This is a genomic window from Mangrovibacterium sp., assembly GCF_041596335.1.
Classification (GTDB): Bacteria; Bacteroidota; Bacteroidia; order Bacteroidales; family Prolixibacteraceae; genus Mangrovibacterium.
In genome coordinates this window covers 1-57671 of record NZ_JBFHIT010000020.1, presented here as the reverse complement: position 1 = coordinate 57671, position 57671 = coordinate 1, and the positions used below count along the sequence as shown (strand labels likewise).

Annotated in this window: 46 protein-coding genes and 1 tRNA gene (1 of these 47 running past the window's edge); 22 read left to right on the top strand and 25 right to left on the bottom strand. The window is 42.7% G+C overall.

Translation table 11 applies throughout. The features are described from left to right. From dut to ABZD21_RS09000, 5 genes are all read right to left on the bottom strand, one after another. Positions 1 to 106, bottom strand: partial view of a dUTP diphosphatase gene (gene dut, locus ABZD21_RS09020; RefSeq protein ID WP_372774550.1) — the 5' end (the start) only. Its footprint begins 329 nt before the window's first position; 106 of the gene's 435 nt are visible here — the first part of the coding sequence; it begins with the start codon at positions 104 to 106; its stop codon lies off the left edge, out of view. Between the two features lie 100 nt (positions 107 to 206). Continuing rightward, positions 207 to 1343: a radical SAM family heme chaperone HemW gene (gene hemW / locus ABZD21_RS09015; protein ID WP_372774548.1), complete on the bottom strand. Its 1137-nt coding sequence runs from the start codon at positions 1341 to 1343 to the stop codon at positions 207 to 209. Between the two features lie 138 nt (positions 1344 to 1481). Continuing rightward, positions 1482 to 1925 carry an Rrf2 family transcriptional regulator gene (locus ABZD21_RS09010; protein ID WP_372774546.1) on the bottom strand — a complete coding sequence of 148 codons (444 nt, stop codon included), beginning with the start codon at positions 1923 to 1925 and terminating at the stop codon, positions 1482 to 1484. A 45-nt stretch (positions 1926 to 1970) separates the two neighbouring features. Beyond that, complete coding sequence (locus ABZD21_RS09005; RefSeq protein ID WP_372774544.1) at positions 1971 to 3353, bottom strand: LutB/LldF family L-lactate oxidation iron-sulfur protein; 1383 nt, start codon at positions 3351 to 3353, stop codon at positions 1971 to 1973. A 269-nt stretch (positions 3354 to 3622) separates the two neighbouring features. Beyond that, a complete protein-coding gene (locus tag ABZD21_RS09000) occupies positions 3623 to 5095 on the bottom strand; it encodes a lipopolysaccharide biosynthesis protein (protein WP_372774542.1) in 1473 nt (490 codons plus the stop codon). A 204-nt stretch (positions 5096 to 5299) separates the two neighbouring features. Here ABZD21_RS09000 and ABZD21_RS08995 point away from each other — a divergent pair, with 204 nt between their 5' ends. Next, positions 5300 to 6373, top strand: coding sequence for a glutaminyl-peptide cyclotransferase (locus ABZD21_RS08995; RefSeq protein WP_372774541.1), 1074 nt, complete (start codon positions 5300 to 5302; stop codon positions 6371 to 6373). On the opposite strand, the gene ruvB is transcribed toward ABZD21_RS08995, so the two are convergent. After that, positions 6360 to 7382, bottom strand: a complete 1023-nt coding sequence (gene ruvB, locus ABZD21_RS08990) for a Holliday junction branch migration DNA helicase RuvB (protein WP_372774539.1) — start codon at positions 7380 to 7382, stop codon at positions 6360 to 6362. The genes ABZD21_RS08995 and ruvB overlap by 14 nt on opposite strands. Positions 7383 to 7444: 62 nt before the next feature. After that, positions 7445 to 7837 (bottom strand): response regulator, encoded by a 393-nt coding sequence (locus ABZD21_RS08985; protein ID WP_372774537.1) that lies wholly within the window; start codon positions 7835 to 7837, stop codon positions 7445 to 7447. 500 nt (positions 7838 to 8337) lie between these two features. Between ABZD21_RS08985 and ABZD21_RS08980 the strand changes: the two genes are divergently transcribed. The 6 genes from ABZD21_RS08980 to uvrC all read left to right on the top strand — a co-directional run bounded on the left by ABZD21_RS08980 (position 8338) and on the right by uvrC (position 16804). Then, a complete protein-coding gene (locus ABZD21_RS08980) occupies positions 8338 to 11601 on the top strand; it encodes a DUF4175 family protein (RefSeq protein WP_372774535.1) in 3264 nt (1087 codons plus the stop codon). A 2-nt stretch (positions 11602 to 11603) separates the two neighbouring features. Further along, positions 11604 to 12023 (top strand): ATP-binding protein, encoded by a 420-nt coding sequence (locus tag ABZD21_RS08975; protein WP_372774533.1) that lies wholly within the window; start codon positions 11604 to 11606, stop codon positions 12021 to 12023. Continuing rightward, positions 12001 to 12414: an rRNA maturation RNase YbeY gene (gene ybeY, locus ABZD21_RS08970; protein WP_372774531.1), complete on the top strand. Its 414-nt coding sequence runs from the start codon at positions 12001 to 12003 to the stop codon at positions 12412 to 12414. Before ABZD21_RS08975 ends, ybeY begins: the two co-directional genes overlap by 23 nt. A gap of 53 nt (positions 12415 to 12467) precedes the next feature. Continuing rightward, on the top strand, positions 12468 to 14345 hold the full coding sequence (gene mnmG, locus ABZD21_RS08965) for a tRNA uridine-5-carboxymethylaminomethyl(34) synthesis enzyme MnmG (protein ID WP_372774529.1): 1878 nt from the start codon (positions 12468 to 12470) through the stop codon (positions 14343 to 14345). A gap of 32 nt (positions 14346 to 14377) precedes the next feature. After that, positions 14378 to 14896 carry an adenine phosphoribosyltransferase gene (locus tag ABZD21_RS08960; protein WP_372774527.1) on the top strand — a complete coding sequence of 173 codons (519 nt, stop codon included), beginning with the start codon at positions 14378 to 14380 and terminating at the stop codon, positions 14894 to 14896. 87 nt (positions 14897 to 14983) lie between these two features. Beyond that, positions 14984 to 16804, top strand: coding sequence for an excinuclease ABC subunit UvrC (gene uvrC, locus ABZD21_RS08955; RefSeq protein ID WP_372774525.1), 1821 nt, complete (start codon positions 14984 to 14986; stop codon positions 16802 to 16804). A gap of 253 nt (positions 16805 to 17057) precedes the next feature. Here uvrC and rsgA read toward each other — a convergent pair whose 3' ends face one another. After that, on the bottom strand, positions 17058 to 17813 hold the full coding sequence (gene rsgA / locus ABZD21_RS08950; RefSeq protein ID WP_372774523.1) for a ribosome small subunit-dependent GTPase A: 756 nt from the start codon (positions 17811 to 17813) through the stop codon (positions 17058 to 17060). A 62-nt stretch (positions 17814 to 17875) separates the two neighbouring features. Here rsgA and ABZD21_RS08945 point away from each other — a divergent pair, with 62 nt between their 5' ends. Both ABZD21_RS08945 and ABZD21_RS08940 read left to right on the top strand, forming a co-directional pair. Next, entirely contained in the window at positions 17876 to 18643 is a 768-nt protein-coding gene (locus tag ABZD21_RS08945) for an exodeoxyribonuclease III (RefSeq protein ID WP_372774521.1), read from the top strand. A gap of 8 nt (positions 18644 to 18651) precedes the next feature. Continuing rightward, the gene (locus ABZD21_RS08940) at positions 18652 to 19659 is read left to right on the top strand and encodes a DUF4421 domain-containing protein (protein ID WP_372774519.1); all 1008 of its coding nucleotides are present in this window, start codon (positions 18652 to 18654) and stop codon (positions 19657 to 19659) included. A 43-nt stretch (positions 19660 to 19702) separates the two neighbouring features. On the opposite strand, the gene tdh is transcribed toward ABZD21_RS08940, so the two are convergent. The 3 genes from tdh to cysS all read right to left on the bottom strand — a co-directional run bounded on the left by tdh (position 19703) and on the right by cysS (position 22856). After that, positions 19703 to 20731, bottom strand: a complete 1029-nt coding sequence (gene tdh / locus ABZD21_RS08935; RefSeq protein WP_372774517.1) for an L-threonine 3-dehydrogenase — start codon at positions 20729 to 20731, stop codon at positions 19703 to 19705. Positions 20732 to 20872: 141 nt separating this feature from the next. Then, the gene (gene nikR / locus ABZD21_RS08930; protein WP_372774515.1) at positions 20873 to 21274 is read right to left on the bottom strand and encodes a nickel-responsive transcriptional regulator NikR; all 402 of its coding nucleotides are present in this window, start codon (positions 21272 to 21274) and stop codon (positions 20873 to 20875) included. Between the two features lie 109 nt (positions 21275 to 21383). After that, positions 21384 to 22856, bottom strand: a complete 1473-nt coding sequence (cysS, locus tag ABZD21_RS08925; protein WP_372774513.1) for a cysteine--tRNA ligase — start codon at positions 22854 to 22856, stop codon at positions 21384 to 21386. Positions 22857 to 23139: 283 nt separating this feature from the next. Here cysS and ABZD21_RS08920 point away from each other — a divergent pair, with 283 nt between their 5' ends. Beyond that, entirely contained in the window at positions 23140 to 24546 is a 1407-nt protein-coding gene (locus ABZD21_RS08920; protein ID WP_372774511.1) for a radical SAM protein, read from the top strand. A 55-nt stretch (positions 24547 to 24601) separates the two neighbouring features. On the opposite strand, the gene ABZD21_RS08915 is transcribed toward ABZD21_RS08920, so the two are convergent. Continuing rightward, positions 24602 to 25093, bottom strand: coding sequence for a hypothetical protein (locus ABZD21_RS08915; RefSeq protein WP_372774509.1), 492 nt, complete (start codon positions 25091 to 25093; stop codon positions 24602 to 24604). A 708-nt stretch (positions 25094 to 25801) separates the two neighbouring features. On the opposite strand from ABZD21_RS08915, the gene ABZD21_RS08910 reads away from it, so the two are divergent. The 7 genes from ABZD21_RS08910 to ABZD21_RS08880 all read left to right on the top strand — a co-directional run bounded on the left by ABZD21_RS08910 (position 25802) and on the right by ABZD21_RS08880 (position 39433). After that, positions 25802 to 26473: a UPF0280 family protein gene (locus tag ABZD21_RS08910; RefSeq protein ID WP_372774507.1), complete on the top strand. Its 672-nt coding sequence runs from the start codon at positions 25802 to 25804 to the stop codon at positions 26471 to 26473. A gap of 54 nt (positions 26474 to 26527) precedes the next feature. After that, positions 26528 to 30205 (top strand): methionine synthase, encoded by a 3678-nt coding sequence (metH, locus tag ABZD21_RS08905; protein ID WP_372774505.1) that lies wholly within the window; start codon positions 26528 to 26530, stop codon positions 30203 to 30205. A gap of 71 nt (positions 30206 to 30276) precedes the next feature. Beyond that, positions 30277 to 30435: a hypothetical protein gene (locus tag ABZD21_RS08900; protein WP_372774503.1), complete on the top strand. Its 159-nt coding sequence runs from the start codon at positions 30277 to 30279 to the stop codon at positions 30433 to 30435. 28 nt (positions 30436 to 30463) lie between these two features. Next, positions 30464 to 31417 (top strand): methylenetetrahydrofolate reductase [NAD(P)H], encoded by a 954-nt coding sequence (gene metF / locus ABZD21_RS08895; protein ID WP_372774501.1) that lies wholly within the window; start codon positions 30464 to 30466, stop codon positions 31415 to 31417. A gap of 108 nt (positions 31418 to 31525) precedes the next feature. After that, positions 31526 to 31897 carry a hypothetical protein gene (locus tag ABZD21_RS08890; RefSeq protein WP_372774500.1) on the top strand — a complete coding sequence of 124 codons (372 nt, stop codon included), beginning with the start codon at positions 31526 to 31528 and terminating at the stop codon, positions 31895 to 31897. A gap of 135 nt (positions 31898 to 32032) precedes the next feature. After that, on the top strand, positions 32033 to 35650 hold the full coding sequence (locus ABZD21_RS08885) for a PKD domain-containing protein (protein ID WP_372774499.1): 3618 nt from the start codon (positions 32033 to 32035) through the stop codon (positions 35648 to 35650). Between the two features lie 102 nt (positions 35651 to 35752). After that, positions 35753 to 39433: a PKD domain-containing protein gene (locus tag ABZD21_RS08880; RefSeq protein ID WP_372774498.1), complete on the top strand. Its 3681-nt coding sequence runs from the start codon at positions 35753 to 35755 to the stop codon at positions 39431 to 39433. Here the strand turns inward: ABZD21_RS08880 and ABZD21_RS08875 are convergent. Continuing rightward, complete coding sequence (locus ABZD21_RS08875; RefSeq protein WP_372774496.1) at positions 39430 to 40455, bottom strand: PorP/SprF family type IX secretion system membrane protein; 1026 nt, start codon at positions 40453 to 40455, stop codon at positions 39430 to 39432. The two genes, ABZD21_RS08880 and ABZD21_RS08875, sit on opposite strands and share 4 nt — an antisense overlap. Before the next feature lie 287 nt (positions 40456 to 40742). Then, a complete protein-coding gene (gene trpS, locus ABZD21_RS08870) occupies positions 40743 to 41744 on the bottom strand; it encodes a tryptophan--tRNA ligase (protein ID WP_372774495.1) in 1002 nt (333 codons plus the stop codon). 421 nt (positions 41745 to 42165) lie between these two features. Here trpS and ABZD21_RS08865 point away from each other — a divergent pair, with 421 nt between their 5' ends. Beyond that, a complete protein-coding gene (locus ABZD21_RS08865) occupies positions 42166 to 42969 on the top strand; it encodes a hypothetical protein (RefSeq protein ID WP_372774494.1) in 804 nt (267 codons plus the stop codon). 398 nt (positions 42970 to 43367) lie between these two features. Then, positions 43368 to 44744 (top strand): TrpB-like pyridoxal phosphate-dependent enzyme, encoded by a 1377-nt coding sequence (locus ABZD21_RS08860; RefSeq protein WP_372774492.1) that lies wholly within the window; start codon positions 43368 to 43370, stop codon positions 44742 to 44744. 283 nt (positions 44745 to 45027) lie between these two features. On the opposite strand, the gene ABZD21_RS08855 is transcribed toward ABZD21_RS08860, so the two are convergent. After that, complete coding sequence (locus tag ABZD21_RS08855) at positions 45028 to 45951, bottom strand: YihY/virulence factor BrkB family protein (RefSeq protein WP_372774491.1); 924 nt, start codon at positions 45949 to 45951, stop codon at positions 45028 to 45030. 535 nt (positions 45952 to 46486) lie between these two features. Between ABZD21_RS08855 and rbfA the strand changes: the two genes are divergently transcribed. The 3 genes from rbfA to ABZD21_RS08840 all read left to right on the top strand — a co-directional run bounded on the left by rbfA (position 46487) and on the right by ABZD21_RS08840 (position 48922). Beyond that, complete coding sequence (rbfA, locus tag ABZD21_RS08850) at positions 46487 to 46828, top strand: 30S ribosome-binding factor RbfA (protein ID WP_372774489.1); 342 nt, start codon at positions 46487 to 46489, stop codon at positions 46826 to 46828. 72 nt (positions 46829 to 46900) lie between these two features. Continuing rightward, entirely contained in the window at positions 46901 to 47719 is an 819-nt protein-coding gene (locus tag ABZD21_RS08845; protein WP_372774488.1) for a class I SAM-dependent methyltransferase, read from the top strand. Continuing rightward, on the top strand, positions 47720 to 48922 hold the full coding sequence (locus ABZD21_RS08840; RefSeq protein ID WP_372774486.1) for an ABC transporter permease: 1203 nt from the start codon (positions 47720 to 47722) through the stop codon (positions 48920 to 48922). A 232-nt stretch (positions 48923 to 49154) separates the two neighbouring features. On the opposite strand, the gene pepE is transcribed toward ABZD21_RS08840, so the two are convergent. From pepE to ABZD21_RS08790, 10 genes are all read right to left on the bottom strand, one after another. Continuing rightward, the gene (gene pepE / locus ABZD21_RS08835) at positions 49155 to 49862 is read right to left on the bottom strand and encodes a dipeptidase PepE (RefSeq protein WP_372774485.1); all 708 of its coding nucleotides are present in this window, start codon (positions 49860 to 49862) and stop codon (positions 49155 to 49157) included. A gap of 161 nt (positions 49863 to 50023) precedes the next feature. Next, a complete protein-coding gene (locus tag ABZD21_RS08830; protein ID WP_372774483.1) occupies positions 50024 to 50833 on the bottom strand; it encodes an outer membrane beta-barrel protein in 810 nt (269 codons plus the stop codon). A 294-nt stretch (positions 50834 to 51127) separates the two neighbouring features. Next, on the bottom strand, positions 51128 to 52081 hold the full coding sequence (locus tag ABZD21_RS08825) for an outer membrane beta-barrel protein (protein WP_372774481.1): 954 nt from the start codon (positions 52079 to 52081) through the stop codon (positions 51128 to 51130). Positions 52082 to 52175: 94 nt separating this feature from the next. Next, positions 52176 to 53228, bottom strand: coding sequence for a hypothetical protein (locus tag ABZD21_RS08820; protein WP_372774479.1), 1053 nt, complete (start codon positions 53226 to 53228; stop codon positions 52176 to 52178). Positions 53229 to 53232: 4 nt separating this feature from the next. Then, the gene (locus ABZD21_RS08815) at positions 53233 to 53715 is read right to left on the bottom strand and encodes an RNA polymerase sigma factor (RefSeq protein WP_372774477.1); all 483 of its coding nucleotides are present in this window, start codon (positions 53713 to 53715) and stop codon (positions 53233 to 53235) included. A gap of 39 nt (positions 53716 to 53754) precedes the next feature. After that, positions 53755 to 55389, bottom strand: a complete 1635-nt coding sequence (locus tag ABZD21_RS08810; protein WP_372774475.1) for a S41 family peptidase — start codon at positions 55387 to 55389, stop codon at positions 53755 to 53757. Between the two features lie 18 nt (positions 55390 to 55407). Then, on the bottom strand, positions 55408 to 55839 hold the full coding sequence (locus tag ABZD21_RS08805; RefSeq protein WP_372774473.1) for a cytidine/deoxycytidylate deaminase family protein: 432 nt from the start codon (positions 55837 to 55839) through the stop codon (positions 55408 to 55410). Between the two features lie 123 nt (positions 55840 to 55962). After that, the gene (locus ABZD21_RS08800; protein ID WP_372774471.1) at positions 55963 to 56340 is read right to left on the bottom strand and encodes a response regulator; all 378 of its coding nucleotides are present in this window, start codon (positions 56338 to 56340) and stop codon (positions 55963 to 55965) included. Between the two features lie 209 nt (positions 56341 to 56549). After that, complete coding sequence (locus tag ABZD21_RS08795) at positions 56550 to 57311, bottom strand: SOS response-associated peptidase (RefSeq protein ID WP_372774470.1); 762 nt, start codon at positions 57309 to 57311, stop codon at positions 56550 to 56552. A gap of 201 nt (positions 57312 to 57512) precedes the next feature. Continuing rightward, positions 57513 to 57596 (bottom strand) — tRNA-Leu (locus ABZD21_RS08790). Positions 57597 to 57671: the final 75 nt, after the last annotated feature.

The following is a 57671-nucleotide window of genomic DNA, read 5'->3' as shown; positions in this document are numbered from 1 at the left end:
AAACGACCGAATCAGAAAGATTCGCCCGCAAATCCATGCCGGCCGACAACGAGGTGCTATAGTGAGGAAGCGGGTTACCCGATCTATTGATGATTTTAATTTGCATACGTATGTTTTTTTGCGTCATTTACCTGTATTTCACAGAACTTTCAAATATAGGCAAATATCCGGGAGCTGATGTCTTTGTTTCAATCAATTAACACAAATTAGGACTCTTCAATAAAGAGTAATTGTTCCATAATTCGGTCTGAAATAAACAGTCCTTCGGTGGTTAATTTGTAAGTCCCTTCTTCGACGACCAAATGATTGCTGGTTATAAATTGTTGGGCTTCAGCTTTAAAATGCTTCTCAAATCGAGGCTCAAAGTTCGTTAGCAGATAGTGGTCCGATATTCCCCATTGCGTTCGCAATGATGTAATCACATAGTCGTTGTATTGATCCTGCTGGCTTAACACTTCGGTCTCCCAATTTGGTTTTCGCTGCTCAAAAGCCTCCAAATAATTGCGAAGTGAAGAAACATTCCAGCGCCGGGTTTTAAGGTCGAAGGAATGTGCAGAAGGTCCAAATCCGAGGTACGCCTTTCGCTCCCAATAAGCTTTGTTATGCTTCGAATACAGACCATTACAGGCAAAATTTGAAATCTCGTAATGTTCGAAACCGGCTTTTTCCAATGCCGATTTGAGCCATTTAAACTGATCGAAACTCAACTCATCGGGCAACTCTTTGATTTTACCGTTTTTCAGGTAATCATAAAAAACTGTTCCTTCGTGGTAGGTGAGGTGGTAAGCCGAAATATGCTGCACATTCAGAGCAATTGCCTGTTCAACATTGTCAATCCAAGCTTCGAGTGTTTGTTGCGGCAAACCGTAAATTAAGTCGATACTTATGTTTGAAAATCCGGCCTTTTGGGCCTCACTAACCGCATTTACCGCCTGTTTGCCGTTGTGTCGACGATTCATACTTTTCAGATCACGATCGTTGAACGATTGGGTCCCGATGCTTAATCGGTTCACCGGACTGGCTTTCAACTCGCCTAGATAGTCTGCGGTTAAATCATCGGGGTTGCACTCCATGGTAATTTCAGCCTGAGGTGATACCGAATAAACAGAAGCTATTCTTTCAACTATCCCACTAATTTCCGCGACTTTAAGCACGGAAGGTGTCCCTCCGCCAAAGTAGATGCTTTCAATTTCTTCGCCCAATATTTCATTCTTTCTTGAAGCGATCTCCAAATGGAGAGCAGTTAAAAAATCGGGGCGCGAGGCAAAATCTGTCGACTTATAAAAATCGCAGTAGTGACATTTTGTTTTACAAAACGGAATATGAATATAAATTCCTGCCATGTTTTCTATTCAATATTAATTGGTTTACCGGTTTCCGGACCTGTTTGTTGGCAGAAAATAGGCTGAGTTTCGCTTTTTCTGTCCAGTTTTTAGCCGGCAATGGCAGAAATAATCAGTTAAATTCAACAGCGCAACGATTTACAACTTAATCAAATCTTCATGGCCTTTCATATCCGCGATAATTTTAGCAATGCTGGTTTGCGAGTAGAATTCCATTAGTTCTGTCCGTACTTCGCTGAAGCGACCGTGAACGGCACAAGGTTTTCCACTTTCATGATGAGTTGAACAAGGCTCAAGGCTGATGAGACAATTGTGAAAGAAATCTTCACCATCGATTGTTTTCACAATATCATAAAGCGTGATTTCATCCGCAGGTTTACCCAAACCAAAACCGCCATTAGGACCTTTTGTTGAAGAAAGAATTTTCTGTTTAACCAGATTTTGAAGTATTTTTCCTAAAAATGGGGTAGGGATCTCCAAATCACCGGCAATCTTCTTAATTCCAATTTTTTCTCCGTCTTCGCTGAATTTACCCAAATAAATCAGAGCCCGAACGGCGTATTTACACGTATTTGAAAGCATATTATCGACATTTAATGGTCGGCGACCAGTTCTTATAACTATTTTCTAATCGTTGTTTTTATGTTTTGATTTCCACTGCTGACTAAAAGACTGATCAGCAAACTTCGGAACCTGCTTTTGATCTCCCAATGCATTTTTACCAAATGCTGCAAGACGATTTTTCATTTTTCCACCAACCATGTCCAACCGACTTCTTTTTGAAAAAGCGAATTCAAATCCTTTCATTCCCTGGTTCCAAACAAACGATCCATTGCCTTGTTCGACTGCATCCCGACGATTGTATAACAACAGGTTATGCAACGGAATCTTCACCGGACAAACTTCAGTACATTTTCCACAAACCGAACAAGCAGAACTTAAGTGATTGTAGTCGGCAAACCCGTTGTAGAAGGGGGTGATTACTGAACCAATCGGGCCGCTGTAAGTAGCCGCATAGGTATAACCACCAATATTTTTATAAATCGGACAAGCGTTCAAACAGGCACCACACCGAATACATTTTAACGACAGGTATTGGTCGTCTTTTTGGTACAACTCACTCCGTTTGTTGTCCAGCAAAATAACATACATTTTTTCAGGTCCATCGACTTCATTACTCTGCTTTGGACCCGAAACAATTGAATTGTAAACCGTTATCTGCTGACCGGTTCCGTGCGCTGCCAAAAGTGGCCACATCAAACCCAGATCTTTCATACTGGGAACGAGTTTTTCAATTCCGGCAATTACAATATGAACCTTCGGAAATGAAAAAGTCATCATGGCATTGCCTTCGTTTTCGGTGAGAGCAATTGCACCGGTGTCGGCAATTAAAAAATTGGCACCTGTTACGCCAACATCCGCTTTTGTAAAGCTATCTCTTAGCAACTTCCGCACATACTCGGTTAAATATTCGGGCGTACTTTTTTCGGGCGTGTTAAACTTTTCGTGAAATAAATCGGCAATATCTTCCTTCGATTTATGCATACACGGTGTGACAATATGGTAAGGCTTTTCACCCGCCAATTGCACGATATACTCGCCAAGGTCGGTTTCCAACGAATGTACACCCGCTTCTTCAACATGCTCGTTAAAATCAACTTCCTCAGTGGTCATCGATTTACTTTTAACCAACAATTTCGCGCCGTTCTGCTTCAATATTTTCAAAATCTCTTGAATCGCTTCACCACTATCTTCAGCCCAAATTACTTCAGCTCCGTTACTGGTAATATTCTGCTCAAACTGAACGAGGAACAGATCTAAATTATCAACTGTTTTTTGCTTGATATAAGAACCCCTCTCTTTGGCCAATTCAAGATTAGAATAGCGCTTTCTTCCCCGCTCAACCGCCTGGTCGTAGCGAGAAATATTGAATTTAATGGTCGCTCGGTGCTTTTTATTAAACGCAATATTATCGGCATCGTGAAGGAATTTCTTTTTAACCTCAGACATAGCTCTCTATTTACGGATGAATTATTTTGGTTTTCAATTCCGGTAAGGATTCGTCGCGAAATATACTTTGAAAGAAAAGCTATTCCGTTCAACTCCATCCTTAAATTCTTACGATTTCATTTTGAAAAATTCTTCTATCTGCACTCATTTTATCCTGTCGAACAACGTTCGATTTGAATGATCAACGATGCTACGCGTTAAAAGATGCTGTGTTTCAAAAGTAAATCTGGAAACAAAAATAATACTTAAAAGTATTTATTTTGTTTTTTTTAACGAAGAAACTTTCTGAATTCCTTATTTTCCAGAAGATAAACAACGCTGATGAAAATACTGAACAAAACAAAGTTGTACAAATAAGTAAGAACACCTGTCGGCAGATCTATAATGACCGAAAGTACATAAATGACCAATGATAGTGCAAAATAAAGTCCGATCCGTTTGATCGGGTAATCGACCGGAAAATGCTTTTGTCCCATTAAATAGGATAAAACTGACATGACAACAAAACAGATTAGAACGGCATAGGCAGAAGCCATGTATCCGTACATTGGAATAAATAATATATTGACTATCAAACTTATAGCTGCGCCTATCAACGCCAAATAAGCGCCATAGCGAGTTTTATCGGTGAGTTTATACCATAGCGAAAGGGTGTAATAGATTCCTAAAAATAGGTTAGCCATTAAAATGATCGGAACAATTTTCAACCCCGAATAGTAACTGGGATCGATAATATTCAGTACACGGAAAAGGTCTAAAAATAAACTAATCCCCAGGAAAATAATCAGCCCGAAAATGACGAAATATTTCAAAATGAGAGCGTATCCTTTTTTGTTATTCTCCGACTTCGCCTGCGAAAAGAAAAAAGGTTCGAACGCGTATCGAAAGGCCTGAATAAACATATTCATGAGCACGGCCAGCTTATAGTTAGCGCCATAAATCCCCAATTGCTCCATTGGTCCCTGATCGTCAGGTATCAATTTTGGAATCAATATTTTATCAATATTCTGGTTCACCATTCCGGCAATTCCAACGATAAGAATCGGGAATGAATACCAAACTATTTCCTTCAATAACAGCCTGCTAAACCGTAGTTTTATCCGAAGTTCGGGCAGCAGCATCAGTAACGTAATTCCCGATGCGATTAAATTTGAAATAAACACATACCCCACGCCCATATTGGCATCGTAAATAAGCCCGACAATACTGTTTGGGTTCGATTTTAGAAGGGCAGGACAGATACTAAGGAAGAAAATATTGAAAAAGATGTTGCAAAAAATATTGACTAGCTTGATAACGGCAAACTTTATTGGTCGCGATTCGATGCGTAATTTGGCGAAAGGGATGGCTGTAAACGCATCAAAAGCCATGATTAAAGCGATCCATTGAATGTATTCCGGGTGGCTTTCATATTCCATCCAACGGGCAATTCCATCAGAAAAAGTGTAGACAACGAATAAAAAACTTAGCGACGTAAGGAATAAGGTGATCAATGAACTCGAGTAGACCAACTCCTTATCTTTGTGCGAGCTGGCGTATCGAAAGTAGCCGGTTTCCATTCCGAAAGTTAGCAGCACAAGTAAAAATGCCATATACGAGTATAAGTTGGCAACTATGCCGTACTCTTGGGGCAAAAACAAGTGCGAATAGTAGGGTACAAGCCACCAATTCAAAAAACGACCTACAATGCTGCTTACACCGTAAATAGCCGTGTCACTAACTAATTTTTTAAACGAGTTCAAAAGGCAAAATTTTTTGCCAAAGATAGCTATTCGCACTAAACAGCGCAGAGTCGTGGGTTTATTTATTCATTGCACTTTCTAACTGAAATAGAAATCGGAAAACCAGGATCAAAATGAATTCAACTTGAACATTTATCTGCTAATTCCAGCAGTTTAATCAGGATTGTTTATTTTTGACCGTGCTTGTAAAATAATTGATTTAAAATGAGATTTAAAGTTATCGCCCTTGTTGTTATTGGTCTGTTTTTGCTAACAGGTATTTCGTGCAGCAACACACCAAAAAAATCGCGCAAACCGGTTGCGCAAATCACCCTGCAACCTAAAAAGAAAAAACTGGCTTTAGGAGATTCCGTTCGTATTGAAGTGACTGTGAAAGTGAAAGATGGAGAATTGGATAAAGCTGAACTTTTTTACGATAACCAATTGCTAAAAACCAGCGAAGAGGAGATTTTTAATTTTACAATTTCAAAATTAAACGCCCTGGGGAAGCACCAGATCAAAGTTGTTTCGACCAAACAGGATGGTGAAGAGGGAGTAAGCTTTCAAACCTTTGAAGTGTTGTCGAATCAGGAACCGGAGCTTTACAGTTACGAAATTGTAAACACTTATCCCCACGATACCAATCATTTCACACAAGGTTTGGAAGTGCATGAAAACCAATTCTACGAAAGTACCGGACAGAATGGAGAGTCGAGTATCTATCGTTTCGATTTACAGAGTGGAAAAGTTCTGCAAGAGGTTCCGCTCGACAAACAATATTTCGGCGAAGGGATTACAATTGTTAACAATAAAATATTCCAACTAACCTACAAAGCACAAAAATGTTTTGTGTACGATCTAAACAGTTTTGCCCGCATCGATAGTTTCAGTTACAATACGGCCGAAGGCTGGGGTTTAACTCACGACGGAGAATACCTGATTAAAACTGATGGTTCGGAGTTCCTCGATTTTGTTAATCCTGAAACGTTTCAGGTGGTCAAGCGTATTCCGGTATACGATGACAAAGGACCCGTGACAAATTTGAATGAACTAGAGTATTACGAAGGATATGTTTACGCCAATATCTGGCAAACCAACTTTGCTGTCAAAATAGATCCAAAAACTGGCCAAATTGCCGCAAAGATCGACTTTTCAGGTTTGATGTCAGTAATGTACAACCCGTCTAAACCAATTGATGTGCTAAACGGAATCGCGTTCAATAAAACCAATGGAAAAATGTACGTAACCGGAAAGCTTTGGCCGAACTTGTTCGAGGTAAAACTGACTAAAAAAGACTAGGATCGCCATTTGTTCTAAACACACCTAAGTGTTTGTAAGCCAAATCTGTAACCTCACGACCTCGTGGGGTTCGTTTAATAAAACCTTCTTTAATAAGAAAAGGTTCGTAGACTTCTTCAATCGTACCGCTATCTTCTCCTACGGCTGTTGCGATAGTACTGATTCCGACCGGTCCGCCTTTAAACTTATCAATGATTGTGCGAAGGATCTTATTATCCATCTCATCAAGACCATGTGTGTCAATATTCAGCGCTTCAAGCGAAAACGTTGTTATCTCCATATCAATTTTGCCATTGCCTTTTACCTGCGCAAAATCGCGTACACGGCGCAGCAATGCATTTACAATACGAGGAGTTCCACGGCTTCGGGAAGCTATTTCAATGGCTGCACGTTCATCAATTTCAATATTTAAAATAGAAGCGGATCGTTTTACAATTCCCGTCAGAATTTTCAAATCGTAGTATTCGAAATGAGCTTTAATTCCGAACCTGGCGCGAAGAGGGCTAGTCAGCAATCCGGAACGGGTAGTCGCACCGATAAGTGTAAACGGATTTAATTCGAGTTGAATTGAACGCGCTGAGGGCCCTTTATCGATCATGATATCGATTCGGTAGTCCTCCATTGCCGAATACAGATATTCTTCAACGATGGGGCTTAAACGGTGTATCTCGTCGATGAATAGAACGTCTCGGTCTTCCAGGTTAGTCAAAAGGCCTGCTAAATCTCCGGGTTTGTCCAACACCGGACCGGAAGTAAGCTTCAAACCAACTCCCAGTTCATTGGCAATAATATTTGAAAGGGTAGTTTTTCCTAGTCCGGGAGGCCCGAACAGCAACACGTGATCCAATGCTTCATCGCGCATTTTGGCTGCTTGCACAAAGACTTTAAGATTTTCAACAACTTGCTCCTGTCCTTTAAAATCGTAAAAAGACAACGGACGCAAACGCTTATCTAATTCGTTGTCCCGTTCAAAAGAAGATTGGTTGTGTAAATCAATTGGTTCCGACATAAAACTATTCTATCACTTGAAAGATCAAAGATAATTTTATTTCGGTCTGCATTAAAGCTATTTTACAACGCATTGATTCTAAGATCGGTAAAAATCAACGCAAGTTTCTCTACATCAAAAGGTTTGGTCATAAACTCATTCATTCCATATGACAAACACTTTTCACGATCGTTATCCATTGTATTTGCAGTAATTGCAATAATGGGAGTTCTATCGCTAATTTCGTTATGCGATTCAAATTCACGAATCTTCATAGTAGCTTCCAAGCCATCCATCACAGGCATCATGATATCCATCAGGATAACATCAAACTTGCTTTTCTTAAAGAACTCCAACGCCTCTAGTCCATTATTAGCGATCTGTACGTTGTGGTTATATTTCTTTAAGCTGAAAGTCACAATCCTCTGATTCAACACGTTATCCTCTACCAATAATATGGAAAGTTTCTCATTCATTCACGTACAAATTAAACCGTTTCAAAATTAATCCTTTTTTTCGTCAAAAGGAAACCCCATCATCAAGACTATTTATATTATTATTCTCTTTTTAAATAGAAAGAAAAATGATAATGATAATAGGCTGTTGATAGTCTGGATAAATATTCAATAAAATTCTTGCAAATAACAATAGTTAGTATTTTTCTTGTTTTGTTAACGAGTAATTAACAATCCTGTTTTCTGATTATCAGTGTTTTTTACTGAGCAATTAACAATTGTTGATTGTCTGTTTTCTTCATGTTTAAAGGTGTTTCAAACCATTCATAGCTGTTGGTTTTGGTTTGAAATTTAGATTGAAATTTGATTTTGTAGTTTCACATTTACTTTCCTGATAAAATTAAATTAGGGATAAGGAAATATTTAGGTAACAATATTCAGATTTTGTTTCAACATTTATATCTAAGAAATTAACAATTATTCAATGTATTTTTGCTCTGTGAATAAGTATTTTGCGAATTATGACTAACAATTACGGCTTGCTTGTTGAAAAGTTAAATTTTTACAGTCGAAAGTATTTTTCATTTCTGCTGTTTAAAGGGGTTTTATTGTTAATATCTATATTAACGATCTGTATATCAGTTGTTTTGCTCATTGAGTACAATTTCTACACTTCTACGTCTATTCGGCTAGTGTTTCTGGTAAGCTGTCTGTTGTTGGGGCTTTATATTACTGTTGTTTATGTCGTTCAGTCGGTTTTGTATTTCACAGGAATTCGAAAATACAGTTTATTACAGAAGGCTAAGCTGGTTTCTCAACATTTTCCTGAGCTAAAAGATCAGTTAATTAATATTGTTGAGTTGGGTTCTATGAACGAGCAAGGAGAGTTGGTGTTTTCAAGTATAAATCAGAAAATAGGTAAGCTTTCTCCTTTTAGTTTCAGTAGTTATTTTAGTTTTCGATTAATCAAAAATAATTTGTTTGTGTTCGTTTTGGCCTTGGCAGTAACAGCTGGAGCCTCATTCGCATTCCCAGGTTTTTTAGCAGAAGGTGGGTATCGGGTACTCCATTTTAATCAGGCATTTGTGAAACCGGCTCCCTTTCGTTTCGTGTTGGTAAACGAGGATACGGCTGTTCGAAAAGGAAGCTCGCTCGAACTTCAGGTTTTATGTGAAGGTAAAAATCTACCGGAGTATCTCTATATCAACATTGGTGGCACTAATTTTATAATGGAACAGGGAGAACAGTTTTTTACCTACAAATTGGAGCATATTCAGAATTCATTTTCAATTTATTTTACTGATAATGAATATGTTTCTGAAAAGTATACAGTTTTTGTAGTACCAGATCCCATCGTTTTAAATTTTTCGTTGGAAGTTAAAGTACCTGAGTACACTGGGACCAATAATTACGTTTTAAACAATGTAGGAAATGTAGAAGTACCCTATGGGAGCAAATTAGTTTGGAAATTTAATTGCGCTGATACCGATAGTTTATTTCTGCAAACTGGAGCTGAAAGGATTGCAGCTGCCAAAAACGGTGATCAGTTTAGTGTAGATTATCAAGCGTTTAGCGAATCAAATTATAAGATAGTAGTCAAAAATGATTTCGTTCCAACTAAAGAATTAGTCCAATATACAATTGGTGTTATTCCTGATTTTTTCCCTGAGATAGCAGTTGGGCAATATCAGGATTCTGTTGTATTAAGCAGGTTTTATTTTAAGGGAGAAATTGGGGATGATTATGGTTTTAAGGATTTGGTTTTCAAATTAAAAAGTGCGGAGCGAGATAGCACCTTTCAGCTGAATATACTTCCGGGCTTAAAGGTTCAGGAGTTTTATTATTTTGTCGATTTGAAGGATTACAGGTCATTCGGTGAGTCGTTCAGTTTTTATTTTTCTGTTCGGGATAACGATCCATTCCACCAATTTAAAGAGTCAACATCAGAGGTTTTTAATTTTAAATTTTTAGATGGAAATGAAGTAGATACGATAAACAATCAATTATTTGACGAAATCGAAAGTCTGGTAGCCGAAAGCAAGAGGATTACAGACGATATTAAGCGAGAAATTGAGGACTATAAGTATCGGGATATTTCAGAGAAACTGAACGATTGGGACCGTAAGCAGTTGCTTAATAACGTTTTGAAGAAGAAGGAACAGCTTCAAAGTGTGATTGAACAAATAAGTAATAAAAACACCCAGATGAATAGTGTTAAAAATTCATTTGGTGAGCAGACGAATGATTTATTAGAAAAGCAACAACAAATAAACGATTTGTTGAACGAAGTGATGTCTGATGAGCTTAAAGAACTACTGGATGAGTTTAATAAGTTGGCAAACCAATTCGATCCGCTGCGTATGAATGAGTTGTTGGATAAAATGTCTTTTCCGATGGACGATTTAACTAAGCAACTCGACCGTAGTCTTGAAATGTTAAAGCGGATGAAAATTGAGCAAAAGTTGGATGAGTTACTTTCAATTGTTGATGAGACAGCTAAATCAGAAAATAATAATTTAAAATATGTTGAAAGTAACGAATTGGAAAAATTGGCAGAAAATGAACAGTTGAATCAGGAAGCGATTGAAAAATTTGATCAGGATTTTAAGGAAATTCTGGAATTTAACAAGGAGTTACAAAAGGAAATGAAGTTATTCCCGTTGGATAATGAAATAGAAAACATTAATAATAAGTTCAATGAAATTAGCGAAAGTATTCAAGGAAAGCGAAGAAATAAATTAAAAGACCAAATTGGAGAGAATAAACAAATGTTAGAGGATTTGGCTTTTAGTTTGCAACAAATGTTGAATGCGAACGAGTCAAATCAGATTGGGGAGAACATCGACAATCTAAAACAAATTCTTAAGAATTTGATTTATTTGTCCTTAGGTCAAGAAGAAATCTTAAATTTGACGACTGAAATCGATATTAACGATCCGCTGTTGAATTCTGTCCAGGAAAAGCAAGATCTTATACTGGTTCAGTCAAAGCAAGTGGCAGATTCGTTGTATGCATTATCGATGAGAACCCCAGCTGTTAGTTCGAAAATTGGCAGCGAGCTCTCTAAAATTGATTTCTCAATTCGTCAGTCAATTGAAGGGTTAAGAAACGGTTTAATCGGAGGTGTTGCAAAGTTTCAACAAGGGACGATGACCGCTTTTAATGAATTGGCGTTATTGCTGAATGAAGCACTTGAAAATTTGGAGAAGGCTATGGCTAATTCCATGCCAGGCGATCAACAGTGTGATAAGCCAGGACAGGGAGGTAAAACTTCGATGCAAAAATTGAAGGAAGGGCAACAGTCGTTGAAAGATCAATTGCAAAGAATGATTGAAGGGTTGAAAAACGGTAGTTCAGGAAAATTGAGTGAGCAAATTGGAAAATCGCTAATTCAACAAGAAATGTTGAAACAGATGATTGGAGAGATGCTTTTGGATGAAGGTGTTGGAAGCTCTGCTAAAGAGCAACTTAGGGGAGTTGATCAGCTTATTGAACAAAATAGAGTCGATTTAATTCAAAAAAAACTGGGCAACCAACTCATCAGTCGGCAAAATTTAATTCTAGAACGCTTATTAAAGGCAGAGAAATCGGAAATGGAGCGCGATGTTGATGACAAGCGTGAGTCTAAAACTGCCGAGCAAGTTTTTTATAGTAACCCAGAATTATTTTTTCAGTATAAGGATGTAGAGAAAAATAAAGAGGAAGAAATCCGATACAATAATTATCGACTACATAATTTTTACGATAAGAAGTTTCGCGATTATTTGAATCTGGTAAATAGGTAGACTTGAAAAAGACACTTCGTATACGATCGAGCTTTATTTATTTGAAGGAAGTTGAGAATTTTATTGAGAAAGTTCTTGACGATTGCCAAGTTGATCAAAAAAGAGTTGCATACATTACTCTCGGTGTTTGCGAATCGGTGAATAATGCTATTGGTCACGGAAACAAGTTAGATGAGAATAAATTCGTCACACTTTTTGCTGAAGTTAAAAAGAAATCTGTGTTGTTCGAAGTTCAGGATGAAGGAGAAGGTTTCGACTATAATAATGTACCCGACCCAACAAAAAAAGAAAATTTGAAGAATGAGGGTGGGAGAGGGCTTTTTCTTATTCGAAATCTGGTTGACGAGGTTAACTTCAAAAACAACGGTTCTACAATACAATTAAAATTCAATATCGATCGTGCCCATTCTGTTTTATCATGAGGATGTGAAGCCTCTTAAGTTGGAGAGAAGAAAGTTAAAAAGTTGGATCTCTTCAGTTATTACTTCCGAACAAAAGAAAACTGGTTCTATTAATTACATTTTTTGTAGTGATGATTATTTACTTCAGGTAAATAAGGAATATTTGGATCATGATTATTTTACCGATATAATCACATTTGATTATGTTGAAGGTGATCTGATATCCGGTGATTTGTTTATAAGCGTTGAACGGGTTTCCGACAATGCCAGACAATACGGCGTTAGCTTCGATGAAGAATTACGACGAATCTTGGTTCACGGAGTGCTTCATTTGTTAGGCTATCCGGATAAACAACCGGAACAGAAGGTAATTATGACTCAAAAAGAAGATCAGTATCTCGCTATTTTCTAACACTTTCTTTTTAAAGCTTTTCTGTTAATTTTGTGATTCTAAATTTAGATCAGATGCTACCATTTTATGATGTTATAGTAGTTGGAGGAGGTCATGCTGGTTGTGAAGCTGCTGCGGCAGCTGCCAATTTGGGTTCTAAAACATTGTTGATTACAATGGATATGGGTAAGTATGCCCAAATGTCGTGTAATCCGGCTATCGGCGGAATCGCCAAGGGTCAGATTGTTCGCGAAATTGATGCTTTAGGGGGTTATACAGGAGTAATTACCGACCGAACATCAATTCAATTTCGGATGCTTAATCTTTCTAAAGGACCTGCAATGTGGAGTCCTCGCTCGCAAAGTGATCGGATGCGTTTTTCAGAAGAGTGGCGAAATGAGCTTGAGTTGATCGACAACCTTGATTTGTGGCAGGATGCCGTTATACATCTTCTGCTTGAAGATGGAAAAGTAAACGGAGTTCGCACAAAAATAGGAGTAGAGTTTCGGGCAAAGACGGTTGTTTTAACGAATGGAACCTTTTTAAACGGTTTAATGCATATCGGCCGCGCGCAAATGGAAGGTGGTCGGATAGGAGAGTCAGCGTCGTATTTCATAAGCGATCAGCTAGCAGAAGTGGGTTTTGAAACAGGTCGGTTAAAGACCGGTACTCCGGTTCGGATCGATGGTCGTACGATCGATTTTTCGAAGCTGACCGAACAAAAAGGTGACGAAGGATACTACAAATTTTCGTATTTGCCACACGAAAAAACAAGTATGAAGCAACGCAGTTGCTGGATTACGTATACCAATGAAGAGGTACACAAAGCGCTGGAAGTGGGGTTTGACGATTCACCAATGTACAACGGTACTATAAAAGGAGCAGGTCCGAGGTATTGTCCAAGTATAGAGTCTAAAATAGTTACGTTTGCTGAGAAATTACAGCATCAGCTGTTTTTAGAACCTGAGGGGCAATCAACAATTGAATACTATTTGAATGGGTTTTCGTCTTCGCTTCCGTGGGATGTTCAATACAAGGCTTTGCAATTAATTTCAGGTTTGGAAAACGCTAGGATTTTTCGTCCGGGGTATGCTATTGAGTACGATTATTTTGATCCAACTCAGCTGTATCACACTCTTGAAACAAAACTTATTTCAAATCTGTTTTTTGCCGGACAAATAAACGGGACAACCGGTTACGAGGAAGCAGCCGCACAAGGGTTGATGGCCGGAATAAATGCCCACCAAAAAGCTCAGGGGAAAGACGCTTTTGTTCTGAATCGGGATGAAGCATACATTGGTGTTTTAATCGATGATTTGGTCACAAAAGGGGTAGATGAGCCCTACCGTATGTTTACATCTCGGGCCGAGTATCGCATACTTTTACGGCAGGATGATGCTGACTCCAGATTAACTCCGAAGGGTTTTAAACTTGGATTAGCCAAGAAAGAACGGATGGATTTGTTGGAGGAAAAAACAAAATTAAGGGATGAAGTTGTTGAGTTTGTTTCAAACTTTTCGATAAAACCGAACTACATTAATGACCTTTTAGCGGCAAAGAATACGTCACCCTTAAAGCAGGGAGTTAAATTAAAGGATGTGATTTCGCGCCCTCAGATTTCAATATTCGACGTCATTGAGCCAGTTACTCCGTTTAAGAATTTTCTAAAAAAATTACCCTCTGATCGTCGGGAGGAGATACTTGAATCGGCTGAAATTTTAATAAAATACTCAGGATATATAGAGCGTGAAAAGCAAATGGCTGACAAGTTTAAGCGGCTCGAAAATATCAATATTGAAGACAAATTTGACTACGAAAGTATTCATACAATTTCAACAGAAGCTCGTCAGAAGCTAAGTAAAATTAAGCCTCAAACTATTGGTCAGGCAAGTCGGATTTCAGGTGTTAGTCCGGCGGATATTAATGTGCTTCTAATTATGCTCGGACGTTAATGTTCCACGTGGAACGAAAAAATATAAAACAAATGGATTTAAAAACATACATCCGCGAGGTTCCGGATTATCCTTCTAAGGGAATTAGTTTTAAAGATATTACAACATTATTGAAAGATGAAACAGCTTTCCGTGAGGTTGTAGATCAGGTGAGTTCTTATTTTAAAGATAAAGGTATTACTAAGATTGTGTCCCTGGAGTCGCGTGGTTTTATTGTGGGAGGAGCAGTGGCGTATTGTTTAAATGCAGGCTTCGTACCAGCGCGTAAAAAGGGAAAATTGCCAGCTGAGACAATTCACGAGTCGTACGAATTGGAGTATGGAACTGATGTTATTGAGATGCATTTGGATGCCCTGACAGAGGATGATGTTGTGTTGATTCATGACGATTTATTGGCAACAGGAGGAACAGCTATGGCAGCTCTAAAATTGGTTCAGCAAATGAATGTGAAACAGGTTTTTTTCTCATTTATTTGTGATTTGAAGTTTATCGAAAATGGGAATAAAGAGATTCTTTCAGCCTACGAAACTCATAGTTTGGTGGAGTATTAGTGAAAAAAAAGTGTTTTGAGCTAAAAATATAGAACAGCTTTCCTTATTTTGGGAGAGCTGTTTTTTAATTTAGAAGAATTGGTTTTAATGAAATATTCAAGCGTAAACAGTCGGATAGATCACTTGAAGTCGTTGGTTTCAGTATTGCCGAATCAGCCGGGGATTTACCAGTATTTTGATAATACAGGAAAGATTATCTATGTGGGGAAGGCTAAAGATTTAAAAAAAAGAGTTTCTTCCTACTTTTCAAAAAATCACGATAATCGAAAAACGGCACTGTTGGTTCGCAATATTCACGACATAAAACATATGGTTGTGGAGACCGAGCAAGATGCGCTTTTGTTGGAGAACAACCTGATCAAAAAATACCAGCCCCGGTATAATATTCGACTAAAAGACGATAAAACGTATCCGTGGATCGTCGTTAAAAACGAAGCTTTTCCGAGGGTGTTTCAAACTCGAAATGTGGTACGGGATGGCTCCGCTTATTTTGGTCCGTACACTTCTGTTTTTGCTGTCCGTACTTTGCTCGATCTTTTCCGGCGAATTTATAAACTGCGGAATTGTAATCTGAATCTACAGTCGGAAAATGTTAAGGCAGGAAAATATAAAGTATGCCTGGAGTATCATATTGGAAATTGTTTGGGGCCTTGTGAAGGGCATCAAGAGGAGCGGGATTACTATAAATACATCGATGAAATTAAAGATATCCTGAAAGGTAATATCTCGGCTGTTATCAAATATCTTCGTGAAATAATGATCGGCTATTCCAATAATTATCAATTTGAGGAAGCTAATCAGGTGAAAGAAAAACTGGATGTTTTAGAGAAATTCCAAAACCGGTCAACCGTTGTTAGCGCAACAATTACTGATGTTGATGTTTATGGAATTGATGTGGTCGAGAAATCAGCTTTTGTGAATTACTTAAAAGTGATAAACGGAGCAATTGTACAAACCTATACAACCGAAATTAAAAAGGCGTTGGATGAATCTCCGGAAGAACTATTGGAGTATGCAATCGTTGATATCCGACAGAAAATATTTAGCAATGCAAAGGAATTGCTTGTGCCATTCAAAACCGACATTTCTCTGGATGGGGTCACATTTAAAGTTCCGATGATTGGCGATAAGAAAAAATTAATGGATTTATCGATTCGGAATGCCAAGTATTTTCGTTTGGAAAAAGAGAAGCAATTTGCATTGTCGAAGCCTGCGCAAAGTACGAACCGAATTTTGGAGACCATGAAGAAGGATCTTCAATTGAAAGAATTGCCGGTTCAGATTGAGTGTTTCGACAACTCGAACTTACAAGGAACGAATCCGGTTGCTGCATGTGTAGTTTTTAAAAATGGCAAACCGGCAAAAAAGGAGTATCGGCATTTTAATATTAAAACGGTTGACGGCCCAAATGATTTTGCATCGATGGAAGAGATAATCTATCGGCGTTATAAGCGGCAGGTTGAAGAAGAGAAGCAATTACCACAGCTAATTATTATCGATGGGGGTAAGGGGCAGTTGGGTGCAGCGCTGAATGCGTTGGAAAAATTGAGTCTGCGGGGGAAGATACCAATTATAGGGATCGCCAAGAAGCTGGAAGAAATTTTCTTTCCCGGCGACTCGGTTCCTTTGTATCTGGATAAGAATTCGGAGACTCTAAAAATAATTCAGCAAGCACGCGACGAAGCGCACCGATTTGGAATTACATTCCATCGGCAAAAGCGTTCTAAAAATTTTATTCAGTCGGAGTTGGATAATATACCCGGAATAGGAGAGAAGACAGTGCAGCACCTTTTGCGTAAATTTAAGAGCCTTGAGAATTTAAAAAAACAGACCTATGATACAGTGTCGGCAGAAATAGGCGATTCTCGTGCCACTAAAATTTTTAATCATCTCAATATAAAGAACTGATAGGCAGACTTTAGGAGGTAAAAAAAGCCCGTAAAAACGGGCTTCATTATACAATCAATCTAGCTTAATTTCGGTACTTTTCGTCAGATTGCAACAAACCGAGGTACGAATAGTAGCGGCTTTCTGAAATTTCATTTTCGAGAACCGCTTTTTTAACTTCACAACCGGGTTCGTGTGTATGAGTGCAATTATAGTACTGGCATTTTTCCAGTCGTTTAAAAATTTCGGGAAAATAGTGGCCAATTTATTCTTTTTACATATCGAGCATCCCAAAGCCTTTTATGCCTGGAGTGTCAATTATGTATCCGCCGAAACTTAATTCGAACATTTCTGAAAATGTAGTGGTGTGCATTCCGGATAGATGGTATTCCGAAATTTCTTTGGTTTTCAAATTAAGTCTCGATTCGATCTTATTAATTAGCGATGATTTTCCCACGCCGGAGTGTCCCGAAAAAACATTGATCTTTCCAGTCATCCATTTTTTTAACGTATCCAACCCAATATCTTTTTTAGTCGAAGTCTTCAGACAACGATAACCGATGGAGCTGTAAATTTCAATCAAATCATCGAGTTGTTTGGTTTGTTCTTTGTTGAAGCGGTCGACTTTGTTAAATATTAGCGTGCACGGTATTCTGTAGGCTTCGGCTGAAGCTAGAAAGCGATCGATAAACGTAGTTGTCGTGACGGGATAGTTGATTGTAACAACTAAAAACGCTTGGTCGATATTGGCTGCAATAATGTGCGATTGTTTTGACAGGTTCGATGCCTTCCGGATGATATAGTTTTTGCGTTCGGCTATCTCGGTGATTAATCCAACAGGTTTGGTGGCGTTTTCCTCCTCCTGTTCGTCAAGCCTGAACACAACATGGTCGCCCACTGTTATGGGGTTTGTACTTTTGATATCTTTGATCCGAAAATTTCCTTTTATTTTGCAGTCAATCATCTGGCCGGTTTCCGATTTTACGGTGTACCAGCTTCCGGTTGATTTTATGACGAGACCTTTATTCAATGGATTTTCAGTATTAGTTGTTTCTGTTGTATTTAAAATAAAAATCAAAATTACGAAAAATTGTGAAACGTATTTTATCTTATAATGTTAATGGCATCCGTGCGGCCCTAAAGAAGGATTTTTTGAGCTGGTTGACCATGGAAAATCCCGATATTGTGTGTCTGCAGGAGACCAAAGCGCAACCGGGACAAATGAGCGAGGAAGAATTTAACGAGTTGGGATATCACTTTTATGCTTTTTCTGCTGTAAAGCCCGGATACAGCGGTGTAGCTATCTTGACAAAGGAGAAACCCGCTCATATTGAAATGGGGATGGGGAACGAGAAGTACGACCGTGAAGGAAGAGTCATTAGAGTTGATTTTAGCGATTTTTCGGTAATAAGTGCATATTTCCCTTCCGGAACCACCGGAGGGCCAAGACAGGCCTTTAAAATGGATTTTCTGGCCGATTTTACAGTTTATTTGAACGAGCTTCGTGAAACCATTCCTAATTTGGTCATTTCAGGCGACTATAACATTTGCCGTTTATGGATTGATATCCATAATCCGGAAAAACAACAGAATACATCTGGCTTCCTTCCCGAAGAGCGCGATTGGTTTCAATCCTTTGTTGAAATGGGATATGTAGATAGCTTTCGCGAACTTGTATCCGAACCGGATCACTATTCGTGGTGGAGTTACCGGGCGGGTTCCAGAGGTAAAAATAAAGGCTGGCGTATCGACTATAACATGGTGACAGAGCCAATTAAAGCAAAAATTTCCGCTGCCGGTATTTTACCCGAGGCCGTTCATTCAGATCATTGCCCGGTATGGGTTGATTTAGATTTATAATCTTACAAATGAAAAAGGGACTTTTAATGGTGTTTCTTTTTGCTTTTGGAACTATTGGTGCACAGCCCTTATCCGAAAAGTTAAAAAAGAAAATTGACACCAATTATGTGCATTCTTATCACACCGATTTGATTGTTCGGGTGTATACAGCCGATAAGGGCAATCATTTTTTGATTGGCGACAATGGGAATGATTTGAATATAAAATATCGCTCAAATGATCTTTTTAAGCTTGGTGTCGGTGTTAACTATAAATGGTTTGGGTTGAAGATCGGGTTTGAGCTTCCGTTCGCAAATTCGAATGTGGAGAAGTACGGTAGTTCTTCCAGTTTTGGCTTGCAGAGTTATTTGGTTGCCCGTCGTTTTGTGGTTGATATCGTAGCGCGAAAAACAAACGGATATTACCTGTCTCTTCATGGTAAAGCGGCTGAAGATATCTCCGATGAAGAGGTTTATCAGGTTCGAAGCGATATTAAAATCACCAATTTTGGAGTCAACTTTATCTATGTATTAAATTCTGAACGCTTTTCGTACAAAGCAGCTTTCAACCAAACAGATTTGCAACTCAGGAGTGCCGGGTCATTAATTTGGGGTGGGGGATTGGCTTCTTCTGATGTTGATGGTGATGAAACATTGATCCCGGATGAGCTACTTTCTGAAGCTTATGAAGAGTGGCAGGGGCTTGATAAATTTCGTTCTTACTCCGGATATGGTAGCCTTGGCTATGCGTACTCGTTGGTACCTTTTTCGAATGCAATCATTACGGCTTCACTGGCAACTCAAATGGGCATTAGATTGAATCAGTTACATTTTGAAAGGCAGCGGCATAATTATCAAACAAAGCTGGGTTTTGGTGGTGAAATCCGGATTGCCGGTGGATACCATTTCCCCGGATTCTATCTCGGTGGGTCCTTTGTGCAAAGTCATTTTAACTCCGACGTCCGTTTCAGCTCCCTGCAAATTGCTAATGGAACCAGTTTTCTGGAGTTTACGGTAAGTAAAAGGATCAAACTTTAACGGTCTGATCCTTTTAAAAAAGCCTTTTAAAACGGTCTGATTTTTATTCCCAGTCCAGAATAATTTTTCCGCAGTTTCCTTCTTCCATAATATCAAATGCTTTCTGGAAATCATCGGCTTTCATGCGATGGGTGATCACCGGAGAAATGTCCAATCCGGTTGTCAGCATCATTTCCATGTGGTACCAGGTTTCGTACATCTCACGACCGTAGATGCCTTTCATAGTTAGTCCCTTAAAAATAAGCTTGCTCCAGTTTATTTGTGTGTTTTTGGGAAGCAACCCGAGCAACGAAATTTTGCCGCCGTTGTACATGTTTTCAACCATATCGTTGAACGCAACGGGCGACCCACTGCATTCCAGTCCAATATCGAATCCGGCAACCATTCCAAGTGTACCCATGGCTTCGCGAACATTTTCTTTCATTGGGTCAATAACCAATGTAGCGCCCATTTTTCGTGCCAGTTCCCTTCTATAGGGCGACAGATCCGTACCGACGATGTTGCGAGCGCCTGCAAACTTGCAAACAGCTGCAGCCATCGATCCAATCGGGCCACCAATTCCGGTAATCAGCACATCCTCGCCCAGAAGCGGAAAGGAGAGGGCTGTGTGCGTTGCATTGCCAAACGGATCCATAATCGAAAGGATTTCATCGGGAATTCGGCTGTCGATTTTCAATACGTTCTTGGCCGGAACTGAAATGTATTCGGCAAATCCACCATCGCGTTGAACGCCAATTCCCAGCGTGTGGTCGCAAATGTGCTGACGGCCACGGCGACAATTTCGGCAAAATCCGCAGGCAATGTGCCCTTCAACAGTGACTCGTTCGCCCACATGAACACGGTCCACTTCCGATCCGGTTTCAACCACTTCGCCCATGTATTCATGGCCAATTGTAACCGGGGGTTTAATGGTATTTTGCGCCCATTCGTCCCATTTGTAAATGTGAAGGTCGGTGCCGCAAATAGCAGCTTTTTTTACTTTAATCAGCACATCGTTCGGGCCAACAAAAGGCATCGGAACGTTTTCCATCCAAAGCCCGCGTTCAGCTTTGGTTTTGACAATTGCTTTCATAAAAAATCCCTTGAAGTTTAGCCACAAGTTAGGGCAATTTCAAGGGAAAATACAGAATGAATATCATGTTTCGAATACTACTTTTTGGCGGTTTTCGGGGCGGTGATGGCTGCTTATAACGATCGATACGCTATTTGTGGATTATTCAACTTTGCTCATATTCAGTTTTCCATGTTGAATTCCTTTTACGGCAATCAGTTGGTCAGCCAGTTCGGTGAGTCGGAAAGACGGTCCTTGCACAGCGACTATTTCAAGGCAGTTTTCAGGGGTTAAATGGAAAATCTGGGAAGACAGGATGATTTCAGTATTTTCGGCCTCTATATCCTGCAATTTCGAGCGAATTTCTCTCTTCTTCGCGTTATAGACCAAGGTAACAGCACCGGCTACCAGGTTGTCACATTTCCATTTTTTTTCAACCAGATTCTTTTCTACCAAAAAACGGATCGCCTGTGATCGATTCGCAAAGTTGTTTTCTTTCACATATTCGTCCAGAGCTTTCAGTAAATCTTCTTCCAATGAAACGCCAAATCGGGATACAGGCATGGGCTGTGTTTTTACGATTAATTGGTTAAAAATAGGCTTTTTGTTACAGAAAAGGCATAAAAAAACTCTCCCGTTAAACCGAGAGAGTTGCACTTTATTATTGATCGGGCTACTTCAATTCCCAACTAAAACCATCCTTGGTGTCTTTAATTACAAAGCCGAAATTAGTTAGTTCGTTACGGATTTTATCGGCCGTTGCCCAGTCTTTGTTAGCTTTGGCTTCCTGCCGCAATTGTAGCAACAAATCGATAGCTGAATCAAACGCCTGTAGGTTTCCATTGCCTGTTTGCTCCGGTTTGTTAAGCCCGAAAAGGTCGAATACAAAAGTTGAGTAAAGAGCTTTCAAAGCTTCCAAATCCGAAGCTGAAATCGTGGCTTTGCCGTCAGCAATTGAATTAATCATTTTCACCCCGTCAAAGAGATGAGCGATTGCAATCGGGCTATTCATATCATCGTTCATGGCCGCGTAGCACTTCTCTTTCAACTCTGCGACATTCAACGTTGAAGTATCACCAGCTCTAAGTGTTTCAATGGTTTCGGTAGCTTTCAGCAGGCGTTGCATGCCTTTTTCAGCTGCTTGAAGCGCCTCGTTCGAGAAATCAAGTGTGCTGCGGTAATGCGCCGTGAGCATGAAAAACCGTATGGTCATTGGGTCGTAAGCCCGTTCCAGGAGTGGATGATCGCCGCTGAAAAACTCGTCGAGCGAAATCGCATTTCCCAACGATTTGCCCATTTTTTGCCCATTCAGCGTAATCATGTTATTGTGCATCCAGTAGCGAACAGCATCATGGCCGTTGGCTGCTTTCGCCTGAGCAATTTCAGCTTCGTGGTGCGGAAAAGTTAAATCCATTCCACCACCATGAATATCGAATGTTTCGCCCAGATATTTGCAACTCATAGCCGTACATTCCAGATGCCAGCCCGGAAATCCGTCGCTCCATTTCGATGGCCAGCGCATGATGTGTTCCGGAGAAGCTTTTTTCCATATAGCAAAATCGAGCGATGAATGTTTTTCATCCTGTCCGTCCAGTTCGCGGGTAGCGCTTTGCAAATCTTCAATTTTACGACCTGAAAGTTCGCCATAAGGGTAGTCTTTCGCGTATTTTTCTACATCGAAGTAAACCGAACCATGACTCTCGTAGGCATAGCCTGCCGCCAGTATTTTCTCAATTACCTCAATTTGTTCAATAATGTGGCCGGTTGCACGTGGTTCAATGCTTGGAGGAAGCACATTTAGCTTCTCCATATTTTTGTGGTAATCGTTGGTGTAGATTTGTACCACTTCCATGGGCTCCAGCTCGTCCAAACGCGCTTTTTTGGCAATCTTATCTTCACCCTGATCGGCATCATTGGCCAAATGGCCAACATCGGTAATGTTGCGCACATAGCGAACTTTGTACCCAATTTGTTTCAAAAAGCGAAACAATAGGTCGTAGGTCACAGCCGGGCGGGCATGTCCTAGATGCGCTTTTCCGTAAACAGTAGGGCCGCATACATACAACCCAACTTTGCCTGGGTGAAGAGGCACAAAAACTTCTTTTTTGCGGGTTAAAGTATTGTAAATCTGTAGTTGATTTTCCATCGGATTGAGAAATTTGTGCAAAGGTAGAAATTTCTCTAAAACTATTCCGGTTCTGTGCCTTTCCAAAGGTTTTTGGCATTCCGTTCAACCGTTCCGGTTCATTTAGTAGGATACATTTGTCAAATAGGGCGGAATTGAATCGGTTCAATAGAACGCTTTTATAAATTGGAAGGGTGTAGTAGACTGTATATGAGTTAGTTGGAATTAGACGAATATTTAGTTTACGAAAATTTTATCATTCCAAAATGAATGTATATTTGCGGCCAGTTATTTGAAAAATTGAATGAAGAGCTTAACGCCTTTAAAACAGCGGCACTTGCTGAGGAATCAGGAAGAATATCAGGTGAAATACAACTATTTGAATTTCCCATCGCCTGAAGAAGCTGCACGCATGATGCAAGAACGAGCAACCATTTTGGATGCTATTGGCGATCGTGTGAAATGGGGATTTCATCAATCCAAAGTAGATGTGAGTCGGTTATCACGAGGCTGCCAGTTATGTGGCGAAGGTCAGTGGTCGTGCTTGTTCATCAACAACCTGTGTAACGGAAAGTGCTTTTACTGCCCAACACAGCAAACCGATCTGGCTCGGCCGGAGACGAATACGCTTATATTCGACGATCCGGAGAGCTATGTCGACTATATCCGTACGTTTGGGTTCAAAGGCGTTAGCATTTCCGGTGGCGAGCCGTTGATTAGCTATGAGAAAAGTTTGGCTTTTGTAAAAGCTGTGAAGCAGGAATTTGGCGACGAGGTGTATGTTTGGCTCTATACCAACGGTATGCTGCTGACGGCCGAAAAAGCGGACGCTTTTCAACAAGCCGGGTTGAATGAAATGCGGTTCGATATTGGTGCAACCGACTACAAGACCGACCAATTGAAGCTGGCCCTCGGGAAAATACCGGTTGTGACAGTCGAAATTCCGGCTGTGCCTCAGGAAGAAGAAGTGCTAAAGGAAAAAATTCGCGAATTGAGTGGTTTGGGTGCGAGTCACCTTAATTTTCACCAAATGCGGCTCACTCCGTATAATTTCAATCATTTGGTAGAGCAGGATTATACGTACACTCATGGCGAAAAAGTAACCGTTATCGAGTCCGAGTTGACAGCACTTCGCCTTATTCAGTTTACCTTGGACGAAGGCATTAATTTGCCGATCAATTACTGTTCGTTTGTCTACAAAAACCGACATCAAAAATCGGCTAACCGAATGAAACATGCTCCTCTTGTGGTGTATCCATGGGAAAGCGTGACTGAAAACGGGTTCATGCGTAGCTTTTTTGCAAAGGTCAGTTCCGATCAAAAAGAGATGATTACAGAAGCTTTTAAGAACGAATTAGCGACTGGCAAAGCGCAGTTTAATCCCCGAAACGGACGATTGGATTTTAGCCCTGAACTTTTCGGCAGGGTAAAAGCGCTAGGTTTCGCAATGAATGTTGAATATCACGTAAGCGCAATTTTTCCGGAAGCCACAGGGCTGAATGATTTTCAAACCATCGCACTAAACGAGGAACGCGATGTGGTGGTTGAACGGCAGGCAACAACCTTGCCTATTGTACTGGAGCCGGAGATGATATCGGAAATGGAGGCTATTATTGCCGGTAAAGCTTCGTACGCCGAAGTATGCAATGGCAACCTTCAACAGATTTTAACACACGAGTTTATTCCCAACGGTTTGGGTGACTATTTTTAATAAAAAGAATGCCCGGAACAACTTGTTCCGGGCATTCTTTTTTGTTTTCTTGCTGTTAAAATTTGACGGACACGCCGACTTTTCCGCCACTAAACTCGTTTCCACCTCCAAATTCGAGATTAATACCCCATTTACGATCCCAATAGTAGCGAGCGCCAACCTGAGCACCTAATCTCAAGCCTGAGTCGTGAGAACCGTTGTAGCCGGCATCCGAATTCCAGGCCGAGAAACCGAGGTTTAAACCGGCATAAAAGTCCCAGTTTGAAGGAATACCCAACGCGCTGTTAAAGTGGTAGTTCGCGTTTCCCGAAATGTTTGTCACGCCATGGTGATATCCCCACTTGTCGAACGAATAGAACGACAGCTCCCCACCAACTGTGATGTCAGGGTGAACTCCGTAATCTAATCCAACGTAAATCGGCAATCCGTAATTCGACATTCCGAACCCAAAATTCATTTGCAGTTGTCCGTCTCTAATAGGGCTGGTTTGCGCGAACAGGACTCCCGAAAATAATAGCATGGCCATTGTTAAAATCTTCCTTTTCATTGTCAATGATTAAAAATTTGTTTTCCTAGTGTTCTAACTTATTCTGAATTAAAATGAATATAAAGCCGATTGAGCGTATCAATGTTCGATGCGAATGAAAGTTATTTTCAACATTCTTGCTGTTAGTCGATTGAATTAGCGAGTCGCACTTTCATACATTTCAACGCAAATCAACGGGCGAAATTATAGCTTTCAAAAGAAATATTCCATTGGTTCAGCTGAAGGAATTTTAAAATTCTGAATGAATTCCATCCCCGCATGGGCAGGCACTGGCGAACATCAATATTCTTATTAAAATAACGATTATCGAATTTCGGTATTTGCTATTTCTGTGATTTGCAGCTACATTTGCGAGCCTCCGGGTAGTCTCCGTTGGTGGTCGGGTTTCCATGTCGAACTACAATTGATTAAAAATGAATATTCTGAATACAACTATTTTAGCGTTTTTTCTTTTTAGCCGAGTGCACTTTCCGAATCGTTGTATGCGCTGATTAGTTTGAGAAACCCACCCATTTAAAATTGAATTTTTTCGCCTCTGACTTTCTTCGTAAACTAAATGATTAAATACACGTTGAATTATTGGGTTTTGGCAACGCGTCACAATAACTAACTTTATTACCGTAAACAACTATGTTATTCGAACCAAAAACATATCGCAACAGTTTTCCGGCCGATCGGTTTCATTCATTCGTAGTGAAATACAATGAGATGGACCTTTGGATTGGAGTCGACCCAAAATCGTTTCAAAACGAAATGGTAGATTTTGCTTCAACTGTTTTAAAGAAAAACCTGGAAGAGCTGGATGCTTACACGGCAGAAGAGCCCTTTTTTAAGAAGAGTTTGAAACCTTGTGCGGCAATTGAAACAGCGCCCGAAGTTGCCAAAATGATGGCTCATGCCGGAGAGTTGGCATCAGCCGGACCAATGGCTGCAAAAGCCGGAATATTTTGCGAATTGGTCGGAAAAGCGTTGACCGAAAAATTCGAAATCGGAGAACTTATCTTAGAAAATGAAGGAGATTTGTATATAAAACTACAAAATTCGTTGATTGTAAGTATTTTTGCGGGCGAATCGGATGTTTCGGGGCTTATTGGGATTGAAATTCAACCTGAGCAAACTCCTCTGGGGGTTGGAACAGCCGCCGGAAAAATAGGAACCCCGATGATGCACGGAAAAGCGGACGCGATTCTTATTGTAGCACGTAACGCTGCTGTGGCTGGTGCTTTCGCTGTTGGGTTGGGAAACCTGATTAAAAAGCCCGGCGATGTAGATAAAGTACTGAAACGCACAGAAGTGATTCCGGAAGTAGAAGCTGCCGTTTTGGTTTTTGATGACCAGATTGGCTTGCGAGGCGAATTTGAACTTAAAATGATTGGATAGGCGTAGGTGAGTTGGTGACTAGAAATTGCCGGTTTACGATCAAATGACAAGCAAATGACACAAAAAAAAGACATACGAGAAGAGCTGAAACACCGGGTGTTGGTGTTGGACGGAGCCATGGGAACCATGATTCAAAAACACAATTTAACTGAGGCTGACTTCAGAAATGAAGCACTGGCCGAGTTGAAAAACGAACTGTTCGGAAATAATGATATTCTTTCCATCACTCGTCCCGATGTGATTAAAGCGATTCATGCGGCATTTTTAGAGGCCGGTTCCGATATCATCGAAACCAATACGTTTAATGCCACGAGCATTTCACAGGCCGACTATCACACCGAAAAGTGGGTGTACGAAATTAATTTAAAGGCCGCTAAAATAGCGCGAGAGGTAGCAGATGAGTTTACAGCCAAAAATCCGGACAAGCCTCGCTACGTTGCCGGCGCGCTCGGACCAACGAATAAAACGTTGTCGCTCTCGCCCGATGTTAACGATCCGGGCTATCGCGCCACTTCTTTCGATTTGGTGAAAGAAAGCTATCGGGAACAGACAACCGGTTTGTTGGATGGCGGCGTGGATTTGTTGCTTGTTGAAACGATTTTCGACACACTGAATGCCAAAGCAGCCCTGTTTGCCATTGAAGAAGTGCTGGAAGAACGCGGAATGCGATTGCCGGTGATGGTTTCCGGAACGATTACCGACGCCAGCGGGCGAACTTTGTCAGGCCAAACAGTAGAGGCTTTCCTGAACTCGGTGCGCCATATCGACCTGCTGAGCATTGGATTGAACTGTTCACTTGGGGCAAAGGATATGCGCCCGTATCTGGAGGAAATGTCGAAAAAGGCGCCTTTCTTCATCAGTGCATATCCAAACGCGGGCTTGCCTAACCAATTTGGCGAGTACGACGAAACACCTGAAGAAATGGCCGGGCAGGTGAAGGATTTTCTCGATAACCACTTTGTGAACATCATTGGTGGATGCTGCGGTACAACTCCCGACCATATTCGCAAATTTGCCGGTGTGGCTGCTGCGGCACAACCTCATGTGAAACAGAAAAATGACGAACTAACGCGTTTTAGCGGTCTGGAACCGGTAACCATTACTCCTGAAACCAATTTTGTGAATATTGGTGAACGTTGTAATGTGTCGGGATCCATCAAATTTGCCCGCCTCATTCGCGAAGAAAAATATGAAGAAGCGCTGGCTGTTGCCCGCGAACAAGTGGAAAACGGCGCTCAGGTTATTGATGTGAACCTGGACGACGCGATGCTGGATGCTAAAAAGGAAATGGTGACTTTCCTGAATTTGTTGATGGCTGAGCCTGACATTGCCAAGTTGCCGGTCATGGTCGATTCATCCAAATGGGAAGTTATTGAAGCCGGACTGAAATGCTTACAGGGAAAGGCCATTGTGAACTCCATCAGCATGAAAGAAGGAGAGGAGCAATTCCTGGAGCAAGCCAGTAAAATTAAACGTTACGGTGCGGCAGTTGTCGTTATGGCTTTCGACGAAAAAGGACAAGCTGATAATCTGGAACGTCGCATCGAGATTTGCACTCGTGCTTATAAATTGCTTACTGAGAAGATTAATTTCCCGGCTGAAGATATCATTTTCGACCCCAATATTCTGACCATTGGGACGGGAATGGAAGAACATAACAACTACGCCGTCGATTTCATTGAATCGGTACGGTGGATTAAAGCAAATCTCCCACATGCTAAAACCAGTGGTGGAGTCAGCAACGTATCATTCTCTTTCCGCGGAAACAATTTGGTGCGCGAGGCAATTCACTCGGTTTTCCTGTTCCACGCCATTAAAGCGGGTTTGGATATGGGGATTGTAAACCCGGGAATGTTGCAGATTTACGATGAAATTCCGAAAGATTTACTCGAATATATTGAAGATTTGGTGATGAACCGGCGGTCGGACGCGACGGAACGTCTGCTCGACTTTGCCCAAAACCTAAAAGCCGGTGAAGGCAAAGCCGTTCGAAAAGACGAGTGGCGCGAATTGCCGTTGGTAAAACGGCTCGAACACGCTTTGGTGAAAGGTTTGCCCGATTATATTGAAGAGGATCTGGCTGAAGCGATTCCGAATTACAGCCCAACCCTCAGTATTATTGAGGGGCCGCTGATGGACGGGATGAATGTGGTTGGTGACTTGTTCGGATCCGGAAAAATGTTCCTGCCACAGGTAATAAAATCGGCCCGGGTGATGAAAAAAGCGGTGGCTTATTTGCTGCCCTACATCGAAGCCGATAAAGCCAAGTTCAAGAACCAGCAAAGCAGCCAAAAGAAGGTGCTGATGGCCACTGTAAAAGGCGACGTACACGATATTGGAAAAAACATTGTGGGTGTTGTGCTGGCCTGTAACAATTACGAGGTAATCGACCTCGGCGTAATGGTGCCAACCGAGAAAATACTGGAAGCGGCTCGCAAGGAAAATGTTGATATGATTGGACTTAGCGGTCTGATTACTCCTTCGTTGGAAATAATGGTGAATGTGGCGGCAGAGATGGAGCGTCAGGGATTCACTTTACCGCTGTTGGTTGGTGGTGCTACAACGTCTAAAATTCACACCGCTGTGAAAATAGCTCCGCAATATTCGCACCCGGTGGTGCATGTAAAAGATGCCAGCCGAAGCGTGAATGTGGTTGCTAATCTGTTGGCCAATAACGAAGATTTCAAACAATCAATCCGCGATGACTATGCTCAGATTCGCGAATTTCATGGTCAGAAGAAAACTAAAGAATACTTGACTTTAGACGAGGCTCGAGCCAATAAATTCACCCCGGATTGGAGCAAAAATGATATTTACAAGCCGAAAAAGACGGGTGTTTTCGAGTTGATCGATTTCCCGATCGAAGAACTACGCAACTACATCGATTGGAATTTCTTTTTCTTTGTGTGGGAATTGAAGGGGCGTTTCCCCGAGATTCTGGATGATGAACTTCAGGGTGAACAAGCCCGGAAAGTTTATGAGGATGCCAATGTCATGCTCGACGAGATTATTGAAAAGAAGATGTTGCAGGCGAACGGTGTGTACAGTATTTGGCCGGCCCAAGCCGATGGCGACGATATTGTATTGTACAACGATGAAGCATGTAGCAGTGAGTTGGGCCGCTTCTACCATCTGCGTCAGCAGGAGAAGAAGAAAGACGGGATTCCGAACTTTTGTTTGTCGGACTTTGTAGCGCCAAAGGAACTCGGAAAAACCGACTACTGCGGGGCTTTTGCGGTTACTGCCGGTATTGGCATCGAAAAGTGGATGGCCGAGTACAAAGCGGATCACGACGACTATAAAGCCATCATGCTCGAAGCCTTGGCCGATCGTTTGGCCGAAGCGTTTGCCGAGTTGTTACACGCGAAAGTTCGACGCGAATACTGGGCTTATGCTCCCGATGAAGATCTGAGCTGGGATGACATCCTAAAAGTTCGTTATCAGGGAATTCGGCCTGCATTGGGTTATCCGGCTTGCCCCGAGCACCACGAAAAGGAAAACTTGTTCAACCTGCTGGGAGCCGAAAAAATCGGGATCAAGCTAACAGAACACTATGCGATGTATCCTACGGCAGCTGTGTGTGGCGAATACTTTGCCCATCCCGAATCGCGCTACTTCAGCCTCGAAAAAATAAGTCAGGATCAGGTTGGCGATTATGCCCGCCGCAAAGGAGTTTCGGTTGATTTAGTGGAACAGTTCCTGCCGGTGAATCTCAATTATAAAGGGATTTAAGATAACCGTTATTGAGAGTTTCACTTCAACTGAAACTCTCAATGGCTGGAAACAGCTAAAATTAAATGATAATGAACAGTTCAACAAAAAAGGTACTCCTGGCTTTTGTTTTCGGAATGGTGTTTATGTTTGTGCTCGATATGTTTTTTCACTTCAATAATTCAGTTGAAAAACAAATTCAGTGTGAAGCCGATAAAACACAAAAAAAGATTGAACGTATTTTTAAATAAGCCCGTTTAAAGGACAGACTTTAGTGCTATGAAAGTTATTGATATCATCAACCAGAGTGATAAAACAGTTTTCTCGTTCGAGTTGCTTCCTCCACTAAAAGGAAACGATGCCGGCAGTATTTACCGAACCATCGATAGTTTAATCGATTTAGATCCCAAGTACATCAATATCACCACTCACCGTGATGAAATGATTTACCGGGAAATGCCGGATGGCTCCATCAAAAAGCAGGTCGTTCGCAAACGTCCCGGAACTGTCGCCATCGCTTCAGCCATTCAACACAAGTACGGTATTCCGGTGGTTCCGCACATTTTGTGTGGCGGATTCACCAAAAGTGAAACTGAGCATGTGTTGATCGACCTGAATTTTATGGGGATTGAAAATGTGCTGGCTCTGCGGGGCGACGGATTGAAGACTGATACCGTTTTTCGTCCCGACCAGAATGGACATGGGAATGCAGACGAATTGGTCAAACAAATCGTCGATTTGGGTCAGGGAAAATACCTCGATCCGGATTTGAAAAATACGACTCCGCTCGATTTTTGTATTGGTGTGGCTGGTTATCCCGAAAAACACTTTGAAGCTCCGAATTTTGAAACCGATTTGGCTTATCTGAAACAAAAAGTGGATGCCGGAGCGGAGTACATTGTTACGCAAATGTTTTTCGATAATCAGAAGTATTTTGCCTTTGTAGATCATTGTCGCGAAGTTGGAATTAATGTGCCCATTATCCCCGGAATAAAAGCCATTAGCACATTGACGCAAATGACTGTTCTGCCGAAAATATTTAGTATTGATTTACCTCAGGATTTGGTGACAGAATTGCGCAAATGTCGTTCGAATGCCGATGCGAAAGTCGTTGGAACCGAATGGGCTATTCAGCAGGCCCGTGAGTTGGTTGCTCACAATGTGCCTAGTTTGCACTTGTACACCATGGGCATGTCCGACAATACCAGAAAGATTGTTGAAAGCGTCCTATAAGCTCAATTCAGCAAAAATGATCGTTCAGATCCGGTCAAAAGCAATAGGCCGGATTTTTTTTTGCCTTCATAATTTCCCTACCTTGCTCGCAAAATTCGAAAGCCGATCATGGAAAATCTTCCCAATATTCAGCAAAATAATGTTCGCTCGTACCTAAACCGAGAAGATATTATCCTCGAAACCATTGCTCAGATCATGAAAGATTTTGGCTTGTTTGGGGTCGAAATTCAATATTCGGGATCGATTGACGATGCCTACGAGAAATTACTGGTGCAGCTGGTGAGCCAGATTGATGAGCTCATGCATACGAATTCCGACCTGCTGATGTCCATCCTTTATCAGGTTGACATCAGTCAGCGCGATATTGATCGCACACAGGCCGATTTTCCGCAGTATAACCAGGTCGAAGTCGTTGCGCATCAAATCATCTTCCGCGACCTAAAAAAGGTGCTTTTTAGGCGTTATTTCAGCAGTAAATAGAGTGGTAGCAACCCAAGTTAGAGATAGGTGCAGCCTTTCTGAATAGGTTCGGGATACAGATGTTTTTAAAAACCAAAGGCAGAATTAATCTTTTCGTCTGAAAATGATTAGTTTTAAGGCTTTAGCCTTCAACCTGTGAAAAAATTAATTTGTCTTTCTCTCCTTTGCTTTTCAGCATTCATTCTTAGTGGTCAGTCCGACTTGTGTCGTAAATCGACTGAGGGAACCGAATTCTATTTTGGTTTTATGGAAAGCCGAACGTATAGTTCAAACCACGAGTTGGAACTTACAGTTACCTGTCGCGAAAGCTGCAGTTTCGCAATTTATTTCGGTAAAAATTCAATACCATTCGGAACCTATTCGATCGTAGCAAATAACAGTTTACGCGTTTCCATTCCCTGGGAAGACGTCGAAGCAACCGGGTCGGAGGTAATTCAGGATCGGGCGATTCGTTTAATTGCCGAAAAGCCGGTTAATGTTTATGCGCTCAACTATGACCGAAACTCTGCTGATGTGGCTGTGATTTATCCGGTTAGTTCGCTGGGGACTGAATATTTTGCCATGTGTTACGAACCCCGTGTTAATGAAAAAACCAATGGGACTTACGGAAATGGACGAAACAGCGAATTCTTGGTTGTAGCCTCCGAAGATCTCACCGAGGTTAAAATTGTGCCGTCCAAGATCACCGATCAGCTGGCTGCTGCCGGCGATACCATTCAAATTATTCTGAACAAGGGTGAAGTTTACCAGGTACAATCCATGAACACAAACAATCTTACAGGGCAGGGCGATTTAACCGGTAGCTTTGTCTTGAGCGATAAACCGGTTGCTTTCTTTTCCGGGTCGCTGGCAACTACCGTACCGGCCGAATCCGGAGTTTCAGCCTGGGACCATTTGTACGAACAAATTCCGCCATTGCCTTCGTGGGGACGCGATTATTATGCGGTGCCGCTGAAATCGCGGGAGCAGGATCTCTACCGGATTATGGCTGCTAAGGATGGAACGACGGTTTATATCGATGGTTTTTCGCCTATTCAACTCGATCGGGGCGAGTTTGAGGAAATCATACTTTATCACAATCAACCCCGCCGTATTTATGCCGAAAAGCCGATTCTGGTGGCTCAGTATAGCCAGTCGCAATCGGTCGATTCTGACTATACAGGCAATAACGGCGATCCTTTTATGATCATTCTCAGTTCATCTTCGCAATCAAAGAACGATGTCACATTTGTGGCCTATGATTCGGATGAGATTGAAAAATATTTTGTCAATGTAATTTCCCTGACGAACGAGCTTTCCGGTCTGCAGCTTGACGGGAATAGTATTGGAACTGAGTTTACTCCGTTTACAAATTCGCAATATTCGTGGGCTCAGCTCGAGATTAATCCCGGAACCTACCGACTCTGGAACACAAACGAAGATCGAGGGTTTTTAGCCTATGTTTATGGTTTCGGTGGAGTTGAATCATACGGTTACGGAGTTGGTTTCAACCTGGATCTGGTGCTGGATCTTGGGGAAAGTATCGACTTTTCGGGCGACACCCTGTTGCTGTGTTACGGAGAGAGAAAAGTGCTGGATGCTGGCCCTTATTTCGATTTTTACGAGTGGAATACCGGTGAAACCAGTGCGCAGCTAACAGTCTCTGAAGGAGGAAAATACAAGGTGAAGGTTGGCACAATCGATGGTTGCGAGCTGTCAGATTCAATTTATGTTTATATGAGTCACCCGGTAACTGATTTAGGGGTTGATGTAGTGGAAGAATGTGCGCCATACGCGATTGAGCTGAGTGGGAACGATGGCTATTCGGCCTATTTGTGGCAAAACGAAGAAGGGGATACGCTTTCTACCGAACAAAAATATACTGTCAACAGCACCGGAACTTACCGTGTGACGGTAGTCGACGAATATCAGTGCTCGACACAGGACAGTATGGAGCTGGTTGTGTTTCCGGTTCCCGAAGTCGAACTTAAAGCCGACAGTCTGATTTGCGGCGCCTTGACGGCCGAAGTAACCGTTTCCATCAGCAATGCAGCTGAAAATTTGTGGAATTATCCGGGCAGTTTCAACTGGTCGGCAGATAAAACAGCGGACGTTAGTTTTACGGACGAATCGGACGAATCGGTTCAGGTTGAAGTTGCCGAATGGGGCACATATAAGCTTTATTATGAGCTGAAAACTTTGGATGGTTGCGTGAAAACTGATTCGGTCAGCGTTCATTTTCATCAGTTGCCGACCTCAAGTTTTGAGTTTGAGGACAATTCGGTTTGCGAAGGCTATAGTAAAAAACTGGTGTTTACCGGTCAGGCAACCGACAGTGCTTCGTTTTATTGGGACCTGGACGGCTGTCAGTTTTTAGACACGATCGACTCGAATACCTTTGTCGTTTCGGTCGGTGCTTTTTTGAGCAGGCCTCCCTACATTAGTTTGTCCATTAACGATAACGGTTGCTTAAGCGATACTACGACCCTGGCATTGGGAGCTAAACCCAATTTTACGATGGAAGCCGATCCGTTGCGGGGATGTGATCAGTTAACAGCTTATTTTAGCAGCGAGTTGCTGACCGAAGATTTAGTGGATTTTGAATGGACTTTTCACGATGGCGAAATTGTGAGCGACCAAACGGCCGAAAAGTTTTACGATTCACCGGGCTTTTATTCGGTTAGCCTCAATATTACAAACCCGGTTACCGGATGTCGGAACGGGTTTACGCTGGATAGCATGGTGCAGGTGTTTCCAACACCGATAGCCACAATCGTAGCCGACCCATCATTTTGTTACCCCGATTCCGCTGAGGTTTTCTGTGGAAATAGTATCGACTCTACTTTTTGCTTCTGGTCGTTCGATGGGATGCATCAAACGGGTGGTTCAAACGATTCAATTCAGGTGTTTCTGGATGAACCACAGGGACTGATTGGCCTTCAGGTGGAGGAATTTGGGTGTTTGAGCGAACCGGTGGAGATGACATTGAAACGGTTGCCACATTTTGATTTTGATACGGATTACACAGAAGGTTGTCAGCCTTTTAGCCTGGAGATTACAGCCCAAGCGCAGGACGATGAATTGAGTTTTGAATGGTTTCCCGGTACACCCGAGGCTCAGGCCGGATCGGTGCTCTACCTCAGCTTGGCTGATTCCGGAAGTTATGATGTTCAACTGGCGTCCTTTTCGAACCAAACCGGTTGTACCGATACCTTGTTGAAGCGCAATTGGATTTATGTGCACCCGAAGCCAATCGCTGCTTTTGATGTTGATTATCCAATTGCGACGATCCGACATCCTGACCTTTCGTTTACCAATGAGTCTGAGTTGGCCGATTTGTACCAATGGGATTTTGGCGATGGTGGATTTACGGTCGAAACCAACCCGGAACACAGCTATACCGAACTCGGTGATTACAATGTTGTTTTGATTGCCGAATCGAATTTTGGTTGTACCGATACGAGCAGTGTGCTCATTCAGATTATTCCTTTTGATCCGCCAACACCAAATGCTTTCCGTCCTGAAAGCAATATTGCTGAAAACACGACATTTATGCCGGCTGGATTGGCTGTCGATCCGGCAAATTTCGACCTTAAAATATACGATCGGTGGGGGCAGATCTTATTCGAGTCACACTCGCCGGACCACCCGTGGGATGGGAATTCAACGAGTGGACAGGCTGCTCCGATGGGGAATTATATCTGGATTAGCAGCTATGTTGATGTGCAAGGGTATTACCATCAGCAAAAAGGGCAGATTTTATTGATCCGCTGATTTCGAAAGGCCCCGGAGAACGTTAATCCAATGGTTTAAATGAGGTTTGTAAAATCTTTTTAGTTGTTTTTTTGTTTCTTTTAAAGAAAAGTTATCCTCTTGGTGAATAGATTTATTTACGTGATCGGACTCCTGTTTCTCTCACTACAACTAGTGGGGCAGGATCTCTGTGAGCGCTCAACCGAAGGAACGGAATTTTGGCTTGGTTTCATGGAGGGGAGAAACGACAATCCTTACGGGCACGATTTGACGATTTCTGTCACATCCTCGTATGACACCAAATTTTCAATTTACATTGATGGCGGAACGACTTTATATGGGAGTTATTCGATTGGCAGTAACTCGGATCAAATTGTTACGATCTCATGGGAGTTAGTTGAGGTAACTAATTCGGAAGAGATTGAAACAAAGGGTATTTATCTAAAGGCTAATGATCCGGTGAATGTTTATGCGATGAACCATGATTATAAGTCTGCGGATGCTGCAGTGATCTATCCAACTGAATCAATAGGGAAAGAATATTTTACCCTGTGTTATGAGCCTCATTTTGCGACTTATAGTGCTCTTGTAGATGGTGTTGTTACAACCGGTTATAACGGACGTAACAGTGAATTTTTAATTGTAGCTACGGAAGATGATACGCAGGTTACCGTAACCCCTTCAAAAGTTACCGCAGGTTTAAAACCAGCCAACATACCATTTACAATTCAGCTAAACAAAGGGCAAACCTACCAGGTGCAATCAGCCAATAGTGACGGCCTAACAGGGCAGGGCGATTTGACCGGAAGCTATATTGCAGCCGATAAAAATATTGCGGTTTATTCGGGCAATTTTGCGACAACTGTTCCTCGACTCAGTCAGGATCCTTTCTTCCCCGACAATCTTTCCGGATATGACCATCTATACGAGCAAATGCCTCCTTTGTATTCCTGGGGAAAAGAATATTACGCTGTTCCGTTAATGGGGCGCGTTCAGGATTTCTACCGAATTATCGCCAGCCAGGACGGAACAACCGTAGATGTAGGAGAGTTTTGGGATCCTTTTGTGCTTAACAGGGGAGAGTTCAAAGAGATTATTCTCGGGGCCGATCAGGCAACGCCAATAATTGCCGATAAGCCAATTCTGGTCGCTCAATACAGTGCTTCGCAAACCTACTCCGGTGGTGCTTTGGAATATGGTGATCCATCCATGATCGTTCTGAGTTCTTCTGCTCAATCCAAGAACAATGTAACCTTTGTGGCCTATGAATCAGCCAGTATAACAAGTTATCACATCAATATCATCAGTCTTACAGATCAGGTCGCGAATTTGCGATTGGATGGAAATACAGTTAGTGCCACTCCATTTGCCGGGACTAAATATTCTTACGCGCAGGTGCTTTTAAATAGCAGTGGTTCTCACACTTTGTTGAATACCGAAGCTGATGAAGGGTTTCTGGCATACGTTTATGGGCAGGGAGACAAAGAATCATATGGCTATCCGGTGGGTTTCAATCTAAATATTGTGTTGGATTTGGGAGAGAGCTCCAATTTCGAAGGCGATACGCTTTTGCTGTGTGCCGGCGATACATTGACACTCGATCCCGGTCCGTATTTCGACTCCTATGCCTGGTCTACCGGCGAAACTAAGCAGTCCATTCGGGTAGCCGAAGAGGGGCTCTATAAAGTGACGACTACGGTCAGCGATTGTCCCTCGCTGCAAGACTCGGTGTATGTGCTTTACAGTAATCCGCAGGTGACAATCGAGGCCGATCGGTTTTATGACTGCGCTCCGGCTGAAATCAGTCTGCAGGCCGTGTCGACTGATGCGGTGTCTTTTCTATGGGAAAGTATGGAGGGAGATTCTTTGACATCCGATCAGACCATCGTGGTCGATTCTACGGCTCTTTTTAGAGTTACCGTAACAAATCAATATGGATGTCAGGCGATGGACACAACAGATGTAATTGTCTTCGGAAATCCGCCTGTGACAATTAATGCCGATACCTTGGTTTGCGGCGACCTGAAAACAACTTTATCGGTTGATTTGGGTAGTTATCCGGATTCGCTATGGAACACTGCCCCCGGAGGATTTCAGTGGTCTTCCAATAACCCTGCGGTTTTGTTTGATGACCAATCGGATGCATCTGCTACCATTCAGGTTCCAGCTTACGGGATTTATGAGGTTTATTACAAATTAACCACGAAGGATGGTTGTGAAAGTGGCGATACCCTTGAAATGGAATTCTCTGTTGTCCCAAGTTTGAATATTATCGCCGATCGGTTTTACGATTGCTCGGCGTCTACGATCACTCTGGTCGGAGATACGCCTGATCCTGCCAGTGTTTCTTTTCAATGGTTTAGTGCTGAAGGAGACCTTCTCAGTACAAATCAATCGCTCGACGTTGATTCTACGGCTCTTTATCTGCTATCGGTTGAAGACGAATTTGGCTGCATCGCTGTGGATACCGCTGACGTAATCATCTTTGGCAATCCGCCTGTCACCATTCACACGGTAGACGCTCAATGTGGAGATTTAACTGCGCTTGTCGAAGTCGATTTTGCCGGTTATCCGGATTCGTTGTGGAATGTGTCGGGAAGCTTCCTTTGGTCGTCTCCCAATTTAGAGTTGGACGCTACAGAGCTCGCCTCAGCTACCGTTACTGCTCCTGATTATGGAGTTTATGAGGTATCATATCAATTGGAAACCAAAGATGGCTGCGTGAGTAGTTCTAACCTAGAGATTGAATTTCTTCAGAAACCGTCGGCTTCATTCAGCTTCAATTTTCAACCGGTTTGCCATAGTTACACCGAGACGCTGCAATTCACCGGAACAGCTTCTTCTGAAGCCGATTTGCAATGGACATTGAACCACGCGACAATCACAAACTCGATTGACAACGGTGTTTATGACGTGTTGATTGATGAATATTCGGGTGAAAAGCCTTCGATTCAGTTAATTGTTGACGATGGAGGTTGTCGCGATACAGCTTATATGGAGGAACCGGACAGCTTTGCTGATGAACGAAATCTGAGTCTCGATTTTACAGCTTCGGATACCATTTCGTGCGATTCGTTGGAAACGCAGTTGTTCGTTAGTTTGGTGCAGGCAGGCTTGCAGTACACTTGGGAAAGTGACCTGGGAACCGGCTCAGGAGAGCGTATTACTGTTCATACTTCAGAACCCGGATTCTATGATGTTAGTCTGACTGCCTTTTCGGCTGCCAACGGATGTAAGAGTACCCTGACCAAAGTTGGCTACCTGCAGTTGTTGCCGGCGCCAATAGCTGCTTTTTCGGTCGACAACCCGATTGTGTCGCTGGATCAGTCATTGGTGACCTTTCGGAATAGTTCTCAATATGCCGACTCCTATACCTGGATTTTTGGCGATGGAAACCAATCGACTGTATTCGAACCAACACACGAATATTTGGGACTGGGGACTTATCAGGCGAGTTTGATTGCTGACTCTGATGCCGGTTGTGCCGATTCAAGCTCCATGTCAATTCAGGTTGTTTTAGATCAGCTATTTGCGCCTAATGCCTTTCGGCCTGATAGTGATATACCGGAAAACCGAACATTCATGCCGACAGGATTAGGCCTCAATGGGACAACTTTTACCTTGCAAATTTTCGATCGTTGGGGGCAGGTGATTTTCGAATCCTATTCAGCCGATAATCCCTGGATCGGAACCAATAAAATGGGTGAGGACGCGCCAATGGGGAACTACATTTGGTTGGCTACTTATCGCGATCAGCTGGGCGTTCAACACAAACAAAAAGGTCAGATTCTACTAATTCGTTAGCGGCCGCCGAATCGTTCTTCGTAAGGAGTAAAAAATGGTAGATCAGAAGTTTGCCGTTTTTTGTTCAGAACAAACGCCAGTGATATTTCACTGGTGCCACCACTTTGCCCCGCCAATCCGGAAACAGTCCAGTCGTAGGTGTAAGTCATTTGCATCCATGGAGTTGTGTACCCAACCAGTAAAATCACCGCGTCGTATCGTACCCCAAAGTTTTGCCTAAACCAAGCACCTCCGGTAAGTCCGCGTTTAGTAGCAAACATGCCGTAATTAATTTGTTCCGATACACCTTGTTTTTGCAAAATTAACTGAGGCGATATGTCGAATTTTTTCCGCAAATGACCATGGCGGAATACCGGTAACCGGGCACCGGCATGCAAGCTGTATTTGCGGGGTAATTTACTGTCTGACAGGTTTTCTTCAGAAAAAGACAGATCTGGTTCGGTGAGGTGATGAACAGCCAGACCACCAAAAAACCGTTTGCTGTACAGTAGCAGTCCGAAGGAATAATCGAGATAGGAAAAGCGGTTGTCGGTAAACACTTCGGCTGACGTGCCGGGGAGTCCGTTGTTCGATTCCAGATTGTCGGCAAAAATCAGCTCATTTGTTTTCAGGGTATTTTCGGCATAGCCAACTTGCAGCCCACCGTGAAAATAGAAGTCGTCATTCAACTTTACCCCAACGGAATAAGCGGCGTTCAGTTGAAAGGAGTTCAACGCCTGACTGGCCTGCGCGTCATTCAACAAATAGAAACCCAGACCACCTTGTAGTTTCTCCACCGGCAGATCGATCGCTGCCGAATAACTGGAGTAGGCACCCTCCATTTGTTGCCATTGGTCGCGGTATTGCAGTGCGACCCGAGGCGCGCCAATTGTTCCGGCAAAGGCCGGATTCAGGTAAAGAGGGTTCGCAAAATATTGCGAAAACGAAACATCCTGGCCGCTACTACCTGCGACAACAAAAAAGGCCAACATGATAAATAGGCCGGCTCGTAATTGTAGTTCGAATGTTCCTTTTTTGCGCATCGCCTAAAAGTATATAAAATCCAATTAATTGTGTTGATATTCAGCTTGAATATATCGGTATTTTGTTCGAAACAAATAAGACTTGCTGCCTGGAATACGGTTGGTTCAACACATCTGGAACATGTGGAGCAGCGGGAATTTAATCTTTTCAGGATAAGTTGGGGTGCCGATCAATTGCCATACCTGCCCGGACAAAAAGAAAATTTATCTCAGTGGTTTTAGGCTGAAACTGAACAGCCGGACTTGTAGGCCGGCTGTTTTATCGTTGTCGTTGAAAATCTTATCTCTTAAAACAACCGGCGAAATCCGATTAGTTCTTTTACTTCCTTTAGTGTTGCTGAAGCCGATTCGCGGGCTTTTTCAGCACCCATTCGAGCTACTTTCGCCAAGTAGGCATCATCTTCCAGAATCTCGGTAATCCGCTCGCGAATTGGCGTGGTGAAGGCCACAATGTCTTCCGCCAATTGCTTTTTCAAATCACCATAGCGAATGCTGCAGTCGTTGTATGCAGCGTCAAACTGTTTCACCACTTCCGGATCGCTCATAATCTTCATTAGCGAGAACAGGTTTTGAATTGGTTCCGGTTTGGGCGAATTTGGCTCGGTTGGGCCGGCATCAGTTACCGCACGCATCACCTTTTTACGAATCGATTTTGGGTCTTCGAATAACGCGATGGCATTTCCTTCCGATTTGCCCATTTTTCCGCTTCCATCGAGACCCGGAATTTTGATCATATCGCCACCGTCGAAGGTGAAGGGTTGTGGTATTGGGAAAACTTCGCGGTTGTACATGCGGTTAAAACGACCGGCAAATTTGCGTGCCATCTCCAGGTTCTGCTCCTGATCTTTGCCGACCGGAACAAATTGAGCTTTATGAATTATGATGTCTGAAGCCATCAGCACCGGATAGGTAAGGAGGCCGGCATTCACGTTTTCGGGCTGTTTTCGGGCTTTTTCCTTGAACGAAGTCGTACGTTCCAGCTCTCCCAAATACGCGTTCATATTCAGGAAGGTGTACAGTTCGGTAATTTCGGGTACGTCACTTTGAATGAAAATCGTCGATTTCTCGGGATCCAATCCGCATGCCAGGTATTCGGCCAGCACCTGTTTTACTCCATTTTGCAGATTTTCAGGCGTCGGATGGGTTGTCAACGAGTGGATGTCGGCAATAAAAAAGTAGCAGTTGTAATCGTTCTGCATTTTCAAAAAGCTGCGTACTGCTCCGAAATAATTTCCCAGATGCAGGTTCCCGGTTGGCCGGATGCCGCTTACGACAGTTGCTTTAGTCATTCTTGTAATCGTGATTGAGAATTAAAATTCACATGGCTAATTCTTCATTTCGAAAGGTTTGCCGTGCATGTTTTTAACCTGCATAATACTGTTCGCAGGTTCGATGTGCAAAATTAACCTGATTCCTTGAAACTCAAAATTTTATTTTGAAGATTGGATTTTCAGATTCAATGCAATGAAGGATCTGCTGTCAAAAAAAAAGAATCCGCTTAATCGCGTTCAGCAAATTGAATTGAAGAAAGAGCGAATAAAGCTTTCATTTGGAAGAGTAGGCTTGTTTGCAATCATGCGATCGACCGAATAGGTGCGAAATGCTATGACGGTATAATATGTCTTAATCGTTATCATTTAATTAAGTAGTGGGCACGGTAATCAGTATTGTCCTATATTTGAACTAAATATTTAATACCACAAAAACACAATGAAAACAATTGCGACGCTATTTGTAATGCTGATTTCGATCTCGGTGTATTCACAAGACATAATCGTGAAGAATAGCAATGAAACGATTAACTGTAAGGTTACTGAGCTTGGAGCCGACGAAGTAAAATACTACTATGGCGACAACGCTAAGCTTGTTTTTGGGATCGATAATGCGTTGGTGAATCGGGTTGAGTTCGCGACCGGTGAAGTTGTTGTTATCGGGAAAAACAGTTTTGAGAACCCGGAGTACTATGTTAATCAATCGAAAAATGCCTTGAAAATAAACTTTCTTTCACCGCTTTTCGGGAGTACCGAAATTATTTATGAAAGAAACATCGAACCGGGAAGATCGTGGGAAGTTGCGTTGGGAATTGTTGGATTAGGGAATGATATCCAATATGTTGATCCGGCCGGAGTTTATGGAAAATTTGCGTATAAACTTTACCGGAATCCCGATTTTTATATGCGCCGCATGCACTATTCCCACTTGCTAAAAGGAGCCTATTTTGCTCCTGAAATAGCATTGCGCTATATGTCGTACGATAGCGAACGTTGGGATTACTGGACAGGTGATAATTATGCTGTCACCAGAGAAAACCAATTTACCCTGGCTGTCATGTTGAAATTCGGAAAACAATGGGTGTTTGACGACTCGTTCCTTGTTGATGTTTTTTGCGGTGTGGGCTATGGATTTGGCGCCGATGAATACGATGCTTTGCCCTATGGATTCCTGGTAGCGCCGGACGATTTTCCAATCGCATTAACGAGTGGAATGCGGATTGGTTGGGTTTTTGGGAAATAGCGGCAGCTAGATTATCAACTGCTTCTCAATTGCATAAATTGAGATCTGTGTCTGTCGTCTTCTGTTAAGGTCACCGCGATTGGTTCAGCAAAGTTTATTGGTCAAAAGAAATTTGGAATCAGGAAGATTTATTTTACTCTGGTAAGCAATTTTGTTTAACGGTAGTTCAGCAATTTTGTATTTCCCATTTCCCAAAATAATCTTTAGTTTTAGGCTTCAATTTAGAAAAAATGGACCGATCGCTTTTATACGGAAGAGAACTGACCTGGCGCAACGTGAAAATGGAGGCCCGGCCTGCTGTTGTTTTTTCTGATTGAAAAGCGGAAAGAGGGATTTGCTGATGTGTCGGCAAATCCCTCTTTGACGTTTTCTACAAACCTTTTAAACGAAATAAAATCATGACCAGACAAAAGAAAATTTTTCTCGATGAAGCTGATATGCCTAAACAGTGGTACAACCTGGCTCCGGATCTACCAACGGCGCTAAATCCGCCTCTCGGACCGGGTGGTGTGCCCGTAACTCCCGAGATGTTGGCACCCGTGTTCCCGATGAACCTGATTGAGCAGGAAGTGAGCCAGCAACGGTGGATTGATATTCCCGAGGAAATCCGTCAACATTTGTTTCGCTGGCGTCCGAGCCCGTTAATTCGGGCTTATGAGCTGGAAGAGGCGCTGGGGACACCAGCCAAAATTTACTATAAAAACGAAGGTGTTTCGCCTGCAGGAAGTCACAAACCCAACACAGCCATTCCGCAGGCATGGTATAACAAACAATTTGGCATTAAAAAGCTTACAACCGAAACCGGAGCCGGCCAGTGGGGATCGGCGCTTTCGTTTGCCTGTAAGGTTATTGGTGGTATCGAGTGTAAAGTGTACATGGTGAGGGTGAGTTTCGACCAAAAGCCGTTTCGCAAAATGATGATGCAAACCTGGGGCGGGACATGTATTTCCAGCCCCAGTATGGAAACTCAAGCCGGTCGCGATATTCTGGCCAAATACCCCGACACGCCGGGATCGCTTGGTATTGCCATTTCCGAAGCTGTTGAGGCTGCTGTTACCGACCCAACCGGACAAACCCGCTACGCGCTGGGATCGGTGCTAAACCATGTCATGTTGCATCAAACGATTATCGGTTTAGAAGCCAAAAAGCAGCTTGCCAAAGTGGGCATCAGCAAACCCGATGTGGTGATTGGCTGTTGCGGAGGCGGTAGCAATTTTGCCGGCCTTTCGTTTCCGTTCATCTACGATAAAATTAATGGAGCCGATATTCAGGTGATTGGTGCCGAGCCATTCTCGTGTCCAACACTGACTAAAGCGCCGTTCATATACGATCATGGCGATGTGGCGCAAATGACCCCTTTGATGGCGATGCACAGTTTAGGGCATAACTTTGTACCAGCACCTATTCATGCAGGAGGTTTGCGTTACCACGGAATGGCGCCACTAGTGAGTGCCGCTTTGCGCGACGGCCTCATGGAAGCACAGGCCATCCACCAAAGCGAATGTTTTGAAGCCGGCTTGTTGTTTGCCAAAACGGAAGGAATTATTCCGGCACCCGAAACCACTCATGCCATTGCGTCAACGATTCGCGAGGCCAAAAAAGCCAAGGAAGAAGGCAAGGAAAAAGTCATCTTATTCAACTTCTCCGGTCACGGATTGATGGACCTGGTTGGTTACGACAAATACATGGGCGGTCATCTGTCGGACTACGAATACCCCGAACATGAAATAGCAACAAATTTAGCGGCATTGAAAGGATATCCGCTACCAAAATAATCTGTGGTTTTATTGATCGGGCGACCTTGATCCGTCCGGTCAATACCTTGACGACCAGTGACTCTTTGTTCGTCCGGAAAGGGTCATTCACGTGTTCTATTTAAAATCCCTTCGGAAGGAAGGAGAAAATAAGTGTTTCAGAAAAAACGGATAGATAATTCGACTAAGGTTTCAACCCAAGGCTCCAGTCAACTTGTAAATAGACATAATTTCTCCCCTTTTTTCGGTGTTTGCTGAGATGAGGGGCGTTTTGTTGGTTGGACCAAATGATGCAATTGGTACATTATTCCCCTTCATGATCAATCCGGAAATTCATGGCGTAGTTTTTAGGAAGATTTTGATGTTTGTGAAAGTGCGAAAACTCGTAGCTTAACTGAACTCCAAAGTAAAAAATAAGTGAGGAGTAGTAGATCCACATCAGCAATACAACAATGGAGCTGGCAGCTCCGTAAACCGCACCTAGATTGCTGGATCCCACAAGCAACCCGATCAGAAGTTTTCCCAGCGTGAAGAAGATAGAGGTAAAAAAGGCGCCGAACCAGGCAGCGTTCCACCGGACTAAAACATCAGGCAGAAAACGGTATATCAGCGCAAACGATGTCATAATAATTCCAAGGGTAACAACCAGGTTGGTTATCCAGGCAAGCACGACGAAATTCGGGGAAAAATAGGTGGACAAAAAATCGCGCAGGATATTAATACCGGCATCAACTACCAACGATATGAGCAACACAAAGCCGATCGTAAGAATTACCCCGAACGACAAAAGGCGATCCATTACCAACTTAATCAAATTCATTTTCAGGTTCGACTTTACCCGCACACGCCAAATGAAATCAATAGAATTCTGCATCACGCTGAACAGGGTAGTGGCGAAAACCAGAAACGCCACAATCCCGATAATCGATCCGATTCCGCTGTTTTCGACAATCCGGTAATTGTCGATGGCATTTTCCAGCAATCCGGTACTGTCGGGACCGACCAAAACACCGAGTTCTTCGAAGAGTTTTTCGCGGATCGTGCTTTTTCCGGCCAGATAGCCAAACACTGAAATAATGACAATCATGATTGGCGCCGTTGAGAAGATGGCGAAATAAGCCGTTGTGCCGGCCAGTTCTACCGGACGGTTATCCAGAAAATGGACCGTCGATTTACGGAGAATTGTCCAGAGGTTCTTTACCTTTTTTTTCGCTTTGTTTCGGTTCATAATTGTCTCTTCGTTAAATTTATACGGTCGTGTCTGTGTTCTGTTGTCCGCAGTTTTTATTTGACTGCAATTCTCCTAACTGAGCAGTACGTAAAACAGCGACAACCTGTTTTTTACGTTGAATCCGATGGTCTAAAATCGGTTCAGTTTTCGTTATCCGTACTCTTTCCTGTTCGTTTTTTTAGATTCTCAATTTAGCACCTTCAGCGGCTCTTTATGGGGTTAGCTAGGTGTTTCGGAAATTATCTTTTGCTCCGCAGGCTAAATTTATAACTTCGACATCGGGCATTTTGGAATAACTTCAATCTCTTTGTTTCCTGGCTGAAAGTTTAAACACTTCAGCTGTTTTTACGGAAAGTTACTAAGAATTCTATTGCAGCTCAATAGCGTTTCCCAATTCATTTGTGGCAGCATAGATGCTAGTTTCGATGGACAGAGACGAAACTAGCTTCGATACTTTTCTGCCTGGGCCGAAATGAAATCAGACCATCCGGTATTTTTGATTAACTTTGGCGCTGACAATTTTGACAAGAAAATGGAATCAACAAGACAACAAAAGATAAGTCGGCTACTACAGAAGGAGTTGGCCGACATTTTTCAGAAAGAAAGCCGTACGATGTTTATGGGGAAAATGATTAGCGTGACCACCGTGAGAGTGACTCCCGATTTGGGAATGGCCAAATCGTACCTGAGCATTTTTCCGACTGATGGCATTCGCGAAGTTTTAAAGGAAATTCGTATCGCGAACCCCAAGATTCGCTATTTGCTCGGACGTCGGGTGGGGAAACAAATCCGGGTAATTCCGCAACTGGAATTTTATATCGATGATAGCCTCGATTACATCGAAAAGATAGACGATCTACTGAAATCAGAATAAAAGTCGCAGTTTCAGCCTCGGTTCGCAACGCGCGAAAACTGAAATCTGCAACTCCAAACTCGAACCCGAAGTATGCAATACGACCCGATTAAACGTTCGCTGGGGAAGGTTTTCAACCAAACTCCGGCGCTGAGAAAACTGTTTTACCGCCTCCTCGATTTGTTGTTGTTAAGGGCCTGGCATGTTCGCAAAGAATTAAAAAATCTGCCATTGGGTGCCGATTGCTCCATTCTCGATGCAGGCTCCGGTTTTGGTCAGTACACCTACCGGATGAGCCGGTTGTTCCCAAAATCAACCATTTTGGCAGTGGATGTGAAAGAAGAGCAGATTGCCGATTGTAACCGTTTTTTTACCCAGATACACCAAAGCAATCGGGTTCGGTTCGAAGAGGCTGACTTAACCAAATTTGTGCAGCCCGAACGTTTCGATCTGGTTTTGTCGATTGATGTGATGGAACACATTGAGGAAGATGTTCTGGTGTTCAAAAATTTCTACCAATCGCTGAAAACGGGAGGCGTCGTTCTCATTTCAACTCCTTCGGATCAAGGTGGGTCGGATGCTCACGATCATGATCATGAGGAAGGAGGCGTACATGGCTTTATCGACGAGCATGTTCGCGATGGCTACAATATTGCTGAAATTGAAACCAAACTCAAATCCGCAGGTTTCTCGCGGGTTGAAGCGCGCTACTCATACGGATGTCCCGGAAAAATCTCGTGGCGTCTTTCCATGAAATATCCGATTCAGTTGCTGGGTGTAAGCAAGCTGTTTTTCATCATACTTCCTTTTTGGTATGTGCTGGTGTTCCCCATTTCGGCTGTCCTGAATTATTTCGATGTAAAAAATACGCACTCCAGCGGAACTGGTCTGATTGTTAAAGCCATAAAATAGGTGAAGCTCGCCTTTTACATAGCTCGCCGTTATCTGGTTTCGAAGAAATCAATTCATGTGATTAACCTGATTTCGGCTCTCTCGGTAATCGGGGTGGCCGTTGGAACAATGGCCTTGATTGTGGTGCTCTCTGCCTTCAATGGAATCGACAATTTTATCCAGGGAATGCTTTCCAGCTTCGATCCCGACCTAAAAATTACTGCTGCGGAGGGCAAAAGTTTTTCGCTTGACAATCCTGAAATAATCCAATTAAATGAGCTTGAAGGTATCGCTTCGTTTATGCAGGTGGTGGAAGATAATGCGCTGCTGCAATACGACGAGCGTCAAAAATACGGCATTGTGAAAGGTGTTGAAGCTAATTATGCGGCATTTTCGGGGATGGACTCGATGGTGATTGATGGTAGTTTTATTTTGAATCACGACAACCGGATGTTTACCGTAATTGGACAGGGCGTGGCCGTTGATTTGGGCGTTGGTCTCAGCTTCGTCAACCCAATCCATGTGTATTACCCCAAGCGCGAGCAGAAAAGCAGGCCGATGATGGAGAATGCCTTCAATCACGATTATGTGTTTGCGACCGGTGTATTCTCTGTTCAACAGGAAATTGATGCGCAATATATTCTGGTGCCGATTGAGTTCGCCCGCGAAATTTTTGAACTCAATGGCCGGGTTACATCATTGGAGCTGAAGTTAAAACCCGGAGTCGCGGTTTCCGACATTCAGGAGCAAATTAAAGCCCTTTTGGGACCGGCATATAACGTACAGGACCGCTACGAGCAGCACGAGTTTTTATATCGCGTGATGAAGTCGGAGAAATGGACCAGTTTTCTTATCCTGAGTTTCATTCTCATTATCGCTTCTTTCAACTTACTGGGCTCGCTCACCATGATCATTCTCGATAAAAAGAACGATATCTATATTCTCGAAAGCATGGGAGCCAATCAACGTTTAATCCGTCGGATATTTCTGCTCGAAGGATGGATGATTGCGATTACGGGCGCCATTGTGGGGGTTTTAGCCGGAGTTGGACTGATATGGGCGCAAACTCGTTTTGAGCTCTTAAAACTGCCCGGAGGAGGCGCATTTGCCATTTCGGCGTACCCCGTGAAACTGCAGCTTTTCGATGTGTTGGCCACCTTGGCCATTGTTCTGGCTATTGGTTTTCTGGCTGCCTGGTATCCGGTTCGGTCAATCAAAAAATAATTTTCCGGAACCTTATCCTCTGAGATGAAAGCCAGTGTGCTTTGGTGATCTGATTCGTTCTCTCAATATTCTACGGGCAATGAGAAGAATGAGAATTTCGTATGCGTTATCGTGCGGAGTCAAGACGCAGTACTCCCGGTTTAACTCAAGAACTAAATGAGGCCGTTTGCCATGTAAAAAAAAGACCCCGAAATAAATTCGGGGTGACTGTGATCTGTATGTTTCAAATTTGCTACTTCAGCAAAAAATCAAAATCATCACCCGAACTGAGTTCATAGGCTACTGCACCTTGCATAAAAATGCGGGCTGAGCGGTTTCCGATGAGATCCAGCTTATTATTTTCCAGTTTCAGCAGTGTACCTTCCCGAAGTCCAACAACATAAGTTAGCGGGTTGATTTCGATAAACTCATTAATTCGTTGTTCGCGGGTTTCACCGGCATGTCCATCGGGGTTGGCATCCATATAATGCGGGTTGATTTGGAACGGAACCAAACCGGTAGTATTGAAGCTTGTTGGGTCAATGATGGGCATGTCGTTGGTAGTTCGAAGTGTTGGACAAGCTACATTCGATCCGGCACTCCATCCAATATAGGGGGTTCCGCTTTGTACATTCCGGCGAATGGTCATCATCAGGTTTTGGTCGTGTAGCATACGAACCAATTGCCATGTATTACCGCCACCAACAACAATTGCTTCGGCTTCTTCAATGGCCTTTTGCGGGTTTTCAAAATGGTGAATGCCCACCACGCTATGGCCTACGCGCTGAAAAGCTTCATTCACTTTTGCTTCGTATTCGTCGAAGCTGAAAGTTACAGCGGCATAGGGAATAAAGAGTGCTTTAACGGGCTTTTCACCCAAAAACTGCTTAATGTGTGGTATCGGAAAACCCAGGTATTCTTCGCCGGGCATAGTTGAATTACTGCTCAATAAAAGTTTCATGTTACGCTTGTTTTTTGGGTTATCGAAAAATCGGAAATCATCCGCGACCAGCAGAGCCTCACAACTTGTTTACGTGGCCGTTTGTATTCCGTTATTCGTGAAGCTAAAATATAATTATTATACGGAAGAGAACAGGAAAATTGTCATGAACCGGATGGCGGCTAGAATGTGATCAATGCCAGACCAATGGAAAAAGGGTACAATTCGGGGCCTTTACCATCAACAAAAAGCGGCTGCAGATCATAGGTCGCAAAAAGGTTGATCCATCGGTAACCAACACGGATGGTGCCCGATACCCGTAAATCGTTGAGATAGAAGTCGCCCGGAACTTTTAGTTTCTGTTTTTTGCCATCGAGTCGGTATTTTACTTTCGTATGCGTACTTAGTCGCAAGCTTCCGATTACTCCGGCAGAAAAGTACAATCGGTTGGCAAAATGATTGATGGGAATTTGAAATTCGATGAGCGCCGGAACGGTTAGATAGGTGGAAGAGAACTTCGATTTCTGGTTGTCCTCGTAGGCTAAATAGATTGGTTCAATGCGTGAAGCTCCTTTTCGGATGGAGGTATTTTGGTTCAAACTATAGGTTTGAATATCCAAGCCCAACCCGGTAACCAAGCCAATAAAATTTCGGTTGCGCTGTAAGCTCACTGATCCTTGAATGAGGTTGATGCTGATTCCGTTTGATTTCCAAAGTGTGGGTTTCAAAAAATCGTCGTCAACTTCGGTGTACATGGAGTAGTCGGCTTGGTCGAGTCCGTTCATACTGACAAAGATTCCGGCCCAGTTTCCTTTAAAAGGCTCGTCCCAAAAATTGAAACCCTGAGGTTGGCTTATATCAAGGATCAACAGGGTCGGTCGATCGTTTTCCTGCAGTGAATCCGGCACAGCGGCTTCGTTTTCCTGTGCTGAAACTGAGTTCAGTGCAGAAACAAGAAAAACGAAAATTAGGATGTAATTTAATTTATTCACTGATTGTTTTTTTTCGAAATTAAGTTTTTCAAACAGAAAAAAGCGCTGTTTATGGTTTTCTGTTAGCGCGTTCTTGCAAAAATACCAATCAATTTGATATTTAAAACCTGACTAATAGGCTTGAATAGCTGGCTGATACCAATGCAGTTTTTCGAAATCGCCTGCCATCCGCATTTATTTCGATCTCGCTTCGTTCCGACACACTGCAGGAAGCAAATATACAAACAAAGGTGGTTGAAATAAAAAGACCTGTTTATGGCAGGTCTTCTGGTGTCGATATTGAGTGTATTCGGCTTAAAAGTTTACCAGGCTGATCCCGATTGAGAACGGGTACATTTCAGGTCCCTTGTTATCTTTAAACAACGATGAGAAACTGTAGGTCGCGTAGAACGAAATATCTTTCAGCCCAATACGGGCAATTGCTGAATATTTGAATGGATTGATGTTAAAACTACCACGATCCTTATCTTTTGAGCGGTCGTTTTTGATTTTGGTATGCGAACCAAGGTTGAGGGCGCCAACCATACCTCCACTGATGAACAGGCTGTTTGTGCCATCATTCACCGGAATCTGGAACTCGAGCATCAATGGAAGCGTCAGGTACGAAACCATAAGTTTCGACTTTTTGAAGTTGTTTTCCTCGATATCAAACGGTAGAATGATGCCTTGGTCTCCTTTATCAATGCTCACCGAATTATCAAATTTGTAGTTGTTCCATTGAAGCCCGAGCCCGGACACAATTCCCACCCGGTGATCTTTCAAACTGATGTTATACTCTACAAAGTTGATGTTGACTTCCAGCGAAGCTGACTGATTCAGGTCCATAAATTCATTCCCCGAGTCTTCGTAGATGAATTCATTCCCAGAGTCTTCGTAAATGCTATAATCGGTGTCGTACAGCCCGTTCACGCCCAGTTCAAAACCCGACCAATGGCCGTTAAAGGGTTTCCGTTCGTCGCGCCATTTGCGCGGATTTTCTATTTTATCTTCTTTGATCACGTTGACATAGGTGTGACTTCTGCCGTCAATAATTTCAATGTTGCGCCGCCCGAGTCGGATGGTCGTGGTGTCGCTGGAATGCTTGTCCTGAATGTTGATTTTATCGTTCAGAAGGCTGACTTCCGTTTTGTTTGGTTCCTCGCTGACGGTGACAATATTCTTTTTCAATACTTTCACCGTTGTGGTGTCCTGGGCTTGCATTTGGATGGCGATCGCAACAAGGGCGATCAGTACAATTAATTTTTTCATAGGTGTGTCTATTTCCAATTTATCGTCAGATAGCAATTGATTTTTAATTTTCATTCTGCCCTATGACGAACGGCATTTGCTGAATGTTACAGGGCTACCGATTTTTTTTGAAGGGAATGGAAAACGCGATCAATCGACTTTCGAACTTTATTTTCTGTATTTTACCTTCTTCGTTGCGGGCTACGTCAAGACGATCGCTCGCAATATTCTGAGCGACCTTTAGGCTGGCGTTGGCCAGGTTGTTGAAAGTGAAGCTTTCTCCTTTTGGAGCGTCGATTAGTTTGTGAGCCAGAAATTCATCGAACGACAGGATATTATCAGTGTGCTGAGGTTCGTTTTTCCCGGGAAAGTGAATCGCCGCAATCAGTTCGTGTTTCATTTCAATACGGGCTTGCAAAGGCCTGATCTTTTCAGGAGCCTGTTCCCGTTGTTGAATTTTGGGTAGCTCGTAAATCTCTGCTTCCTGATTCTGAACAGTAGCCTGATTTTGGGCTGCTTCATCCACTTTTTCCGGTTTCAATTCACCAGAATAGGAGGCAGCCGCTAAATTATTGCTGTTGTTTTCCTGTTGGGTAATTTCTTGTTCGGCAGCTTGAATTTCCTCCTCGAAGATTTCCGGCCGATATTCTTCTGCCAGCCGCAAGTGTGGCACGGAAACTTCACGGTGTGGAATAATGACCCAAACAGTAAAGGTGATTAAAAGAACTGCTGCTGCCCGGATTGCCCATAGGTAAACGGGTTTGCGTTTATGTCGGAGTAGTTTGCCTTTATTGGGGAAAATGAATTGAGGCTCCGGATGCAGACGCATTTTTTGGAGAACCTGCAGCGATTGTAATTTGGCGTTGTCGGCTGCCACATCGTTCAAAAACGCTTGTTTTTGCTGTTCGTTTAAGTCACCTTCAAGAAAAGCAACAGCATGAAAGTCGAAGTCTTCCAGAGTGTTTGATTTGGTTCTGTATAGTTGTTGCTTTTGATCGAATATAACCGATTCGTCCGGAAGCTTCATGGAGGAAACTGCCTTTAATTCTTCGGCTAAGTCGGGGTTATTTCCCAGAAAATCAAGGAAATCATTCACTAAATCGTCGGGCAAAGTGCCATCGATATAGTCGATAAAAAAGCTTTCGTAATTTGACCGGTTAATTTGCATCTCTTCAAACTAAAACATCCATCTTTCCAATATAATTTTTCAAAAACACCCGGGCGCGATAAATGTAAACTTTCACCTGGGACTCGTTAAGCTGTGTTATTTCCGCAATCTCTTTATAGGAATAGCCTTCGTAATCGCGTAATAACAGGACTGAGCGTTGATCGTTGGGGAGCAGCAAAACCGCTTTGTTGAGCACTTCGTGCAGGTCGGTATATTGTTCTGTGTGAACAGCTTCAGTACGAACCTCTTCGATCAGGCTCATGCGGCTGTCTTTGCGCACCACATCAATTAAGCGATGGTAGGCCGTAGCGTACAAGTAGGCCTTCAGCTTTTCAACTGGAAGGGCATTACGATGTACCCACAGTTTCTCGAAGCTGTCCTGAACGATATCGCGAGCTTTTTCCTCGTCGCGAATATTTTTCAGAACAAATCGATAAACTCCATCAGCATGAAGCTTTACAGCTTGGTTAAACTCATCAACGGTCATGGGGTTTTCAGTACGTTTCCCCTTAGGACGGATGAACGCTTATTTTGTTACAGTTAAAAGTTGGGTCAGACTTCTGTTTTCCTCCGAAAGCTCAATAGCTTTCAGAAGTGTTTTGTCAATTAATTTGATGATAGGGTAGAAACCTTCATCGCCGATGATGTTTCGTGAAATGTAGGCCATGATTTGGGTTTCGATGATTTTACCTGATGTTTTCAGACCGGCTGCATTTCGTTTTACACCTTTACTTTCGGCGTAGGAGATAAACTGATTCAGGATTTTAGAATCTCTCAGGTATCTTATAAAGTCATCAGCAGTTGTTAGTTTCTTCAGGTTTTCGCGGTTTTTGTCGCTATAGTCGAAGGCAAATTGGTAGACCAACGATTTTTGGGTGATTTGCGAATAATAGTCAGAAAAACCGGTTGTATCCAGAGGTACAAAATAGTCGGGCATGATTCCGCCTCCACCGTACACAATGCGACCGCTTTTCGTTTCATATTTCAGGCTGTCGGCAAATTGGATGCTGTCGGCCTCCTGAAACTCTCCGTGAGCCGCTCTGTTCACGATATCGTGGTAATATTCGGTGGTTCCGTCTTCGTATGGTTTCTGAATGCTGCGGCCACTAGGCGTGTAGTAACGGGCAACGGTTAATCTTAGTGCAGACCCGTCGGTAAAGGGGATTTGTTCCTGCACAAGGCCCTTGCCGAATGAACGGCGGCCAACAATTACCGCTTTGTCGTTATCTTGTAATGCGCCGGCAAAAATTTCGCTGGCCGAAGCTGAATATTCGTCCATTAGGACAAAAACACGTTTGTCGGCCCAATGAGCTTTTCCGGTTGCAGTGTAGGTTTTTCTGGCTTGTGAGAAACCTTCGGTGTAAACAATCAGGTCACCATTGTCAAGAAATTCGTTCACCATTTTTACTACGGCCATCAGGTATCCTCCGGGGTTTCCGCGCAAATCAACAATGATTTGTTTGGCGCCTGCCTGATGAATTTTATCAACAGCCAGCATAAATTCGGCGTAGGTTTTTTCGGCAAACCGACTAACTTTTACCAGTCCGGTTGAGTCGTTAATCATGTAGCTTACATCAACACTGGTGATCGGAATATCGCCTCGGGTAATTTCATATTGAATCAGGTCGCGAATACCTTTTCGTTTAATTCCAACATTGACGATCGTTCCTTTTTCGCCTCGAAGCAAACTCAATACAGTTTCGTTTTTCACGCTATTTCCGGCAATTAACGAATCGTTGACCTGTACAATCCGGTCGCCCGGCTGAATGCCCAATTTTGACGATGGACCTCCGGAGATCACATCAACAACTTGAACGGTGTCGTTATGAATGGAGAACTGTACCCCAATTCCGCCAAAGTTTCCCTGCATTTCCTCGTTCACTTCCTGCATGTCGCTGGCCGGAATATAGGTTGAATGCGGGTCTAGATTTTTTAACAATACAGGAATCGCCTCTTCGATAATCTCGTCGGTGGCCACCGAATCCACATAGGCATTCGAGATCAGGTCGACAATTGTGCTCAGCTTGTCGGGTTTGGGAGGGGTAAAATTACGCAATCCAATCGGGGTGGATTGGTTAGCCAGATGGTTGCCGAGATAAATTCCTGCAATGACAGATATGGCAATGAGCAGGGGCAAGTAGATTCTCGTATTTTTATTCATGATCTTGTGTCTGTTTTCCTAATTCTGTTCTTCAATTTCGACCTGAACAACCTCAATGCTCGCCCGCTTTAGTAATTCAATGCCATCTTCCAGCCGATAGCTGTCGGTAAATACAACGCGTTTTATCCCAGCCTGGATAATCAGTTTCGCACATTCCAAACAGGGCGAAGACGTTACATACATGGTGGCTCCGTCGCTGCTGTTGCTCGATTTGGCGACCTTGGTTATCGCGTTGGCTTCAGCATGCAAAACGTATGGCTTGGTTTTATTGTTTTCGTCCTCACAAATATTTTCGAAACCGGAAGGGGTGCCGTTATATCCATCTGAAATAATCATTTGGTCTTTCACCAAAATAGCACCGACTTGTCGCCGTGTGCAGTACGAATTCTGAGCCCAGATGGAAGCCATTTTAAGGTATCGCTTATCCAGGAGGTATTGTTTGTTGTTCATCGCTTTTTTAACTGAATCTCCAAAAGTAATAAATGCGGTTGCTTTTGCGCTATAAACAAGCATTAAAAAACGTTCACCTCTATTAAGAAATGAACGTTTCGGTTATGCGGAATTGCATGACTATCAGACATGCATAAATTTCTCGACTAAGTTTAGTAAATCTTTCGAGCGAATTGGCTTAGCCAGATATTCGTTGCATCCGGCGTTAAGCGCTTTCGCACGATCTTCGGCCATTGCAAATGCGGTTTGCGCAATAATCGGGATTGATGGGTTAATCGATTTTATGATGCGTGTCGCTTCGTAACCATTCATTTCCGGCATCTGCAGATCCATTAATATCAAATCGAAATCCTGGTGCTTTTTAAACAAATCAACCGCTTCAAGACCATTTTTAGCCCATACGATCTCTGCCTTAATTTTACTTAGAACAGCATTCAGATATAAGTAATTCGACTCAACATCTTCAGCAATTAATATTTTCATTGAATCAACTACGATCATAGTATTTCTTTTTGAATGAGAGACAAAGATATTGCATCCGATTATTAAATGCTATACCAAAAATGGATTATTTGCCTGAAACGAAAAAGGCTTTTCTGTAAAAAGAGATTTGAAGTAGTTGAAACAGCAGTTTCAAAATTGGCGAATTGGCCTTCCGGGTTTCAGTAAACTGCCGGAATTGTTGGCTGTTGTCGTTGCTTCTACAGCGTTTAAAACAGGCTTGATTGATTGAATTCCAATTCCGGGTAACCCACTCTGTGTGTCGATTCCGGATTGTTGCCAATGGCGTTTTTCCCTTTCAAAGTGCCAACGGTGTACGAGTCCATTTTATCCTGGTTGTAGGGCTGAATGATTGATGCGATGTACTGCTCGTCTGCCTTTGAGTGAATGGGCTTCAGCCATTCGTCAGCAACATCTTCCGAAAGTATTAACGGCATTCTCGGTCCATCGGCCTTCGGATTGTTATGAATTCGAGACATCATCGGGTTTCCTGATGTGGTAACAATCGAGAATGTATTCAACAACGTTCCTGTTGCTTTGTCGTCCCATTCACTCCAGAGTCCTGCTAATACCATCGGCGATTCGTCCTTGTTAAAAATGAAATAGGGGTAGGTTTTACCCCGAAAATGATGGTATTCGAAAAAGCCATCAACATAAATCAGGCATCTTTTTGATTTGGCTGATTCGCGAAAGGCAGGTTTTTCAAAGAGAGTTTCTCCACGTGCATTCAACGTTTGGTTCCCTATTTTGGTGTCGTTCGCCCAGCTTGGAATTAGTCCCCAGAGCGAAGGGGTAGGGACGAATGGCTTGGCGGTTGTGTAGATCAATACGGTTGGATGACTAAAACCGTCAGCAAAGAAAAGGTCTTTCCCTTTATCGTCGATGATTTCGGCTTCTTCTTTCCAAACCTTTTTCCAGTGTTGATACCTTTTTTTCTGGGTCGAAAGCTTCGATTTAAAACTGTAACACATTGTATTTTTTAAACTTATTGGGATGAACCAAACAGATAAAACATTTTTGGCAAAAATCGTCTCTCATGTGCTCGTCTATGGAAAACAACAACACAGGTTCCGGAAGGTTGCGGTATTCTGAAGAAACGGGAGGGCGCTGCAGGGTATCAATGCCCGTAAAAAGCAAAAAACCTCTCAAATCAAGTGTTTGAGAGGTTTCTGTACCCGGGGCGGGAATCGAACCCGCACTTTGTTACCAAAACTGGATTTTGAATCCAGCGCGTCTACCAATTCCGCCACCCGGGCCTGAATTAGCGATGCAAAAATAGTGGAAAAATCTTTCGCTCAAAGCAATTCAGTAAAAAACTTTTGTGTTTTTAT

Bases quoted from the DNA above. Each gene is read 5' to 3' on its own strand.
- hemW (WP_372774548.1), bottom strand. From the start codon at position 1,343: ATGGCAGGAATTTATATTCATATTCCGTTTTGTAAAACAAAATGTCAC.
- ABZD21_RS08915 (WP_372774509.1), bottom strand. From the start codon at position 25,093: ATGAAAAGGAAGATTTTAACAATGGCCATGCTATTATTTTCGGGAGTC.
- metF (WP_372774501.1), top strand. From the start codon at position 30,464: ATGAAAGTTATTGATATCATCAACCAGAGTGATAAAACAGTTTTCTCG.
- ABZD21_RS08795 (WP_372774470.1), bottom strand. From the start codon at position 57,311: ATGTGTTACAGTTTTAAATCGAAGCTTTCGACCCAGAAAAAAAGGTAT.
- pepE (WP_372774485.1), bottom strand. From the start codon at position 49,862: ATGAAACTTTTATTGAGCAGTAATTCAACTATGCCCGGCGAAGAATAC.
- ABZD21_RS08865 (WP_372774494.1), top strand. From the start codon at position 42,166: ATGAAAACAATTGCGACGCTATTTGTAATGCTGATTTCGATCTCGGTG.
- uvrC (WP_372774525.1), top strand. From the start codon at position 14,984: ATGAAATATTCAAGCGTAAACAGTCGGATAGATCACTTGAAGTCGTTG.
- ABZD21_RS08815 (WP_372774477.1), bottom strand. From the start codon at position 53,715: ATGACCGTTGATGAGTTTAACCAAGCTGTAAAGCTTCATGCTGATGGA.
- ABZD21_RS08800 (WP_372774471.1), bottom strand. From the start codon at position 56,340: ATGATCGTAGTTGATTCAATGAAAATATTAATTGCTGAAGATGTTGAG.
- ABZD21_RS08805 (WP_372774473.1), bottom strand. From the start codon at position 55,839: ATGAACAACAAACAATACCTCCTGGATAAGCGATACCTTAAAATGGCT.
- ABZD21_RS08995 (WP_372774541.1), top strand. From the start codon at position 5,300: ATGAGATTTAAAGTTATCGCCCTTGTTGTTATTGGTCTGTTTTTGCTA.
- ABZD21_RS09010 (WP_372774546.1), bottom strand. From the start codon at position 1,925: ATGCTTTCAAATACGTGTAAATACGCCGTTCGGGCTCTGATTTATTTG.
- ruvB (WP_372774539.1), bottom strand. From the start codon at position 7,382: ATGTCGGAACCAATTGATTTACACAACCAATCTTCTTTTGAACGGGAC.
- ABZD21_RS08845 (WP_372774488.1), top strand. From the start codon at position 46,901: ATGCAATACGACCCGATTAAACGTTCGCTGGGGAAGGTTTTCAACCAA.
- ABZD21_RS08940 (WP_372774519.1), top strand. From the start codon at position 18,652: ATGAAAAAGGGACTTTTAATGGTGTTTCTTTTTGCTTTTGGAACTATT.
- ABZD21_RS08855 (WP_372774491.1), bottom strand. From the start codon at position 45,951: ATGAACCGAAACAAAGCGAAAAAAAAGGTAAAGAACCTCTGGACAATT.
- ABZD21_RS08875 (WP_372774496.1), bottom strand. From the start codon at position 40,455: ATGCGCAAAAAAGGAACATTCGAACTACAATTACGAGCCGGCCTATTT.
- ABZD21_RS08890 (WP_372774500.1), top strand. From the start codon at position 31,526: ATGGAAAATCTTCCCAATATTCAGCAAAATAATGTTCGCTCGTACCTA.
- ABZD21_RS08910 (WP_372774507.1), top strand. From the start codon at position 25,802: ATGGACCTTTGGATTGGAGTCGACCCAAAATCGTTTCAAAACGAAATG.
- tdh (WP_372774517.1), bottom strand. From the start codon at position 20,731: ATGAAAGCAATTGTCAAAACCAAAGCTGAACGCGGGCTTTGGATGGAA.
- ABZD21_RS08860 (WP_372774492.1), top strand. From the start codon at position 43,368: ATGACCAGACAAAAGAAAATTTTTCTCGATGAAGCTGATATGCCTAAA.
- cysS (WP_372774513.1), bottom strand. From the start codon at position 22,856: ATGGAAAATCAACTACAGATTTACAATACTTTAACCCGCAAAAAAGAA.
- ABZD21_RS08825 (WP_372774481.1), bottom strand. From the start codon at position 52,081: ATGAAAAAATTAATTGTACTGATCGCCCTTGTTGCGATCGCCATCCAA.
- ABZD21_RS08920 (WP_372774511.1), top strand. From the start codon at position 23,140: ATGAAGAGCTTAACGCCTTTAAAACAGCGGCACTTGCTGAGGAATCAG.
- ABZD21_RS08900 (WP_372774503.1), top strand. From the start codon at position 30,277: ATGAACAGTTCAACAAAAAAGGTACTCCTGGCTTTTGTTTTCGGAATG.
- ABZD21_RS08985 (WP_372774537.1), bottom strand. From the start codon at position 7,837: ATGAATGAGAAACTTTCCATATTATTGGTAGAGGATAACGTGTTGAAT.
- trpS (WP_372774495.1), bottom strand. From the start codon at position 41,744: ATGACTAAAGCAACTGTCGTAAGCGGCATCCGGCCAACCGGGAACCTG.
- metH (WP_372774505.1), top strand. From the start codon at position 26,528: ATGACACAAAAAAAAGACATACGAGAAGAGCTGAAACACCGGGTGTTG.
- mnmG (WP_372774529.1), top strand. From the start codon at position 12,468: ATGCTACCATTTTATGATGTTATAGTAGTTGGAGGAGGTCATGCTGGT.
- ABZD21_RS08820 (WP_372774479.1), bottom strand. From the start codon at position 53,228: ATGCAAATTAACCGGTCAAATTACGAAAGCTTTTTTATCGACTATATC.
- ABZD21_RS09005 (WP_372774544.1), bottom strand. From the start codon at position 3,353: ATGTCTGAGGTTAAAAAGAAATTCCTTCACGATGCCGATAATATTGCG.
- rbfA (WP_372774489.1), top strand. From the start codon at position 46,487: ATGGAATCAACAAGACAACAAAAGATAAGTCGGCTACTACAGAAGGAG.
- nikR (WP_372774515.1), bottom strand. From the start codon at position 21,274: ATGCCTGTATCCCGATTTGGCGTTTCATTGGAAGAAGATTTACTGAAA.
- ABZD21_RS08810 (WP_372774475.1), bottom strand. From the start codon at position 55,389: ATGAATAAAAATACGAGAATCTACTTGCCCCTGCTCATTGCCATATCT.
- ABZD21_RS08960 (WP_372774527.1), top strand. From the start codon at position 14,378: ATGGATTTAAAAACATACATCCGCGAGGTTCCGGATTATCCTTCTAAG.
- ABZD21_RS08980 (WP_372774535.1), top strand. From the start codon at position 8,338: ATGACTAACAATTACGGCTTGCTTGTTGAAAAGTTAAATTTTTACAGT.